The following is a 52,926-nucleotide window of genomic DNA, read 5'->3' on the forward strand; positions in this document are numbered from 1 at the left end:
CCGCGACCGAGCGCCTTCACGTCGTGCCCGGCGTCAGCGAGCTTGGCGGCGACCTGGCTTCCGATGAGTCCGCTTCCGAAAATGACGATCTTCATGTTTTTCTCCTTTACTCGGATAAGTAGTGTCCAAGTATACTCGGACACTACTTATCCAAGTCAAGGGTTGCCCGGTCAGTCGAAGAGTTCGGCGGCCAGTGCTTCGTAGGTCGCGATCGGATCACCTTCGGCGGGAAGTGCTTGGATCGCAACGTGATCGGCACCCGCCGCGACATGCTCCCGAAGTCGATCCGCGATGGACTTCGCGGTACCCCGCGCAACCAGGGCGTCGATGACGCGATCGTTCCCCTCGTTGGCCAACTCTTCGGGCGCAAAACCGAGGCGCTCGAGATTGCTCGTGTAGTTGCGCAGATACAGATACGGGTTGGCGACGGCGGGGCGACCGATTGCTCTGGCCTTCTCCGGATCGGTTTCCAGGACAACCTTGTGCTCGGGGGCCAGGATCTTCGAAGGGCCGAGGATTTCGCGAGCTTCGGCCGTGTGTTCGGGGGTGGTCAGGTACGGATGCGCGCCGGCGGCGCGAGCGGCGGACAGTTTCAACACCTTCGGCCCCAGTGCGGCGAGGACGCGCCGCGATTCCGGGACCTGGGCCGCGTCGAGTTCGTCGAGGTACGACACGAGTGAGGCGTACGGCTTGGTGTAGTCGCCGGTAGCCTCCGGATGTCCGACGCCTACGCCGAGCAGGAATCGACCCGGGTGCGCGGCTTCGAGTCGGTGATAGGACTCCGCCACCTCAGCCGCAGGTGAGGACCAGATGTTGACGATTCCGGTTGCCACGGTGATGTGCTCGGTCGCGTCGAGAAGTTTCTCGGCGATCCGTAGATCGGCGCGTGGGGAGCCGCCGATCCAGATGGTGCCGAAACCGAGTTTCTCGATCGCAGTTCCCAGCTCGGGCGGCAAACCAGCCGCTCCTCGCCAGATTCCGTAGGTTCCCAGGTCAGGTGTTTTCGTAGTCTCCGTCACAGCGGGTGCAACTCGGCTGCTGCCGGGATCTATTCCTTCCGTCGTCATTTGCCCGGCGCGCGGTAGTCGGTCGGTCGCTTGACTGCCTCGTCGATCTGCTCCGGCGTGAGCAGTGTGATCGACTCCGAGCGTGCTGCACCTGCCGCAGCCGTGCGAATGCTCAATGCGGCTGCCGCGACGTCGTCCGGCAGGTTGCCGATCACGAACATGTCGTGACCGCCCAGTGCGAAGTGGCAGGATTCGACAGTGCCACCGATGCTTTCGACCATTCGCGTTATCGCGTCGCGCCGCGCAGTGCCTCCCTCCTGCTGCAGACCGGCGGCGCCGGAGGGTGAGTACGTCACTTGCCAGAGGTATTTCGGCATTTCCACTCCTAGCTCGGGATGGGTACTTCGATCGTGTACCCGTAGGGCGCTCGGTGGCAATGGGTAGGGGACAATCACGGCATGGTTGGAACTCCGGTGATCGTGACTATCGTGTCCGTGTGTGTAGGTTTTGTGATCTTCATGCTCGCTGCCAGTGGTGCACGCGGAAAGTGGGACCGTCGCCTCGTGATCGCGTTGTTCATCGGTGCGGTGGTGTGCCTGACCGTCGTACCGGTATCCGTCGCGCTCAGCGCCGGAGTTTGAAACACGGAGTGCCAAAACGCTCGAGTGCCGCTTAGTCTGAATCGATGGCAGATATTCGGGTAGGTATCTCCGGGTGGACGTATCCCGCGTGGCGCGGAGATTTCTATCCGAAAGGTCTTGCTCACCGCAAAGAATTGTCTTATGCCGCAGAGAGATTGACGTCGATTGAGATCAACGGCTCGTTCTACGCGCTGCAGAAGCCGGAAAGCTACACCAAATGGCGCAGCGAAACTCCCGAAGATTTTGTGTTCGCGATCAAGGGCGGCCGGTACATCACACACATGAAACGGCTGCTCGACGCCCGTGACGGACTCGCCAACTTCTTTGCCGCCGGAACGCTCGCCCTCGGCCCCAAGCTCGGGCCGATTCTGTGGCAACTACCTCCGACGCTGCAGTTCGAATCGCAGCGATTGGCCGACTTCTTCGACGGTCTTCCCCGTACCACGCAGGCTGCAGCCGATCTGGCAGCACAGCACGACGACAAACTCACCGAAGACCGAGTGTTCGCCCAGACCGAGAGGGACGTGCCGATTCGCTACGCGGTGGAAGCGCGGCACGCCAGCTTCGAGACCGACGAAGCCGTGGACCTGATGCGCGAGCACTCCATCGGTTTTGTCGTCGCAGACACAGCCGGCAGGTATCCCCGCATCACCACTCCTACTACCGATTTTGTCTATGTGCGGATGCACGGGGACAAGGAACTGTATGCGAGTGGGTACACCGACGAAGCTCTGGACAAGTGGTCCAAGCGCTTTCGGGATTGGATGGACGAGGGCCTCGACGTGTACGTCTACTTCGACAACGACATGAAAGGCTTTGCGCCGCACAACGCAATGTCCTTGTTGGAGCGGCTGCGCTGACGGATCGCCTGGCCTGTCGGTGGGATGTGGAAGGCTTCCGCATGAACACGAGGACCGAGGAGATACCACGATGACGCCAGAACAGCGGACGCCAGAACAGAGCTGGCCGACGCATTGGCCGAAGGTCGCCCGTGACATCGCCGATGCCACGGCCGACGCACTCGCCGCGGTGCGGGCGGCAAATCGTGACGGACTACTCGTGGCTGTCGAGGAACTGCGCGGGCTCTCTTTCGAGCAGGTCAGCTCGGTTCACGCGGCGATCGTGCGCGAATTGCTCGAGGACACGCATCCGGACGGCTTGTCCAGCGAGGACGTGCAGGATGCGCTCACCGCCTGCGCCAAGTCCACGATCGTGTGGCTGCCGGATCTGGACGTGCAGGCGCTCGCTGCGGTCTACACCGGGGCGCTCGGGATCTCGGATCTGGAAGACGATTCGTTCCGTATCGGGCACGGCGCGTACCTGCGTTCGGCGGTTCTGGTCATCGGGAGTTTGTCGACCGGAGTGAAGAAAGCTCAGAGCGCGTACATCATTCGTGCAATCGGCGAAATCGCACGTGCTCAGACCATCGAGATGCCCTGAGCGTCAGTTCGTAAATCGAATTAGGCTGAGGTCATGTCCAAGATCGCCAGCGCAGATCGTGTGTCGTTTGCCGAGCTCCTCGAATTCGTCAGGCCGCGCCATCGGGCCACGTTCGTCACGGTGAAGAAATCCGGCGAGTTGCAGATCTCTCCGGTGACGTGCGGGGTCGACGACGAGGGTCGGATCGTCATCTCCACGTACCCGGAACGGGCCAAGGCCGCGAATGTCCGCCGCACCCCGGCGGTGTCTCTGTGTATCCACTCCGACGAGTGGAACGGCCCGTACGTCCAGGTGAACGGAACCGCGGAGTTGATCGACCTCCCGGACTCGGTGGAACCGTTGGTCGACTACTACCGATCCATCGCCGGTGATCATCCCGACTGGGACGAGTACCGCGAAGCCATGCGCAAGCAGGGTAAGAGCCTGATCCGCGTCACCGTCGACTCCTGGGGTCCGATCGCAACAGGCGGGTTTCCGCCCGGACGCTGACGCTATCGAGCAGGCGGCGAGAGTTCGACTACATGCGCGTCTTTGGCGGCCAGCGGCTCTTTGCAGTGCGCGCACACAACTTGGGCGTGCAGGATCTCACCGCAACGGTGTTCGACGACGGTTGGCGGTGGACCCGTCGTCGCAAAGGCGTCCCCCCATTCCATGAGCGCCATCAGAATGGGATAGAGCGCCTTCCCTGATTCGGTGGCGACGTATTCGTAGCGCGGTGGATGGTCTTCGTAGCGTCGCTTCGTGAGGACGTCGGCGTCGACAAGGGTGCGTAGACGCGCGGCGAGGATGTCGCGGCTGGCTCCCGTGCCCGCGGCGATCTCGTCGAACCGTCGTTGCCCGAGGACGATTTCTCGGAGCACCAACAGTGACCACTTCTCGCCGACGACCTCCAAGGCGTTGGCGATGGAGCAGTTGCGTCCTTTTGTCGCCGTCATCTCTGGGCCCCTGTTAGTTGGAAATGTTAGTTGGGAATTCCAACTTAGCACTTGACGGCATGTATTCGAGGGCGGAAGGTAGGTCGAGAAATCCAACGGAGCAGATGAGGGGTCGTCATGACGGAATTGAATCTCGAGGCAGCAAGCGGATTCGTCAGCGCTGCCGGATTGCAACTGGACGAGGTGTCCGGCACGAAGGTTGTCGGGCACATCGATCTGTCCGAGGCACACCACACTCCGTGGGGCGTTGTCCACGGCGGCGTTTACACGACTGCCGTCGAGTCGGCCGCGAGCATCGGGGCGAGTACCGCAGTGGCGGACCGTGGCGAATTTGCCGTCGGAGTGCACAACGGAACGGATTTCCTGCGGGCGCGTACGGGTGGGCGCGTGGACGTCGTGGCTGTGCCGATACAGCAGGGACGCGTTCAGCAGTTGTGGTCGGTGGTCATCACCGATCCGGAATCGGGGAAAGAGGTGGCGCGCGGTCAGGTGCGCTTGCAGAACGTGCCGCTGCCGAAGTAGGTCAGTCCCAGATCCCCGAGTCGATGTTGAGTGAGATGCGTTTGAGCAGTGCCGTCAGTTGGGCACGTTCGTCCTCGTCGAGTCCGGTGAGTACTTGACGGTCTCGCTCGACGCGTCGGGGAAACTCTGCCTCGACCAATGCGCGACCGGCATCGGTGAGTTGAAGCAGAACCACTCGTCCGTCGTGTTCGAAGCGCTGACGCTCGACAAAGCCCAGCTTGGCCAGGCGGTCTGCGTGTTTTGTGGTGGCGGCGCCGCTGACCATCGTGACGGCGGTGACTTCGCTCGCCCGCAGGGGACGGTCACTGCGAGCGAGTGCACTCATCACGTCGAATTCGGCGCGAGAGACCCCGCTGGACGCCAGTGCGCGGTCGAGCTGGTGAAGAGACTGCGCGTTGATGCGGGCGATCCGGCCCATCACTTCGACGGGGGCGGTGTCGAACTCCGGGTAGGCGCGCTTCCATTCGCGACGGACTTTGTCGATGAAGTCGTCTTCGGATCTGTTCGCCGCGCCCATGGCCCCATCTTAGCGACAGATTTCACATTACTTCACAAGTAATTTACTAGTGAAATAAATGTATGCTGGGTGGGTGAGCCGAACCGAAACCGCAGCCAGGACGCCCAGCCGTCTCACTCATTCGAGTGAAGCCATTGCACATACCGTCTCCGGGGCGACGTGGCGAGCGGCTTTTCGCGTCGGATCTGCCGACGCGACCATCGCCCCCGCGATCAGGGTCGGGCTCGCCACCGCCGTAGTCCTCGTGGTCGGCGGACTGCTCGGGCATCGGGAATTGGCCGGCTTCGCGGCCTTGGGTGCGCTGTGCGCCGCGTTCGGCAGGTACGAGCCGTATCCACGGTTGGCCGGCAAGCTGGCAATGGTGGGTGCTGCACTGGTGGTTTCGATTGCCTTCGGCGGCGCCATGGGTGTCGCGGGCGTTCCGATGTGGTTGCAGATCGGCATCCTCTCTTTGCTTGCGGGTGCGTCGTACTGCTTCATGTCGGGCTTCCGGATCACCGGACCAGGGCCCGTCATCCTCGTCTTCGCGGCGACCGGTGCAGCCGGATATGCCTCCAGCGTTGATGATTTGGCGCGGTTGGTCACTGCCGGTGCGCTCGGAGTTCTGGTCGGTTGGGCGGCCGCGATGCTCCCAGCGCTCGTACTGCCGATGGGACCTGCCCGCCTGGCAGTTGCCCGTGCAGTCTCTGCGGTGGGGCGTCTCGAACAGTCCGGAGCAGGCGGAGTGGAACCGGCGCTCGGATCGATTGCCAACGCCCGCTTGGTTATTGCGTCGAGTGGCCGGATCAAGTCGACCGTCGATCACGGACGCGAACTGGTGGCGGTGCTCGACGAAGCGGAAGCGGCAGTTCAGGAGTGGCAGTTGCACGGCGACGCCACCCTGATTCGCAGCATTGCTCGGCACGAGAAGGAGCTTCGGAAGCTCAAGCGTTCCAGCATGATCGAACACGATCTCGCACCGGCAAAGAACCTGGCCGCGCCCGAAGGCTATTTTCTCGAAGGATTGAATCGGCTGTATTCGCGCCCGGTGCGGATGAATGCTCTCCGCATCGTGGCAGCGTCGGCTCTGGCCGGTTGGCTCGCGGCGGGAGCCGGGTTGGAGCATCCGCTCTGGGCGTCGATGGGTGCCATCGCCGCGATGCAGGGGCTGAACTACAAGCAGACCGTCCAGCGTGGGATTCAGCGGTTGGTGGGAAATGTCGGTGGCGCCGTCGTCGCTGCTGCTCTCATCGCATTGACGCTCGGCTACTGGCAAGCGGTTGCCGTGGTCGTGATTCTGCAGACTGCTGCTGAGCTGCTCGTGATCAAGAACTATGCACTGACATCACTGGCCGTCACCCCGATGGCACTGCTCCTCATCGGTTTCAGTGCTCCGATCGGGACCGAAGCGGCAGTGGCTCGCGTCGCGGACACTCTCATCGGCGTGGTGATCGGAGTTGTCGTCGCCGCTGTGACGATCAGTCGATCGGATCGCCACCACGTCACCGTGTAACCGGTTCTGCCGTGTTTCCGGTACTGCCGTGTTTCCGGTACTGCTGTGTTTCCGGTACTGCGTAGGCTCCTGCAGGTGGAGGACAGCACGCCGGTCGACGGCCGGAAACTGCGTTACCAGCATCGCCGTGCCGAATTGCTCGAGCAGGTAACCGCGTACGTCACGGCGAACGGCGTCGGTGAACTGTCCATGCGGCCATTGGCCAAGGATCTGGGGATCAGTCATGCGACACTCATCCATCATTTCGGTTCGAAGGAACAACTGCTCACTGAAGTAGTTGCCACCCTGCGAGACAGCTCTTCTCTCGACATCTCTTCCGGGACCGACATCGTCGAGATGTTGACGAGTTACTGGAATGGGCGCACATCAGCGGAATCGTTGCCGAACTTTCGCTTGATGTTCGAGATCTACGGACAGGCGTTGTTGCATCCGGAGCGGTATCGCGAGTTTCTCGACCATGTGGTGGGGGACTGGTTGGGTGGTTTGGCGGAAGCTGCGCTCGCGCACGGATGTCCACCCGATCGCGCTGATCGCTACGCGACGATCGTGTTGGCGCAGATTCGCGGGTTGACGCTCGATCTGGTGACCACCGGTGACCGCGTCAGAATCGACGCGGCGTTCGCCGAATTCGCGGCCGCGATGGGCGCTCTGGCCAGCTCCTGGAAGGCGATCTGACGCTCCGAATGCCGTGACGCTTCAGGCGATCTGCTCGAACAGGGACACGATGATCCCTTCAGGCCCCCGGACGTAGGCCATGCGCACGCTGTTCTCGTACTCGCCGATCCCGCCGATGAGTCCGTAACCGTCCGCAGCCACCGCGTCGACCGCAACCTGGAGATCGCCCACCTCGAAAGACACGTTGCGTATCCCGATCTCGTTGGCCATCGGAGCGGGCGATCCGGGTACGTGCTCGGGCGTGACGAAGGACGAGAGCTCGAGCCGTGATCCTTCGCCCGGCGGGCGCAGCATGGCGATTTCGCACTTGGCTCCAGGGATACCGCAGACGGTTTCCACGAACTCACCCTCCACGGATCCGGTGCCCTCCACCTCGAGACCCAGACCGACGAAGAATGCCGTCGCTGATTCGAGGTCCGCGACGGTGATGCCAATGTGGTCGAAACGCTGTACGTGTGCCATGGACACATCCTCCTACTGTTTTTTCGTGCGGTTCGATGCTAGGTCGGAGTTGGGGCCGGAATCTCGACATATACGTTTCACGAAGCTGCAAGATTTTGCTTGACCGATCGGTTAAACAAAATCTACGATAACGTCCAACGAGGTCGCCCACCGCACGAACCGGAGTCGTCAGACGTGAAATTCCAGTCGAAGTTGTTTGCCCGCATATCCATCGCAGCCCTCTGTGCTGCAACGATCGGCTCCGCCGTTGCTGCGCCCATCGCGTCCGCACAGGCACCGAGCGCGTCGCAAGCCACCGGCACTGTGGTGTCGAGTGAGCCGCTACCGAAAGATCTGTGGATTCCGGGTACCGCCGATGCCAAGCGATTCACGTACTGGACCATCGGTTCCAACGGCGGGCCTGCGCTGAGCAGTGGCGCGTACTACGTCCCGGCCGGCCCGGCACCGGAAGGTGGTTGGCCCGTCATCGCGTGGGCGCACGGCACCACGGGACTCGACGATTCCTGTGCCCCTTCGCTGGTCGGGCCTGGCCTGCCCGAGCGCGACTACCCCTACCTGGGGCGTTGGCTCTCCGAGGGCTACGTCGTAGTCGCCACCGACTACGTCGGTCTGGGAACACCGGGGCTGATGCCGTATCTCGACGGAAAGGTGGAGGCGCACAGCGTCGTCGACTCGGTCAAGGCTGCTCGGGTGATCGACCCCACCATCTCGAATCGGTGGGCAGTGGTCGGACAGTCGCAGGGCGGCGGAGCGGCCATCACGACGGCGCGCTACGCCACTGAATACGGTGGGGATTCTCTCGACTATCGCGGCGGGGTGGGTACCGGAGTGCCGGCCAACATCGAGTTGACCCTCCTGCCTGCCGGTCCGGGCTTCCCTCCCATCGCCCTCGGCGGCGGATTGACGTCGTACGCGCTCTACATCCTCGCGGGCTTGCGGGAAGCGCACCCCGAGATCGACTTGAATTCCTACCTGAACGACTTGGGAAGGGAAAAGGTCGACTCGGCCGAAAAGCTCTGCGCCGCAGACCTGGACGAGGCTTCCAGGGATCTGGTCCTCGGTGACATCTTTTCCCGCCCGCTCAGTCAGATCCCGAACTTCCAGGGTCTGCTGAACGATTACATGGGTGTACCGACCAGTGGATACGATCGCCCCATCTTCATCGGCCAGGGCTTGCTCGACGTGGATGTCCCTGCACCGTCTGCACTTTCGCTGGTTGCAGCGTTGGTCGCCAACGGTGAACCGGTCACGTTCAAGACCTACAACACCGATCACAGCGGCGCTTTGGTCGAATCACAGGCTGACACGATTCCGTTCGTCGCGAACCTGTTCCGTTAGACATATCGAGAATCCAACTCATCCGAGGGTTGCTGTCGCACAACTGCGACAGCGACCCTCGGTCATTTCTGTGACTCCTTGATTGCGTTCAGCCGCGCCTCGAGGCCGTCGAGGACGCGGTCGAGTGTGTAGCGATAGTGTTCTGCCCGTGTTGCTTCCGCAGCATCCGGTGGACCGGCGAACTTCCCGATCAGTGTCTCCATCGATGAACGAGGATCTGAGGGTCCGTCGTTACTCAGTCGTTCCAGCATCGCGCTGTGATCGGGTGAGGGCTGTCCGCTGGGAATGCGCCTGGCGTCGTTCATGGCGATCAGTGTGATTGTCGAGGTGAAGGCGACGGTGTAAGCCTGAGCGGCTTCTTCCCCGAACCCGGCGTCGATCAGCGATGCCAATCCTGCCTCCATGAGTTCCCGGCTGCGCTGGGTGGCAACTCCGTTCATCAGCAGCCACTGCGCCGCACCTGGACACTCGATCAATGCCTCTCGCATCTGCAAGAGCAGATGTGTCAGCCATTGACGCCAATCTTCTTGTGCGGATGGAACGTTCACGGACGACACCGCACTGTCGACCACCGCAGCCGAGAGTGCGTCCCGATCTCCGACGAGTCGATAGACGACGGAGAACGACGTATCGAGTTCGCCGAGCAGCTGCCGCAGCGACCAGCCCTCGACTCCGTGCTCGCGACTGAGCCCGAACGCCACGGTCACCACTGCGTCCGCAGTGATCCCGGTGTTGTAACTCCGGCGGCGCTCTGATGTCGCGGCGGACTTCTTGTCAGGTGATGGCGCAGTCATGGTCCGACCGAGCTTAGCGGCGTCGGATCGGTGTGCGTAGTCGACGCAAGCGATTGACGGATGAACTTAGGTGAGGTTTACTTGCCAAATCCGAGCAGTGCTCGGATTTATGCGAACCCCACGATTTTTCGAAGCTGAAGGACACCATGAAGTTGAAAACGCGACCCGGCTACCTATCGAGGCTGGGTGCTTCGCTGCTGGTCAGTGTCGTTGCCCTGACTGCGGCCGCCTGTAGCTCGAGTGAGGCGGGACCGACGACGGAACCTGCCGAGGGAACGCGTGTTGTGTCCCATGAATTCGGTGAGACGTCGGTTCCGGGCGACCTCGGGCGAATTGTTTCCCTCGACGAATACGCCGCACTCGGTCTCCTTGCCGTCGGCATCACCCCTGACGTGGTCTTCACGTCGTGGGGATCGGAGATCGGCCAGGACATCTTGGCGTCAGCTGGTACCGAGGTGGTCACGGTGCCGCCGCTCGGTGCACCCCCGATCGAGCAGGTACTCGCACAGGATCCCGGACTGGTCATCTTCACGTCGATGGGCGATCGGAGCTACTACGACTCCCTTGCGTCGACCGTCCCCACAGTGCCGGTCCCGGCCGTCACCACTCCGTGGCGTGAGAATCTTGCCTTCTTCGGACGCGCTTTTGATCGTCAGTCGGTTGCCGACAAGCTGACTGTCGCTTTGGAGGGCAAGATCGCTGACGTCTCTGCTCGGTCCGGTGGTGAAGCGAACACCGTGTCGGTGCTGATGAGCAGTTCTGGAATCCTTGCCACCACCACCGAGCAGGCGCCGCCGTCCTTGTTGTTGGCGGAGAGCGGCTTCGGGCGTCCGGAATCCCAGCGATCGAATGCCGCTGGAGGACTGCCGTATGCGCCCCTGTCCGACGAGGCGATCCCGGCGCAGGATGCTCGGATCGTGGCCGTGTTCGACGAGGGCGTGTACGAGTTCGGCAAGGTTGCCGGTGTTCCCGGGTTCTCGAGTCTTTCAGCGGTGCAGGAGAACCGAGTGGCCAAGGTCAACGGAGACATGTGGCTCGCCACTCATCCCTTCGCCACTTTCTGGATGATCGAGGACATGGATGCCATGGCTGCCGGCAATCTGACCGGCACCGGAACCGAAGCTGTTGCCGCGACGCGCTATCAGGAATTCACGGCGCTGACGGCATGAGTTCGAGTGCGTTGAGTCGGCGCCTGGCTCTGCGATGGGGAGCGGTGACGCTCGGCTCTGCGGCTGTGGGTTCTGCGGCTTTGGGTTCTGTGGCATTGAGTGCGTGCAGCCGTGGCTCGGCGAACGAATCCAGTTCTGAGATTTCACCGTTCGACGACGAAGTTCGTGCTGCCGAACAGGCGAGATTTCATAGCGGGCGCACAGTCGAACGGAATCTGACAGCTGCACCGGCTCGGGTGAGTCTGGGCGCCAGAGAGGTCGACACATGGTCGTACGGTGCGGAAGCAGTTGGCCCGGAGCTTCGAATCTCCAAGGGAGACCGGCTCAACGTTCTTTTGCAGAACGACCTTCCGACGGAGACCTCGGTGCACTGGCACGGCATTGCGATCCGCAACGACATGGACGGCGTCCCGCCGGTCACCCAGGAACGAATCCAACCAGGTGCCGAGTTCACCTACGACTTCGTGGCCCCGGATCACGGAACATATTGGTACCACTCCCATTCAGGATTGCAGGCCGATCGAGGGTTATTCGGTGCACTCGTGGTCGAGGACCCGAACGACCGGACCGGAGCCGACGAGGACGTCGTCATCGTGATCGACGACTGGCTCGACGGGCTGGGAACAACCCCGGATGCAGTGCTTCGCGCATTGTCACCGGACGTGCAGGGAGGACACCACGGGCACGGCGGAGCTCCACCGGAAGTCGATGATGCAGAGATTGATTCTGCCGCAGAACTTCTCGCCAGCGGTCACGGCAATTCCGAGGCGCTCGGTGGAATGGCAACGCACATCACGTATCCACTGCACCTGATCAACGGACGGCCTGTGGAAGATCCCTTCGTCGTCAGTGCGACGGCCGGAACTCGGCTTCGATTGCGGGTGATCAATGCCGGGGCGGAGACTCCGTACCGTTTCTCGGTCGCCGGGCACGAGATGACCGTTGTCAGTGCTGACGGGCAGGACGTTGCCTACACAGCCGGAGACGAGATTCTGATCGCACCCGCGCAGCGATACGACGTATTGGTGACGGTGCAGTCCGGCTCGTGGCCCATCGCCGCGAAGGTGGAAGGGAAGTCAGGTGGCGTCGCGTGCCTGCTTCGGACGCCGGATTCGGTAGCGGTCGTCGACCTGACTTCGCCTGCAGTGCTGTCAGGTTCCGGCGGTCGGCTCGTTCTGGAATCGGAGCTTCGCCCGTCAGGAGCGCTGGAGCAGAGGGCACCGGATCGTGCGTATTCGGTGGATCTCATTCAGGCCGGCGATCGATACCTCTGGGGAATGGCGGGCGCCGATGCCGGTCGGTTGAGAATGAAGCAGGGCGAGCGAATACGAATCGTCATGAACAACGACACCGACATGTGGCACCCGATGCACACCCATGGGCACACGTTCTCGGTTCCCTCCTACGGCGGGCTTCGCCGAGACACTGTGATCGTACTTCCGCGTACACAAATGGCGATCGACTTCGACGCCGACAATCCAGGACGGTGGATGTTTCACTGTCACAACGCGTACCACTTCGAGGCCGGGATGACTGCCGACCTCCACTACGTTCGATGAGGAGAGCAGAATGTCAGTTCGCACCGGATTGACCACATTGATCGCTGTTGCAGTGGTATTCACACTGACGTCGTGCGGCAACGATTCGACGGGATCTACCGAGCAAGCGCCGGTCGAGATCTCGGTGAAAAACCTTGCGTACACACCGAACTCCGTCACCGTGCACACAGGACAGACCGTCACGTGGATTTTCGAGGACCAGGGAATGCCGCACGATGTCGTGTTCGCCGAGTTGGGGATCAAGAGCGATCTCCAAGGAAGCGGAACCTACAGTCAGACCTTCGACAAAGCCGGAACGTTCACCTACACGTGCACACCACATCCGAACATGACCGGCACGATCATCGTCGAAGAGTGAGTGCGGCAATGAAAGTGAACGAGGCCGCAGCCCCGGAAGACTCGCCTGGACTCGTCGACCGCGACGCTTTGGGCAGGATGATCGCGCCGGTGAGAAATCAACTCCTCCTAGGGGCGGGTCTGTCGGCACTGTCGGTGCCGTTGCGATTCCTGCCCTACGTTGCGGTGGTCGAGATCGCGCGGGTGCTCCTGACCGACTCGTCGTTGAACCTGGTCTGGCTGTGGGCCGCAATCGGTGCAGCGGGCACAATTCTCGGTTTTGTCGTCTACAACGCAGCGCTGACCGTGTGCCACACCGCCGACGCGCATTTCAAATACTCGATCCGCTCGCGTATCGCTCGGCATCTGTCCCGAGTTCCTCTGGGGTGGTTTGCAAATGGTGGCACCGGTGAAGTGAAGCAGGCGATGACGGACGACGTGAAGCGGATGCATCTTCTCGTCGCTCACCTTCCCGCCGACGTGGTGCCCGCGATCTTGTCGCCGATAGTGGCCCTGATCTATCTGGTGGCGATGGACTGGAAGTTCAGCCTGGTCCTGGTCGGCTACATCGGAGTGTGTCTCGCTCTCGCCGCGCCGTCGATGCGCAGAGCCTATCGAACGAACGTCGACTCCTGGAATCTTGCAATGTCGACATTGACCTCTGCGACAGTAGAACTGGGCGACGGTATCGAGGTTGTCAAGACGTACGGGAGTGGGAGTCGCGCATTCGCGCGCTACTCGAGCGCTGTCGATTCGATGGTTGCGGTGTGCGTGCGATGGATGTCGGGGATGGGAAGGCCGGTGGTCGCGATGTCGATCCTCCTCTCACCGGCGGTACTCATCGTGGTCATCACGGCGACGGGAACTGCAATGTTGTCCGGGGGTTGGATTACCCCGGTAGCTCTTGTTGCCTTTCTGGTCGTCGGAATCGGTGTTCCGTCATCGGTTCTGCACATGGGAACGATGGCCAACCTCTACCGCGAAGGCCAACTGGGAGCGACTCACGTCGAGAGCATCCTCGGCGAACCAGAGCTGGCCGAACCTCAGGATGCAGTGCCTGCTCGCAGCACTTTGGTCGAATTCGACAGCGTCGGCTTCGAATACACCACTGGGCAGCGCGTCCTCGAGAACATCTCCTTCGAGATGCAACCGGGCGCCGTGACCGCGATCGTTGGCCCCTCCGGCTCCGGAAAGACCACTTTGGCGCGTCTACTTCCGCGGTTCTGGGACGTCACGGACGGGTCTATTCGACTGGGCGGAAGCGATTTACGAGATCAGTCCAGTCGCGAAGTCTTGAGATCGATGGCCATCGTCTTCCAAGATGTTGTGCTCCTGCGGGACAGCGTGCGCGAGAATATTCGGCTCGGTCGACCGGATGCAACGGATCTGGAAGTGGAGACAGCGGCGAGGCGGGCGCAGATTCACGACGTGATCATGCGACTGCCGGACGGGTACGACACCGAGATCGGTGGTGGTTCGGGCGGTGAGCTGTCGGGTGGGGAGAAGCAACGCCTGACGATCGCCCGCGCCATCCTTCAGAACCCGCCGATCGTCATCCTGGACGAGGCGACTTCGCAGGCCGATCCCCACAGTGAATCGGCCGTTCAACGCGCACTGGGTGAGATCAGTGCGGACGGCGGCACCCTGATGGTGATCGCTCATCGACTGCACACCGTCCGATATGCAGATCAGATACTCGTTCTCGACGCCGGACGGATCGTGGAAAAGGGTACGCACGAACAGTTGTCGGCGCTCGGCGGAACCTACGCGCGGATGTGGGCGCTCCAGAACCCCCTCGTCGAAGACATATCTCCGCGAAAGGCGCTGCAATGATTCGAGACCTGGACGAAATCCTCGGGCGCGGCAATGGGATGCGAGGTCAGATAGCAGGTTTCACGCTCGCTGGGATACTCGAGGGTGTCGTCTTTGCACTGATGATTCCGATCCTGAAAGCGGTGGTTCGCGGCGATTACGACGCCGCAGTGCCGTGGGTTGTCACGGCTGCTCTCGTGGCGGTGGCCTGTGGCGCCGTACGGTGGATCGCCGAGAATCGGGCGTACCGCATCGGAATCGAGGGTTTTGCCGGTGGAATCATGCATCGCCTCGGTGAGCACTTGGTGCAGGTTCCGCTCGGGTGGTTCAGCAAGGCAAACCGTGGAGCGTTCACTCGCCTGGTCACCGAGGGCACGGCTATCTTGATGAGCATCCCGGGAATGATCATCGCGCAACTCGTCACCGTCACGGTGACTCCAGCGACAGTGGCGATCGCTGTGTTGTTTGTGGACTGGCGACTGTCTCTCGCGATGGTCGTCTTCGTTCCACTGGGGATTCGGGCTTACCGCAACGTGCAGCGTGTGGTTGTTCCCGAATACGAGGCGATCGGCAAGAGCGAATCCGAGTTGGCATCGCGCGTCGTCGAATATGCACAGGCGCAGCAAGTTCTACGTTCGGCCGGTAAGAGCGGCGAAGGCTGGACTCGGTTGGACGAAGCTCTTGTGTCCAACCGGGACGCACACCTGCAGGAAATCGGATCGGTCGACAAGTATCTGCTGCGCTTCATGATCGTCGTTCAGGTTGCCTTTCTCACCGTCCTGGTTCTGGCGGCACTGCTGGTCACCACCGGGTTCATCGACACAGCAAGCGTGATCGTTGTTCTCGTGTTGGCCGTGAGGTTCGTGGAGCCGATGCAGATGCTCGCAGGATTCGGTGAAGGTATCTCACTGGCCCGGGTGTCGCTCGGATCTGTCCGAGAGATGATCGATGTACCGGTGCTGGCGGAACCTGAGGTGCCGAAAGAGCCTACTTCGTATGATATTCGGTTCGATTCGGTCTCCTTCGGCTACGGCCCGGATCGCGTGATTCGTAACGTGAGCCTCGAATTCCCGGATTGCTCGGTCACTGCTCTGGTCGGTCCTTCCGGTTCCGGAAAGACAACTCTGGTTCGGCTGATCTCCAGATTCTGGGACGTCGACGAAGGTGCGGTATCCATCGGGGGAGCCGATGTTCGCGACATCGGAACGAGAGCATTGATGTCTCGGATATCGACTGTCTCACAGCAGGTTTACCTGTTCGACGGAACCATCCTGGAGAACGTTCGGTTGGCGAGACCGGATGCCACCGAGTCGGAGGTCCGTCAAGCAGTGGTGGATTCCAGGCTAGGCGAAGTGATCGACCGTTTGCCGAGCGGTGAGGAGACCAGGGTAGGTGAAGGCGGATCACTGCTGTCCGGCGGTGAACGTCAGCGGGTCTCGATTGCGCGGGCATTCCTCAAGGACACTCCGATTGTTCTTCTCGATGAAGCGACTTCAGCCCTCGACGGAGAGAACGAAGTCGCCATCACCGAGGCAATTCACCGATTGGCCCGTGGTCGAACGGTGGTGATCATCGCTCATCGCCTGTCGACTATTGAGGGAGCAGATCGCATCGTCTACCTCGAAGACGGTGGGGTGGAGGAGGTCGGTTCCCACGAAGACCTGATCGCGCGAGGTGGAAAGTACTCGGATCTGTGGGCCGAGCGCAGTGGCGCGGAGGGATGGAGGATCGACCGAGCGCTCGAGCCATGAGCAAACCGTGTGGTTTGATCGACGAATGGACGAAGCTGCTGCAGATCCAGTGAAACCGCCGCGCAAGCGCCGGTGGCCTCGTTGGGTCGCAGGCATTGCGGTGCTCGGAGCAGTTGTCTATGCGGGCTCGATCGTGTGGATTTCCGTGGCGTCGGCCGGCCATACGTCGGACGCCGTCGATGCTCCCGATGCTCCGGTAGTGATCGTGCTGGGCGCGCAGATCAAGGACGGTAAGCCGATGGCTTTCCTGAAAGGGCGGCTGGACGCAGCAGTCGAACTGGTGGAAGCGGGAAAGGCTAAAGCGGTCCTCGTCTCCGGCGACGCGAACGGCGGCTCGGGTGACGAGATCGCGGCGATGACGAACTACCTGTTGGAGCAGGGAATAGATGAGCGTCGCATCGTGGGGGATCCGTACGGCCTCGACACCTATGACACCTGCTTCCGGGCCATACATACGTATGGGGTGACCAAGGCGTTGATCGTCACTCAGGGGTATCACGTGCCCCGCGCTGTGGCGCTGTGCCGAGACGTCGGCATCGACGCAGACGGGGTGAACAGCGATTGCGGGTGCGCAAGTCCGACGCTGATCAAGAACGCCGCCCGGGAGTGGGTCCTTGCCAAACCCAAGGCGGCGCTCGACATGCTGTGGAGCCGGGACGCAAAGGTGACGTCGCCGTCGGAGGACTCGGTCCAGGCGGCGCTGTCGATTCCCTGACGCGGGGTGAGTGCGCACGGTTTCTGTCGAGTGAACACACGCTCCGGAGAGTCGGAGCGTGTGTTCACTCGAGGTGAAGGGTGCTCGGTCGAGAGTCAGATCAGTGCTGCGGCGGCGAATGCTCCCAGTGCGATCAATGCCGCGCCGGTGACGCTCTGCACGCGACGGTCCACGACGCACATGATCGAGAGGAATCCCGGCATCGAGCCACCGCGCTTGGTGTGCACGATTGCCGCGAGGCTGGGCATGCAGCGGCCAAGGGATACGACTGTGAACAGCGCCGCCCCGAGAGCCGGTGAACCCGAAGCCATGACGCCGAGTGCCAAGAGGTAGTACGCACTCGAGCGGATGAAGATCAGAAATCCCGGACCGATGATCGCGCCGAAGATCAGCGAGACCTTCCACGGCGCCATCGTGCGGCGCAGATGGCGCGGAAGCTGTTGGCGCCGCATCGGAGTCGGCATGCTCACCGCACCCAACTCGTGCAGCCCGTATGCAACCGCGACGACGGCCCAGACGCCCAGCGCCCAGCCGACCGGCACGTACCCGGACATCGCCGCACCGAGAGCGCCGATCAATGCCCCGGTGACGGCTCCCGTCGTGACCGAACCCAGAGCGTGCCAGCCGAGTCGGCGGACGGGAGTCGAGGATCCCTTCCGATCGACTTGCTTCGGCGCCGCAACAACTCCGGCGACGGACATTCCGCAGGTCGACCAGTTCGCGGCCAGCGACGTAACCAGCCCGGCGCCGATAACAGCTGTGGTCAAAGCTGTTGTCGCAGATGGCGTGGCCACGAGTGCGAGGCCGGCACCCGCAGCGGCGCCCGCCGCGACGAGGCTGACACGGGTCGCGGTGCCGACCGATCCTTGAAGGGTCGGCCGGATGTCAGGGACGTCGGTCTGCAGTGGGCCGTGTGAGAGAACAGTAGTCATCAGATCCTCCGAAGTGTTTGTGGTTCAGGAAAAGTGTCGAGCCGAAGTCGCAGCGAAAAGTGATGAGCCAGAGTTCACAGCACTGTGATGACTCCGATCATGTACGGGTGCACGGAGCACGAATATTCGTAGACTCCGACGCTCTCGAACGTGTGCCGGAACGTTCCGTCTCCGGTGATACCGCTGTCGAACAGGCCGGGTGATTCCACGTGATGCAGGAGTCCGCCGTCGTCGAAGCGCCACTCGACGGTGCCGCCGTGCTCCACGGTGACGTCCATCGGACTGAACTGAACATTGCTGATCTCGACCACCACATCGGGGACGGGATCTTCTGTGCCGCAAGCTGGGACACACGTCGCCGCGACAGCGAGGCCGAAGCCGGCGGTCCACCTCCTCACTATTGAACGATCACGGTGCCCACCATCATCGGATGGGGCGTGCAGTGGTAGGTGAAGGTGCCGGCGTCGTCGAACGTGTACGAGAAGGTTCCCTCGGTGAGCAACTCGCTCTTCAGTTTCCCGTCGAGATCACCGTTGCCGACCACGTCGTGGGGGAGTCCGCTGTCGTCGAACTTCCATTCGACGGTCTGTCCCTTCTCGATGGTGACCGATGCCGGTGTGTACGCCATGTTCTTCACCTCGATCACGACTGCAGGTTCGTCCGACGACGCACCGGCATCACTACTGCAGGCGGTGAGGCTCAGGGCAGCGCACGCGACCAGGAAAGCGGGAACGAGTTTCTTCATGAGGTGTTCTCTCCATTCTTCGACTTGTCAGCGGACGTAACGCAGATTTGCCGTCATGCCGGCCTCGAAGTGGTAGGCGTTGTGGCAGTGGAACATCCACTCGCCGGGATTGTCGGCGTCGAACTCGATGGCAAGCTCGGTGCCGGGTAGGACGTTGACGGTGTCGCGGCGAAGTCCGCCGTAATCCGGTACCGCAAACGTGTGGCCGTGGGTGTGCATCGGGTGCCACATCGTGGACGTGTTCTTCATCGTGATCCGGACCCGTTCGCCCTGTTTCATGACGAGCTTGCCCGCATCGGCTCCCGCCATTCCCCAGACGTACCGATCGCCGGCCTGGATCAATTCGATGTGGTAGTCGCGATCAGGCGACTTCGTCTCGAGCCGTGCGTATTCCGTGGGCCGGAGTTCGCTTTCGGTGACCAGTCGGCCGGCCAGTTCCGAGAGGTTTCCGCCGACATCCGGGTTCGCCAGGGCCAACGCGTCGGTGCTGCGTAGGACGGTCGACGCATAACCATCTCGGCCCTCGACCTTCGCCACCACCGGCCATGTTCCCGACTTCACCGTCACCAGCACGTCGTAGCGCTGCGCCATTCCGACGATGATGGTGTCGGCAGGAGTTGGTTCCACGTCGTAGCCATCGGTAGCGACAATTGTCATCCTCGTGACCGGCCACAGCGAACCGATACGGAGTTTCGGCCGCTGCGTTGATGATTCGCAGTCGCAGGGTCGAACCGGGCGCTGCAGTGACGACAGCAGGATCGTTGGGCGGCCGCCCGTTGATCAAGTGCAGTGGATACGCGATGTGTTGAGTCATCCCGCCGAGTGGTTCGGAAGAACCGTGTCCGCCGCTCACCAACTGTTGCGCGACGGACATGTCGGCTTCCGAGTGTTCCGCCGGAGTTGTTGCCCCACTGCCGTGTCCGCCGTGCCCGCCCGAAATTGCCGGGTTCAGGGCCATCAGGACGGAATCCGGGGTGGTACCCAATCCGTCGAGCCAGTCGTCGAGCACCAGAACGGCATCGACGTCGGCCCCGGTGATGTCGTTCGGGTTCTCGACGATCAAGGCGCCGAACAGCCCCCGATCGGCTTGTAATCCGCTGTGCGAGTGGTACCAGTACGTTCCCGGATCCGGTGCGATGAAGTTGTACTCGAAACTCGAACCGGCGCCGATGGGAGCCTGCGTGGTGGGTGCCGCGCCATCCATGTCGTTGCGGATTCGAATTCCGTGCCAATGCAGTGTTGTTTCGGCGTCGAGGCCGTTCTGGACGCTGACGTTCACCCGGTCACCGGACTTCAGGCGAAGTTCCGGAGCCACCGCAGCGCCTCCGTACGTCCACGTGTCCACGAGGCGTCCGCCAAGATCTACCGTCGAGAATCCGGCGGCAAGGGCAAACGCAGCGGTGGTCCCGTTCCAGGCTCGCGCCGATTCTGCGGCGGCAACTTCCGGGTCGGTGGGCAGGATGTAGTCGAGATCGGTCGTCGGCGTCGGAGATGCTGCAGTGGAACTGCATCCGGCAATCGTCCCCATTGCGCCGAGCCCGAGTGCTCCGGCGCCGAGTGCTCCCAAACTCAGGAAGCGGCGCCGGCCCATCACCACACCGGATCCGGGACGACTCATCGGAGTACTTCTGGTGTGATCAACCCGCTGACATCCCCGACGTTGCCCGAGACATCGACGGAACTGACCTGCTCGCCGGTGCTCGCGTTGTAACCCACGACCTTCTGCGGAGCGGAGCCTTCGACCTCAGGTCCCGAACCGAGCACGTAGAACGTGGCGCCGTCGACGGAAAAGGTCATGCTCTTGATGTCTGTCAAGCCGAGGTCTGCAAGCGTCAAGCTCTTCACCGGGGCGAAGGTCGTTGCATCGGACAAGTCGATCTTGACCAGTGAGCCTCCCCGAGCAGAGTCCGGATGAATAGCCGTGTCCGTGTACGCGATTGCGAGCCGGGTTGCGTCGGCGTTGATGACGTTCTCCGAGAATCGACCGGAGTCCTGCCCGGCGTTTCCGATCGGCTTGACACCTTCCTGAGGCAGTCCGTTGGAGAAGTCGAAGACGTACACATCGCCGTTCTCACTGACCAGCAAGGCTTTTTGTGCTTCCGAGGCCCACGTGACCTTGCGGGTGGAGACAAAATCCTCGGGTAGGACCTTGCTTCGGGCGGTTTCCTTCGGAACTCCGTCGTCACCGATCGTGACGTGCAGCAGTTCCCGGGTGTCCTCGCAGACGCTGTACAGTTCGTGATCGACCATCCACGTGAACGGACCGCAGCCGACTATCTGGAGTGCACCGGTCGCTTCCTTCTTCTCGAGGTCGACCACCCTGATGCCGTACAAACCGTCGTCCCACGTGACGAAGAACTTACCGTCGGAGGTCACGGCGTTCGAGCCGGGACGGGAATGTACGCGTGCGACGTCCGGAAGCATGACCTCGGCTGGTTCCAGCAGGTTTCCGGAGTAAGTGCTGACCGTGAAATCTGCTGCGCCGCGGGAACCTCGGGGGCGCCACACCTCGGCAGCGAGTACCGCAGGATCCTCGGCGGAATCCCCGACGAATCCGTGAATGACCGGATCCCAGATACCCGGGCCGACGGTGATCCGGCTCTCGGCCACACCGGTTTTCGGATCGATGACGTTGACGCTGAGCTCGAGTTGGCCGAATCCACCTTCGACGCCCAGCAAGCGGTCAGCTGCGATCGGGGTGATCGAACCGACGTGCAACGGCTCGGGAATGGTGTCGCCGATTTCCTGGTCGTCGTGACCGAGGGAGATCCCCTCGCCCGGAGCAGTAAACGGAACTGTCGGATAGGTGACATCGCCTGCGCTGGAGGGTTCGTCGTTGTCGGACGAACTGCAACCGGCCAGCGCGAGTACGACGGTGAGTGGGATGACGGCAACGGCGGGTCGCGCCAGTTTTCGGGTTCGCGGACTGCTCATGATCCGGCACCGACCTTGGGGCGTTCGGCCGGTCGAGTCTGGCAGTCCTCACCGATGATGGGCGCCATCGTGCAGGTGTATGCCTGGGACTCGTCGGAGACACACCAGATGATTTCCTGGTCGTAGCTTCCGGAGACCGGGTTGTACATCACGGCCTGCATGTCCGGTTCGCCGCAGAATGCGTTGGAACACGAAGGCGCACCGCAGCAGTCGTAGTAGGCGATCAGATAGGTCTTGCCGGTATCAGGGTTGGTGCAGCATCCGACCCAGAACTCTGCGCCGGGCTTGCTGCCGGGGGCGCAGGTGGTGACACCGCCGCCGTTGCATGCGGCACAGGACGTTCCGTCCATGTTGCACCAGCGCCAGTACTCGCACTCGGCCGGATCTTTACCGTCGTAGACAGGGACAAGAGGTTCGGGGCCAGGTGCCGGCGCAGGAACCTCGGGCTCTTGGGCGAAGGCACTACGTGTCACGGGAAGTGTGCTGATCAGTGCCACTCCTGACACACCCATGGTCCACTTGCCGATCCGGCTGATCATGGATCGCCGCGAAACTCGTTCGGAGAGTTTACGTCCGGTTCGGCCGGTAAGCGAACCGCCCTGGCCCGCCATCCATTCGGCCTGGGCCTGAACTGTCGCCTCGTCGACGGGATATCGATTCTCCGTCATGTTGTGCTGCGGGAATTCATTGTCGTCCAACGATTTTCTCCTGATTCGTGAAGAGGATCGAACTGTGCAGGAAGATCAGGCCGCGCTGCCGGATTTCGCCTGGGCATGAAGGTGCTGGAGTGAGGGGGTGCCGGATTCGAGCGCATTGAGGAGGCTTTCCACCTGAGCCATGTGATTGCACAGGCCCTTTCCTCGGATCTTGCCGTGCTCGTCGAGAATCACGCCGTACGGAGTGGTGCCCACCTGGTATGCGATACCGACGTCTCGAGCGTCGATGTAACTGAGCTCGGAACCGATCCCGCTGCCGGCCAGGAACTCGCGATGCTCTTCGGGTGTTCCGTCGGAGATGATGATCACGTCGAGATCCGATTCGGCTCGGGCCATTGCCCTTACGCCGGGAAGAAGGCTCTTGCACGTCGAGCAACTCGGTGCTGTGAACAGCAGGAGTTGAGGTTTGTCGCGGTGACCACCGACTCCGACGGTCCGTCCTTCCTGATCGATGAGACCGGCAAACGATGGGCCGGCCTGTTCGACCTTGGGCCCGGTATCCATCATCCGGGCACCGAGAGGTCCGAGACGTACTTGTACGCGGCCGATTTCACGAGCCAGAGCAAGAACCATCAAGAACAGTACGGCTACGGCGATCACCAGGATCACTGTCGCGACAAGGAGGAAAGTGGTCATCGTGGTAGTCCTGCCTTCGAGTTTTCAGTGGTGGGGATGTAAGTTCACGAGCCGTACCGGGACGCGGTTTCGGCGGTTCGGAGGCGGATGGAGGCGCTCGACAGGTAGTCGTCGACCGGGCGTCGTCCGAGGTGGACCACCGAACGAATCTGTGCGAGCGCAACTCCCGCCAGAACGAGGAGGAATCCGAAGGTCGTCGCCACGACCTGGACGCCGATCTCAGCCTGTCCGGCGGTGACCGACAGTGCCACAGCGATCACCGCGAGTGTTCCGGCGCGAACGGCGTGGAACCATCCGATACGCGGAATCTCGCCGACTCCGAATGCAAAACATCCGCAGTCCAGATCGCGTCGCCCACGCAGGAGGTTGATCGTGAGGCCCGTGAAGAACGACGCGAACATGACGGCAGCAACCAAGGCGGCGAGGCGATGGGCCACGCCGAGAACCAGAAGGATGCCTACGACGGTTTCCGCGACGGGAAGGATGCGAGCGAGCGGTACTTCGAGTCGCACCGGCAACACTTTGTATCCGCGCACCGAACGAAGCACCCCGTCGTGGTCGTTCAGCTTGGGAATGCCGGCGAGCAGGAGAACAAATCCGATGATCGCCGAAGTGGTGGCGCTGACCAAGTCCATGCTTCCTCCGTTCCTCTCGGGTAGTGCCGGTGGTGTGTGGGACACATCCTGTACGGGCGATGCTGCGAACCCGCGTCGACCGCGCTACGCCTGGACGAGGTGCAACTGAGAGAGCAGTTGTCGTGTGAGAATCGGAGAACTTGCAGGTCAAGGTGCTGCCGGAGGGGCCGGATACCGTCGGCCGCCCTTGATCCGGCATGACGCTGGGTGGGAAACAGAGTCGGATTCTCACTTGAAAGTTCTGTGCGCGCCATCGTGGAAACTGCGCGGAAACATAAGCGGACTAACTTGACCGAATTCTGACAATTCGCTCGTAGGTTCGGGCCTGGACGCGACGGACGGTGACACATGGCCGTGAGTGCGGCACTGCGTGCAGCGATCACGCGAGCGCAGAATGCGGATCAACACAGTGAGCCCGTGTTCTCCCCGCTCCGTGGTCTCGGACGAGGACGTTTGACCCCGATCGACCTGTTGGGGCAATCACTCTCCACGATCGCTCCGGCAACGGGAATGGTGTTCATCGCCCTGTGGATGATCACCTACAGTCCCGGCTACGTCGGGTTGGCTGCGATTGCTGCGACAACTTCGGCGGTGTTTCTCGTTGCGTTCTGCATCACTCAATTCACGCGGAGACTGGCCGCGGCAGGATCGTTGTACAGCTTCGTCTTCCAAGGCTCCGGTATCCGGGCGACACTGACGGCGGGCGCCGCACTGGTACTCGGGTATCTCGGAATCTCGGTTTCGGTTTTCTCGCAGGCGGTTCCGAGTCTGCTCGATACCATCGCCATTGTCGGCCCCGACGTGCGAGGAACTGCCGCGACAGTGATCACGACGGTGGCGATTGCCCTGGCCGTCGCGTGGATTGCAGTGCGAGGCGTCCGGTTCGCCACCCGAGCGATCCTGGTCGTCGAAGCGTGCTCGTTGATTCTCATCGTCGTGGTCATGCTGGCGACGCACAGTGACGCGACAACTGCTGTTGCCCTGCCGAATCCGTCGCTGAGTGCAGTTCCGTTTCTCGCGATGCTGACGGTGCTCAGCATGGCGGGCTTCGAAAGCTCGGCCTTCTTCGGCCCGGAAGCGAAACGACCACTCATCAGCGTCACACGCACGGTTCTCATTTCGCCGATCATCTGCGGGGTCCTCTTCGTTTTTGCGGCCTGGGCGGCGATGACCGGCCACGGCGCAACGATCGTCGGAGCGTACTTCGAAGGAACGGCATCCGGAGCCAGCGCGGAAGTGGTTCTGGCAGTCAAGATCGGAATGACGTGTTCCTGGTTCGCATCCACTCTCGGTTGTGCGCAGGCGGGTTCGCGGTTGTTGTACTCGATGGGGATCGAACGGGTACTGCCTGCGCCGCTCGCTCGCGTACACAGACGGTTCCGCACCCCGTACGTTGCGGTACTTGCGTTCGTCGCGGTAAGTGCGGCGGGCGTATTCATCTATTCGGATACGGTTCGCGACGATTCGGGATCCTTCGACGGCGTGGTGGAGACCGCGTTGGTCTGCGCTTACACGCTGGTGGCCTTTGCTTCGTGGAAGTTCTTGCGCCGAATCGGGGAACATACTTCGCTGACCCGGATATGCACTGTGTCCGTGAGCGTCGCCGGTGCCGGTCTATTGGTCTACATCGTTCTCGACGGTGCGGTTCACGGGATGTGGGCACTGCCGATCGCTGCTCTTGCTGTTGCTGTGTCGGGGACAGTGTGGAGTTCATTGCTTCGAAGAGCCAGACCGGAAAGCCTTCTGATGGTCGGCGCTTTTGACAGCGTCGAGACGGCGGACCTGTTGCCCGGTGCGGGCACTCTGCTGATCGACGGTGACGGGCGAAGGCGACTCGTTCCGGATCGTGGGACCGCCGAGGGTGACTCGCCGGAGCATGGGCGGTGACCGCGGACCGTGCAACCGCTGGTCCACGATCAGGCAAACAGATCGGCGACGAGACCCACTTCAGTGGACAACAACCGCGTGCGGTCCAGAAGGCGCTGGGGATGCTCGAGGCGGTGGCTCATCTGGGACCGGGAACAACCGCGAAGGAGATCGCCACTTTTGCAGGCGTTCCATCGGCCACGGCGTACCGGATGCTGAATCTGCTGGTGGCGGAGGGCTTTCTCGTGCGGGTGCCGGACCTGTCAGGGTTCGCGTTGGGGCGTCGGACTGCCGAGCTCTCGCATGCGGCGTCGTCGAGTGGTCCGGCGCCGACGCTGCACGAGCGCGTCGAGGACATGCGGACACACACGAGGTTCGGATTGCACGTCGCCTCATTCGCTGGTGGGCGCTTGAGGTTCGTCGACAAGGATCCGGATCACGAGATCATCGGAATAGCGGCACTGGCCAAGAACCTTCACGCGAATGCGCTGGGGAAGGTTCTGTTGGCGCACGACGAGCGGCTGCTTTCGGGTTTGGAACTTCGCCGGGTCACGGAGTTCACCCTCGGTGATTTCGATGCGTTGTATGAGCAGTTGAGGTCTGTTCGCCTGCAGGGTTTTGCATTCGAGAACCAGGAATGTCGCCTGGGTCGATCCGCGGTCGCAGTACCGGTTCGAGATCACGCAGACCAGGTGGCCGGCGGGTTGTGTGTTCAGGGAGCGAGCGGGCGAGTGACGGACGAGGATCGAGAGTTGGTCGGTTTCCTACTCGATTGCGCGCGTCAGCTCACCGGATTGCTCTGACGTCACCCGCGCAGGCTCAGGGGGAGCCCGGCGGTCATCAGGACCACGGACTCCGATTCACTGGCGATGCGGCTGTTCACCAGACCGAGTAGATCGCGGAACAGTCTCCCGGACTTCGTGTCCGGGACGACGCCGCTTCCCACTTCGTTCGTGACGGCGACAATCGGAACCGGACAGGCGGTCCAGGCGTCGGCCAACCGGTCGATATCTGCGTGGACGTCGCTGAGATCTTCTGTCGCCCACGCCTGATGTCGGTCCAGACGTGCGGTCAGCCACGTGCCGAGGCAGTCGATCAGGATCGGTGTTGTTGCGGCCACGAGAATTTCGGCGACCTCGGAGGTCTCTACCGTCGTCCACGTCGGCGGCCTCCGCGCGCGATGCGACGCAATTCGTTCGATCCAGTCGGGATCGTCGTCCTGCGGATCCCCGGTGGCGATGTACGTGACGTGCCTGTAGCCGGCAAGCAGGCCCTCCGCGTAAGTGGACTTGCCCGAGCGGGCGCCACCGGTGACCAGAGTTCGATGGCTCTGTCCTACCCCGATCTCGAGCACAGCTCCATCCGGAACCGCTCGCGCCCCGGACACGCGAAGTGCTTCCGCGAGTTCGTTTTCGACCGGGTTGTGGTGTCCGAGGTGTACGGCGACCACGTCGGTTCGATCGGTGATCGCGTCGCAGTTGCGTAGTCGGCTCACCGTCTCCGCGAAACTCGGCAGATCATGGTGCCCGGTGCCGTGGTCAGTTTTGTAGCCGAAGGTCTCTTCGAGAAAGACGGCGTCGAAACGCGCGTCGGCAAGTGCGTCGACAGTGGATTCGGGCAGAGGCCCGGTGTCGGTGGCCCAGAAGATTCGGGTTCCGGATGCGTCGGTGATGTCGTAGAGAAGGGTGGGTACTTCGTGCGCGGCTTCGAGTGCGCGAACACGATAGGTGCCCAACATGATCGACTGGCCGGTCTCGAGCGGCGTGAAGGTCACCGGATCGGCGGGGCCTACCCAGTCTCGGCAGAGATCGAGCGCGTCCGGTGGCCCGAGAACCTGTAGTGGTTCGGTGCGCGAGGCCCAGGACCGGAACAGCAATGCCATCGGGCCGAGGTGATCGGGATGAGAATGCGTCAACAGGATGTGTTCCACGTGTGCCAGCGTGCGACCGAATCGCGACGCGGCACGCGGTACTTCCGGACCACAATCCAACAGGATTCTGTTGTCCACCAGGGCGGCAGTGTGCCCGCGAATGGTTTCACTCGACAGGGCAGCCAGGCAGGAAGGGCAAGTGCAGAACGGGTTCGGCCAACCGTCGGCAGCACCGGTGCCGAGCATCACCAATTCCATCAGCGGGTGCCTTCCTGCCGAATCGGAACAACTATGGGACCGCTGGGCCGGTCCAGGATTTCGACCCGGGCGCCGTACACGCGGCCGAGGAGGTCTGCCTCCAGCACCGCTGAGGGAGTGCCGTCGGCAACGACGCTGCCCTTGTCCAGCAGCACGATTCGTCGACCGTACTGACCCGCGAGAGTGAGGTCGTGCATCGCGGCGATGACCGTGATGTTGTCGGCTTCACGCAGTTCCTCCACCAAGTCGAGAACCTGCTGCTGGTGACCGATGTCGAGCGCGCTGGTGGGTTCGTCCAGGAGCAGTACCTGCGGTTCTTGGGCCAGTGCCCGAGCCAGGACCACGCGTTGCAATTCGCCACCGGAAAGTTCGGTGGCTCGTCGATCTGCGAACTCGGTGAGGTCGAGTCTCTCGATGACCGAAGAGATCACCGAACGGTCAGTGGCGGTTTCGGTTCCGAAGCGTCGTAGATAGGGAGTGCGGCCGAGCGCAACCAGTTCCTTGACCGTTGAGCCCTCGGGTACTACCGGACGCTGAGGCATCAACGCGACGACGGCGGACATCGCCTTGCGGCTGGAATTGCGAGGACTCAGCCCCCCGACCGAGAGCTCACCGGTAGACGGAATCAATCCAGCGAGGGCATGCATCAAGGTTGTCTTGCCGGCGCCGTTCGGCCCGACCACGGCAACCCAATCGCCTGGTGTCACATCGAGATCGATGCCGTCGACGACGTCCTTGCCGCCGAGGTTGACTCGGAGGTCGCGGCACCGCACTGCGCTGTCGGTCACGCCGAGACCCGGCTGCGGCGCAGAACCAGAAGGAAGAACGGAGCGCCGATCATCGCGGTTACAACCCCGATGGGGAGTTCGGCCGGTGCCATGACCGTGCGGGCGGCAACGTCGGTGAGGACGAGAAACGCCGCACCCAGCATGAGTGACAGCGGGAGCAATAGCCGATGCGACGGGCCGACTACCAGTCGAACCGCATGGGGAACAACGATTCCGACAAAGCCGATGAGTCCACTTGCGCTCACGACCGCGGCTGTTCCCAGAGTTGCGGCGAGCACCAGTACCAGGCGTGATCTGGCCGGATCGACGCCGAGGCTGGCGGCTTCGACGTCACCTACCGCCATCACGTCGAGTACGCGCCGGTGTACCAGGATGACGGCTGAGGCCAGCGCAACGTACGGCAGGACAACCAGAACTTCCGACCAACCGTCGGTGGACAGTCCGCCGAGTAGCCAGGAATAGACCTCGCGCAGTGAATCGTCGAACCGCTGCTGAACAAAAGTCTGCGCTGCATTCGTGAACGCTGCGACTGCGACACCGGCGAGGATGATGACTACCGCGTTCTGCGGCCCGCCAATGCTTCGGCCGAGCGAATAAGTTGCGAACACTGCCAGCACACCACCGACGAAGGCGGCCATGGGAATTCCGAACATGCCCAGCGCTCCACCCGAAACGATGGCGAGGGTTGCGCCCAGTCCGGCTCCGCTGGAAACTCCGAGGAGATACGGATCTGCCAAGGGATTTCGAAACACGCCCTGGTAGGCGGCGCCGGCTACGGCCAACATTGCTCCGACCAACGCGCCCAGGACTACTCGCGGAAGCCGGATCTGCCAGAGAATCGCCTGCTGTGTTGCGGTGAGGCCGGAATCTATATGGATGCCGGGTATTCCGTCCAGAAGTTCGAGAATGGTCCGATCAGGCGTCAAACCGGCCGGCCCCACCAGAACACCGATCAGCAAGGCAGCGCACAGAATCAGCGCGGCGCCGAGCAGAACGGCGGTCCGATGTTGGGAGATACCGGCTTTGATCATCGAGTGCTCAGGCCGCGGGAACTTGGGCAACGATGGCCGCGACGGCCTTCACCTGATCGGCGACACGAGGTCCCCAGCGGCTGGAGAGGTCTTCGTCGAGCACATGGATCTGGTTGCCGGTAACCGCTTTCATGCCGCTCCACCCGGGTCGAGCGGCGACGGATTCTGCTGTCACTCCGCAGCATTGGGAGTCTGCGAGAAAGATGAGATCGGGATTGGCCTGTACCACGAATTCGGCGGACAACTGCGGATAGTCACCCTGCCCCGCGGCGTCGGCGATGCTCTTCATTCCGAACAGCGAGTAGATCTGCCCGACGAAGCTCGAACTCGTGACGGTGTAGAGCGAGGAGTCGAGTTCGTGGAAGTACGTCAGCGGCTGTTGGCGCGCAGGAACACTGGCGACAGCGGCGTCGATGTCCGAGCGCATGGTGTCGACAACTTCGGTGCCCTTGTCTTCGTGGCCGGTGGCCTTCGCGACGCGCTCGATCTGGGCGTAGACGTCGTCGATGCTCGTCGCTGCCGGTAGCAGGAGTGTCGGCACCTTCGCCTTTTGCAGTCCGGAGACAAGATCGTTCATGTCATCCGATGCGATCACCAGATCCGGTGCGTAGCCGAGGATGGCTTCGACGTTCGGTTGAAAGCCCGAGAGATCGGTGACCGGGATACCGGCCGGGTAGTCGGACTGATTGTCGACGGCCTTCACCTGATCGCCCGCGTCGACTGCCCACAGGGTCTCGGTGGCGCTGGGACTGAGTGACACGATCGACTGAGGGCGTGACTCGATGCTGATGTCCGTGCCGGAATCCATGGGACCGGAAACAACAGTCACCGGGAACGAGCCGTCCGAGGCGGCTGTGGTTGCGGGTGCATCGGACGTCGAGCTACTGCACGCACCGGCAAGCAGTGCGGCGCTCATCGTCAGTGCTGCAAGTACAGATCTGAATTTACGTGTCGGCCGAGTACTCACAGCCACCCCTCCGCTAGTGGTGAAGGGTCGCGAGCAGCGCGGCCGCGAGGCGAAGCGCCACGAGCGGTCCTTCGTCCGAGAACCATCGTGTCGCCACGAGGCCGGTGACCTGACTCGTTCGCCTCGAGTAGTGACGGGCGAATTCACAGTTGCGTCGACAGTGCCGGGGTTTCACCGAACTTCACACGAGCAGCGTGGCACCCCGGTGAACCGGGGCATCTGCACTTTACAGGGGTCGTCTGGCTTGACCCGGGAGGTCAAGGCAGGGTAAATATCTATTCCACTAATGAACTAGTGAAAGGGTTCGGATGATCGACTTCCGTATCGACCGCCGATCCGGCATTCCCACTTACGTGCAATTGGTCCTTCAGGTGAAGCAGGCGCTCAGGCTCGGTGATCTCCAAGTCGGGGATCGGCTGCCCACAGCCAAGGACGTCGTGGGAGCGCTCGCGATCAACCCGAACACAGTCCTGAAGGCCTACAAGGAACTCGAGCGCGACGGACTTGTTGCTCCGCGGCCCGGATTGGGCACGTTCGTCGTCAAGTCCCTGGCCAAGCCCGGTATGGCGGAAAGCTCTGCGCTACGGCGCGAGTTGGCGCGTTGGGTGGCAGATGCCGTGGCCGCCGGACTCGAGCGCACGGACATCGAAGCATTGGTGAGTTTGGAGCTCGAGAAGACGTTCATCGAATCGGATCCGTCCGGAAAGCAGGGGGAGACATCATGACTGAGCAAGAATCTGCGCTCACGATGCAGGACGTGGACAAGCGCTTCGGCAAGAAGAAGGTGCTCGACGCCTGCACTTTCGAGGTCGCAACGGGAAGCATCACTGCCCTGGTCGGGGTGAACGGAGCGGGCAAGTCCACACTGATGTCCTTGGCGGTCGGGTTGACGATGCCTGACCACGGTTCGATCTCCGTCCTGGGCAGCACGCCGGATCAGGACGGCATCTGCCCAGGCCTGTCGTACCTCGCTCAGCACAAGCCTCTGTATCCCAAATTCACTGTTGCAGAACTTCTTCGATTCGGCGCATATACCAACGACGAGTGGGATGCGAAGTACGCTCTGGATCTGGTGGAGCGCGCTGGGATTGCTCTCGATGCAAAGGCGAAGACTCTGTCACCAGGTCAACGAACCAGGGTTGCACTGGCTTTGGCGCTCGGACGCAGACCGCAGTTGCTTCTACTCGACGAGCCCTTGGCGGATCTCGATCCGGTGGCACGGCGGTCCGTCGCGACCACTCTGCTCGAAGACGTTGCCGAGTACGGCACCACGGTTCTGTTGTCGTCACACATCGTCTCGGAATTGGCAGACGTCTCGGATCGACTTCTTCTGCTGGGCGGCGGAAACGCGAGATTGTCCGGTCCGTTGGATGAATTGATCGCTGCTCATTACGTATTGATCGGGGACGGCGATCCTTCGGACGTGGTCGGTGCCGGTGCGGTCATTCATACCGACAAGGGGATGCGGTCGAATTCTCACGTGGTGGAGGGAATCCGTCCGAGCCCTCGGGCCGGCTGGGTGATCGACGACGCAACTCTCGACGACGTGGTGCTCGGGCACCTGAGCGCAGAAACGATGGTGGCGGCATGATCTGGGTTACGTGGCGGCACCACCGGACATCGCTCGTTGTGTCATTGGGATTCATCGCGGCACTAGCAGTCATTGTCTTGTCGAGTGGTGCGATCATCAAGAGCAGCGGACAAACCCAACGCTTCGGATCGCCACTCAGTTGCTTCGACGACATCACCGCGATCTGCACGGCAGAGACGGCTCTCACCCTGACGACAGTGGTTGCTACTGCTCTGCCGGTGTTCCTCGGCGTGTTGATCGGGGTAACCGTGTTTTCGCGGGATGTCGAACAAGGAACACACGTACTGGGGCTTACTCAATCGGTCAGTCGGACTCGGTGGTTCTGGACCCGTGTGTTGATCGTCTTCCTGCCGATTTCTGTGGCTTCCGCATTGCTCGGATTTGCATTGCAATGGGCTCGATCCCTCCCGGATAACTCCCGGTATGGATTTGTTGCCGGGCGTTCGACTTTCGTCGAGATATCGAACCTGTCGTATCCACTCTTTCAATCCAGCGGACTGGTCTTGGGTGCGTACACATCCATGTCACTCTTGCTCGGAGCAGCACTGGCTTTGCTGGTGCGCAGTTCGATCGGCGCAATGGCGATCACGATGGTCGGTGTTGTTGCGATCCTGGCAGGATTTCAGTTGGTTGCACGACCCGATTACGCCGAGCCGAGTGTCCGAACATCACCCGTCGCCGGATTCAGTTCCTACTATTCGAGCGATACCAGTATCCCCGCGGTCAATTGGGAACTCGCGCAGGGATATGTCGACCTCCGAGGTAACTGGGTCGACATCGGATACGACGAGTGCATGTGGGGTGGATCAGGCGATGAGGACCCGTACGACCAGCGCCCGGAGGAGACCGGCGCCGAGTACAGCCTCCGCATGGATGTGCTCTCAGCGCAGCAGAACAGAGAGATGGAGATCTGTTTGCGGCAGCACGGGGTCGACCACTACGAAGTTCGCTACCACTCGGATGATCGGTTCTGGCGTTTCCAGTTCACGGAAGCTGCACTCGTCCTGATCCTTTCAGGCCTGTTCCTCCTGCCTGCGCTCTGGGGTCTACGACGTCTCAAGCCGTGACTCAGCGGGCGACCGGCGCGACCGTCAGCTGGTTGATGTTCGCGCCGGTCATCGAGCAACCCTTGGTGGGGTAGGCGAGGAAGACCGAGTCGTAGCTGTTGGGTGGGTAAACCCTCAGTCCCGCAACGTCGGTCACGCCGCACTGATCTGCCGGGTAGTTCTCGACGTTCGTAGCTCGCACCAAAGACGTTGCGGCAGAGCCAGGGGCAAGGGAGACGAGTGAACCGGATCCGGAGCGGCCGGCTGCAGCACCCACTTCGCTTCCGGACGCTCCCGTGACATACGAGACGCCGGGGAAACCGTCGAGCGTGCACGTGCGGCCGCCCGTGTTGGTGAAGACCACCGGAAGCTCCACAGAACCGGCGGCGCCACTCGACTCGCCGAGGGTGACGTTCAGTTCCCCGATCGCGCAGCCTTCGGGATTGGGTGCCGTCGAGGTTGTCGTTTGGGTGTGGTCGGTATGGGTCGTCGAAGGTGAAGCGGTGCCGGTCTGGGTCGTCGGCGCAGAGGCGGTCGTCGTTGAGGCGGGTGCCGGTGAACTCTCGGCCGTTCCCGTTTCATCCGAGCCGCAACCGCTGAGAAGGGCGAGAGCAGCAAGTGGAGCCGCCAACAAGCCGACGTTGCGCATGCGGTTCGAATTCATCGCTCTGTACTCCTCAGGCTGGTCGACAACTGTTTCCGAACATCCGTGTCCGGTATATCCGAGTTTGAAGCCGGATGTGCAGAAACGAATCAGGCTCGCCGGTGATCAGGACCTACTTCCCGGATGGATTGCCGTTGCGGATCTAGCATGAGAAATGACCTGTCCGGATCGCGACCACCGGGAGTAGCGCATGTTCACCTTCACCAGCGACGACGGAGTGGTCATTCATGTCCACGAATGGCCCACCGAGCAGGAACCTCGAGGGGTTGTTCAACTCGCGCACGGTATGGGTGAGCACGCAAAACGCTACGCACACGTTGCCGAAGCCCTGAATGCTCGCGGTTTCCACGTCTACGCGGCGGACCACCGCGGCCACGGTGAGAGCATGCACGCCGGCCCAGGCAACATCGGCGACGACGGCTGGAACCGCTTGGTGGCAGACATGGTGACCCTCACGGGCATCATCCGCGACAAACACCCCGGCCTGCCCGTCGTACTGCTCAGCCACAGCCTCGGTTCGTTCGCTTCGCAGCAGTACATCCTCGACCATTCACACCTGATCGACGCCGTCGCACTGTCGGGGACCACCGCGGTCGATCAACTCATCGAGAGCCTCGTCAACGACGGCCCGGACGTCCTCGCCCAGTTCAACGCCGAATTCGAACCGGCCCGTACTCCGCACGACTGGCTCAGCCGTGACGAAGCGCAGGTGGATCTGTACATCAACGATCCACTGTGTGGTTTCAGCCTGGACGACGCCGGCATGGGCGGGCTTATCGCAGCTGGGCCGAGGTTCGTCGACGTCGAGGGCGTGCGACAAGACCTTCCGATCCTGGTCTTCGTCGGCACCTCGGATCCTCTCAACGCCGCGCTGAGCCGTACCGACGTCGCAGTCGAACGGTACAACTCGGCGGGGATCGAAGACGTCACCTATTACACCTATCCGGGTGCCAGGCACGAGATCTTCAACGAGACCAACCGCGACGACGTCATCAATGATCTGACGACGTGGATGGACCGCGTACTCGAAGCGTGACCGCCTCACCGGAAGGGGAACACGATGTCCACAGTTCCGGCCGCACGACCCGATCCAGACCCGCGAGATGTCAAGCGCTGGAGACGATACCTCGCCGACGAACAAGCCGAGGCCGCCGTCTACCGCGACCTCGCGGGTAGGCGCAGCGGCGAGGAGCGCGAAATCCTTCTCGCACTGGCCGATGCGGAGGGTCGACACGAGGCGCACTGGCGAGCGCTACTCGGCGATCACGTCGGCAAACCACTTCGCGGTGATATCCGCACTCGGATACTGGGCTTTCTGGCCAGACGCTTCGGCTCTGTCTTCGTGCTCGCTCTTGCCCAGCGCGCGGAGACGCGATCCCCCTATCCGAACGACGCCGACGCGACCGCATCGATGGGCGCGGACGAGAAGATCCACGAAGAAGTGGTGCGGGCCTTGGCCACCCGAGGCCGCAACAGACTTTCGGGGACGTTTCGTGCCGCCGTCTTCGGAGCCAACGACGGCCTCGTCAGCAATCTCGCTCTTGTACTCGGCATCAGCGGTAGCGGCGTCTCCAATCAGATCGTTCTGATCACCGGCATGGCCGGGCTTCTGGCCGGCGCCCTGTCGATGGGCGCCGGCGAGTACGTTTCAGTCCGCTCGCAGCGAGAGTTGTTGGAAGCGTCCAATCCTGGTCCGGCTGCCAGCGAAGCTGTCGGACTGCTCGACGTCGACGCGAACGAATTGGCCCTGGTCTACCGGGCCCGCGGCATGTCCGCCGAGGAAGCGGATCAGCGCGCCGCCGAGGTCCTCGCGAACAGCACCTTCGGCGCCGCCGACGTTGTCGACGACCATGAAGCTGTCGGAACCGGGTTGGGCGCAGCGGCGGCAAGTTTCTGCTTCTTCGCCTCGGGCGCAATCATTCCGGTGCTGCCGTATCTGTTCGGCCTGGAAGGCATGACGGCTCTGATCGTCGCATCTGTTCTCGTGGGGATCGCGTTGCTGACGACGGGCGTTGTGGTCGGGTTGCTCTCGGGCGGGCCGCCGTTCAAGCGGGCCCTACGCCAACTTGCGATCGGCTACGGCGCTGCCGGCGCGACGTATCTGCTCGGCATGCTGTTCGGGACTTCGCTCTGAGCGTCTGCTTACGCGCGTAGGGCGCGACGGAATCCCCTTCCCGTGAGCACAGTCACGGAGTAAATTGTCATATCCCGCGGTCGGTCCTCTCGAAGTTTATCGATATCAGTGCTCAGTTCGGCCTTCCTTCAACCAGTCCTTCCAGTTTTGCTTTTCGGTGGTGTTCTGTCCTGAACGCCCGTGAACTGGACCTACTAACTTGCATTGCCAGCATTGATACGTCAGTTCGGTGGACGGTACGTTCTGTTGCGCATTGCACTGCACACATATCGCGACATTCGTTCCAAGTGGAGCAGGCGGGAGGCCGGGGCTCACTAGGGCTGCTGCAAGTATTCCCAACGGACCGAAGCAAAATCCCAACAAGAAAAACCCGAGTTGGCTTCGATTCTTTTTTGCTGCGATCACTCCGGCAATAATTCCGAAAATTAGCCAGATCATTCCCGCGACGAAGAGGATTCCGGCCGTATCGTTGCTCATCTGTACTCCTCGTAGGTCTTCAATAATCTATTTCGACTATCAAGAATTGGCCGCTCACAAACAAACTCAAGTAGCGAAGCGCTACCGGCAAGGTTGTCGTATAGGGGCAAACCCAGTGAAATCCTAAGAATATTAATGCACTTAAATGCTTCCTGTCTGTCCTCCGAACGGCGGACAAAGAAACACACGTTAGTCAGAGCGATTTGTCCTAGTGCCGTGCTGGAATGTGCCTGATCTGCGCAAGGTATTGCCTACCCGATGCGCGAAATCCACGTGGCATTGCGGATCAAATTTTGTGGATGGCTGTTTCGACCATCGCGAACAGCACCTTAGGAGCCGCGGATGTTTGTCGACGACCAGTAAGGGGTCGGAACCGGATGGGTGCAGCGTGGGGATCGCGTTGCTGACGACGGGCGTTGTGGTCGGGTTGCTGTCGGGCGGACCGCCGTTCAAGCGGGCCCTACGCCAACTTGCGATCGGCTACGGCGCTGCCGGCGCGACGTATCTGCTCGGCATGTTGTTCGGGACCTCGCTCTGAGCGTCGGCTCATGCGCGTAGGGCGGGATCGCGGTGAGCCGGATCGATCCGAACCGGAATCTGGCACACCACGGCCTCGGTGTGTTTGCGCAGTGCATGAGCGATCTCATCGGTCCGTTGGCTCGGGAGGAACCGGTGCCATCTGGTCGCCGGGTCGATGGTGGCGACGACAACAAAGGTCTCTCGGTGGGGCAAGTGTGTGCGGATGTATCGGGCGAGGGTGTTCCCCACGGAATTCTCGGTGTCCTCGATGACGATCAAACGCGAATTCGGGTGTCGGGCTTGCCATCGGCGTGTGAAGTCCGTCGTCGATTCGTGGGCCAGGCAGACTCGAATTGCGATGGGCTGTGACGACATCGCCGTTGCCGCGGCCATCGCGCGGGTGGAGAGCGACGTAATTTCGGACACGGGTACTAGGACCGCTGGTTTGTATCCGATAGACAGAGAATCGTTCTCACCCTGAACGGTTAACCGAGTACCGATATGTGTGTACGCACCGCGGATGCGTTCCATGCCGAGGACGAGCGCAGGGAGCGCGAGAGCGATCAACCAGGCGCCCTCGGTGAACTTCATGGCGGTTGTCACCACTGCTGCGATCGAAGTCAACGCAGCCCCGAAACCGTTGAGCGCTAGGCGCCACTTCCAGCCCGGCGTCTGTTCGGCGAGCCAGTGGCGCACCATGCCGAACTGCGCGAGCGTGAATCCGATGAACACACCGATGGCGAACAGCGGCACCAAGGTGTTCATGTTTCCGCCGGATCCGATGAGCAGGAGAGCACCGACGCCACCGAGCGACAAGACGCCGTAAGTGAAGACGTCACGCGACGACTTCCGGCTGAAGCGGTGCGGGAGCACGTTGTCGTCGGCGAGGATCCGCATCAGGTTGGGAAGTCCGCCGTACGAGGTATTCGCGGCCAACGCCAACAGAATCACGGTGGAGAATTGGACGACGTAGTAGCCCACACCATTTCCGAGGGCAGCGGAAGTGAGTTGCGACAGGACCGTTGTTCCGGGGACTGGGGCCAGTGAGAACTTTTCGATCAACACTGCAAGGCCGATCAGCATGGTGCCCAACAGGATTCCCAGAGCTACTTCGGCACGCTGAGCGCTACGCACGCGAGGCTTCTTGAAACTGGGTACCGCGTTGGCGATGGCTTCGACACCGGTCAATGCGGCGCAACCACTCGAAAATGCCTTGAGCAGAAGGAGAATGCCGATCGTGTGTGCGTTGTCGACGACGAAGGGAGCCGTTGCGGCAGCAGGGTTTTCCCGAAGCAGTCCGGCACCGATCACCGTGAAGATGCTGACGACAAAAACCACGGTGGGCAACATGAATACCCGCGCGGAATCTGCGATGCCCCGTAGATTCAGTGCAGTGATGCCGCCGAGTATCGCCAGTGCGATCCAGACCGTATAGGGAAGAAGCGCAGGGAAGGCGGAGGTCAGAGCCGCGACACCGGCTGCGATCGATACCGCGACGTTGAGGGTGTAGTCGACGATCAACGACGCGGCGGCGGTCAAACTTGCCCGCGGGCTCAGATGCTTCTTTGCGACGGCGTAGGCGCCACCGCCTTCGGGAAATGCGGCGATCACTTGGCGATACGACGCCACCAGGACCACAAGCAGCACTGCGATGGCGATTGTCACCGGCACGGTGAACCCGATCCCTGCGCCGCCGGCGAGGGCCAACACCAACACGATGGCTTCTGGCCCGTACGACACCGAGGCCATCGCGTCGAGCGAAAGCCCTGCCAGTCCGGTTGCGACGGAGAGCTTCTGATTCTCTGGCCCACGGGCCGGGCGGGTCGTCGACGATATGACTCCACGGTGTCCGAGTATCACTGCATGTCTCACCGAGTCAGTATCGTCATTTCCCGTAGCTCTGAGACTGATCTTGACGATGCTTTGACGCGATGGCCCGCAAATCTGTACGGGTTCACAACGGGGGTTCGAGTCGCGGGAAGCCTTGTGACAGCTGATCAATCCAGCGAGCGCGTTTGGCGAGAATATCGCGGTTCCGAGACTCCGATTGGGCGGCGACGTGCGAAAGTAGGTCGCGAAGTCGGCCCAGAACGAGTGGCGAGTTCGATGCCGAGGCTATGACGTCGTCCAGTCCGGTTCTGACGAAGCTCGTGAAGTCGGGCAGTGGAATCACCACACGCAGATCACCACGCTCGTCGACGGCCCGGATCGAATCTGCGCGTACGGAGGCCACCAGAGAGAGGAGGTCCTCGATCTCGTCCAGAGCCTGCACGGCCGTCGCAGGATCGTTGATAGCGGGTGAGAGCGCTCTGAGCGCGATGTCAGCCAACAACCGAATCGCGAGTAGGGGGTCCTGGGTGAAGGTCCGCTCACTCCCACTGACCAAGGCGTCAAGGATCGTGTTGGCGGGCATGGGTCCGCCGTAGACGTCGGCGAGCGGCAATCCGTCTCGCAGCGTGCTACCCGGCGACACTCGGAGGACCACCATGGATCGGCAGTTCCGAGCGTTCTGCAGCAGATCTTCGACGAGGATCTGCTGCAGAACGGCCGGCGGTCGATGCCACTCGATTGTCGTGATCACCGGAAGTGTTGGTAGAGGAGGCAACTCCAGATCGGTGGTGGGGTACACGGCGGCGAAGACTGCTCGGCCACGACTCGAGATCGTGGTCAGTACAGGAGCCAACTGGATGGCCGAGAATGCGCGCAGCTGGAGCAGTCTGATCAGCGTCAGCGTGGCCAAGAGTGCCAGCACTGCGAGACTTGGCACAACCACGGACACATCCGTTTCGTTGCTGATGGCGAGCGCCGCCGTGATGTCGAAAACCGACTGGCCTATCGCGAAGGCAAACGTCCGCCACACGATGGGGTCGTCGCGGAACAACAACAAGCGAGGAGTGAAGGTGGTCGCGGCCCACTGGACTACAAGGAACAGCAGCGAGAAGATCACTGCAACTACACCCAATAACCCCAGTCCGAGGGCAACGAGCATCTCGCTGACCTGACGGGCGGGAATCATCGGGCCGCTCCGGACATACGGCATCCCCAGTCCGGCAGCCAGTCCCACGACGACGCACAGGATCTGGGTCAGGCCGGCACGTACACGGCGCCGGGGGACGAGGAAGGCATGCCCGATCGGGGTGGGAGCGAAACGTCCGGGCTGATCCACACTTCAAGCCTCCACGCTGCGGCAATGGTGCGCCTTCACCCGAAACGGATGATGTCGACGTCGTCGTGATCCTGAAACGCTTGAAAGAGCCATGTGAGAGACAGAAGGCGAGACGTCATGACGGATCCGACAGACCAGAGCCGCGCCGTACTACCGATTCCGGATCGACAACATCTTGGTCTGGTGACGTACGACGCGAAGGATCCGGACACCGAGTTTCCGCCGATCACTCCGCTACTACCGCCGGCCGGCGCACCCAATGTTCTGGTGGTCCTGTTGGACGACGTGGGATATGGCGCGAGCAGTGCCTTCGGAGGACCAGCGGACACACCGACTGCTGAGCGATTGCAAAGTAATGGGCTCACGTACACGCGGTTTCACACGACGGCACTGTGTGCTCCGACCCGCGCCGCTCTTCTGAGCGGGCGCAACCATCATTCGGTCGGCATGGGATCGATCACCGAAACCGCTACCTCGGCTCCTGGTCTTTCCGGGCTGCGGCCGAATACCAAAGCCGCACTGCCGATGACGTTGAAACTCAACGGATACTCGACGGCGCAGTTCGGCAAGTGTCACGAGGTTCCGCCGTGGCAAACATCCCCGGTGGGACCGTTCACGTCGTGGCCGACGGGAGAAGGCGGATTCGAGCATTTCTACGGATTCATCGGCGGGGAGAACAACCAGTATTACCCGGCGCTGTACGAGGGCGTCGCGCCTGTCGAGCCGGACAAGACACCGGAGGAGGGTTACCACCCCACCGAAGACCTTGCCGATCACGCGATCGACTGGGTTCGGATGCAGAAGTCATTGGCTCCGGACAAGCCGTTCTTCGTCTACTTTGCACCCGGCGCTACCCGTGCGCCGCACCATGTTCCGATGGAGTGGGCCGACAAGTACGAGGGCCGGTTCGCAGGAGGTTGGGACGCTCAACGCGAATCAATTCTCGAGCAGCAGAAACAGCGGGGGGTCGTTCCCGCGGATGCGGTCCTCACCCCGCGTCCCGAGGCCATCCCGGCGTGGGAGGACATGAGTGAGGAGATGAAGCCCGTCCTCGAACGCCAAATGGAAGTCTATGCAGGATTTCTCGAACACACCGATTTCCATGTCGGCCGGCTTGTCGATGCGATCGAAGAACTCGGAGCTCTCGACAACACCCTCGTGTACTACATCATCGGAGACAACGGAGCGTCCGCAGAGGGGACGATCAACGGCGCTTTCAACGAGATGGCCAACTTCAACGGACTCGCCGCCATCGAGACGCCCGAGTTCATGGCGGAAGTGAAAGACAAATTCGGTACCAAGGACGCATACAACCACTATTCCGTGGGGTGGGCGTGGGCAATGTGTACGCCGTATCAGTGGACGAAACAGGTTGCGTCACACTGGGGTGGCACCCGTAACGGGACGATCGTGCACTGGCCTGCAGGGATTCGGACCAAGGGGGAGACGCGGTCGCAGTTCACCCACGTCATCGACGTTGCACCGACGATCCTCGAAGTCGCGAAACTACCGGAACCGACCTTTGTCAACGGCGTCCAGCAATCACCCATCGAGGGGACCAGCATGGTCTACACCTTCGACGACGCCGAAGTCGCCGAACGTCACGATCTGCAGTACTTCGAGATGGCCGGCAACCGTGGAATCTATTACAAGGGTTGGAGTGCGGTCACCAGGCACAGCACTCCGTGGCTTTTCGCGGAGGCACTCCCCGCTCTCGACGACGACGTGTGGGAGCTCTACGACGGGTCTCAGGATTGGACGCAGTCCAAAGATTTGGCGGCCGAGTTGCCGGAGAAACTCGCTGCACTGCAACGCTTGTGGTTGATCGAAGCAGTCAAGTACAACGTGCTTCCGATCGACGACCGAAGATTCGAGAGGTTCAACCCTCACATCGCGGGGCGTCCGCAGTTGGTGTCCGGGAATCGACAGGTTCTGTTTCCCGGAATGAAACGGCTGAGCGAGCACAGCGTGCTGAGTATCAAGAACCGATCATTCAGTGTCACAGCAGCAGTCGACGTCGCGGATGGCATTACTGCCAACGGTGTGATGATCGCGCAGGGAGGCAGATTTGGTGGCTGGGCACTTTACGCGCGGGAAGGCCGCGCCAAATTCGTCTACAACCTATTGGGCATGACCGAGTTCGTCATCGGTTCCGACGTTGACATTCCGGCAGGATCACACCAGATCAGAGCTGAGTTCACCTACGACGGAGGTGGTCTCGCCAGAGGCGGTGGGGTCACGATCTATCACGACGGTCGCGAAGTGGGCTCAGGTCGCGTCGAGCAGACGCAACCGATGGTCTTCTCCGCGGACGAGACCACCGACATCGGGGATGACTACGGCATGCCTGTCAGTGTCGATTACAGTGGCGCAACCACATTCAACGCACGTATCGACGTCGTGCAGATCGATGTCGGTGACGACGACCATACCCACCTCATCGATCCGGAGGAGGTGGCGCGAGTGGCGGTGTCCAGACAGTGATTCCACAGGCAAGAGCAGCAGTCACAATCTCCTGAGGGAGGGTCGCAATGCCGACCGTCATCCGTACTGTTCACGATCTGGTCCGCCACGCGCGCGGGCCGACGCACCATCACCACCATCAATCCGTGCACGAGGCGCGGCGAATGCGTGCCCACCACATTCTGGTCACGCATTCGCTCGCCTGATTTCGGGGCTACAGGTCGCGCGCCAATGCTCGTCCGGCTGCGCGGCCCGAGAAGATGCAGCCGCCGAGGAAGGTCCCCTCGAGTGCGCTGTAACCGTGGACTCCGCCGCCGCCGAAGCCCGCGACTTCACCGGCTGCGTACAGGCCGTCGAAGACACTGCCGTCGGCCTTGATGACCTGCGAATCCAGGTTGGTTTCCAAGCCGCCGAGAGTCTTGCGTGTGAGCAGGTGCAACCGGACCGCGATCAGTGGGCCGTTCTTGGGGTCCAGGATCTTGTGCGGTGCAACGACGCGCACGATCTTGTCTGCCAACAGATTACGGGCACCGTGGATGGCGGTGACCTGGAAGTCCTTGCTGTACTTGTTGTCGACTTCGCGGTCGCGGGCGATCATCTCGCGTTCGATGTCCTCGTAGTCGAGGAGCGGTTCGTCGGTGAGGGCGTTCATGCCGTCGACCAGATCACGAAGGTTGTTGCGCACCACGAAGTCCGCGCCCTTCTGCTTGAACGCCTCGACCGGTCCCGGCGCGCCCTTCTTGATTCGTTCGAGGAGGAGCTTGAAGTCGCGGTTGGTGAAGTCAGGGTTCTGTTCCGATCCCGAGAGTGCGAACTCCTTCTCGATGATCTTCTGGTCGAGGATGAACCACGTGTACTCGTGGCCGCTGTCGAGGATGTACTTGAAAGTTCCCATCGTGTCGAAGCCGGGGAAGTTGGGGACCGGCAGACGCTTGCCGGTGGCGTCGAACCACATCGAGGACGGTCCGGGGATGATTCGGATTCCGTGGTTGGGCCAGATGGGATTCCAGTTCTGGATGCCTTCGGTGTAGTGCCACATGCGGTCGCGGTTGACGATGTTTCCGCCCGCGGATTCGGTGATTTCGAGCATGCGCCCGTCGACGTGCGCCGGTACTCCCGTCAGCATGTGCTTCGGAGCCGTGCCGAGTCGCTCCGGCCAATTCTTCTTCACCAGTTCGTAGTTGCCGCCGATTCCACCGGAGGTGACCACGACGGCCTGTGCGGCGAACTCGAATTCGCCGATGGAGGTGCGCGAGCTCTTCACGCCGCGCAGATCACTGGAAGGTTCGAGGACGGTTCCGCGTACACCAGTGACCGCACCATCGGTGACGACGAGTTGATCGACTTGGTGGCGGTGCTTGAACGTGACCAGTCCACGCTTCTGAGCGGCGATCACTTTGGTCAGAAAGACATCGACGACGCCAGGTCCGGTGCCCCAGGTGAGGTGGAAGCGCGGTACCGAATTGCCGTGTCCAAGAGCCATTCCGCGGCCACGTTCGGCCCAGCCGACATTCGGCATCAGGCGAAGCCCCAGATCGTGCAGGTACTGACGCTTGTCGCCGGCCGCGAACTCGACGTACGCCTTGGCCCACTGACGCGGCCAGTGATCTTCGCGGTCGCGGTCGAATCCCGCTGTGCCCATCCAGTCCTGCATCGCCAACTCGAGGGAGTCCTTGATGCCGAGTCGGCGTTGTTCGGGGCTGTTCACGAGGAAGAGTCCGCCGAGAGACCAAAATGCCTGCGCGCCGAGGTTGGCAGCGTTCTCCTGTTCCACGACAAGGACTTTGCGGCCCGCGCGCGTCAGTTCGTAGGTGGCGACCAGTCCCGCCAGCCCTGCCCCGACAACGATGACGTCAGCTTGTTCGCTCACGACAACTCCTCTTCCGATTGGTTGTTCTGGATTATTTCGCTGTAGGACAGCAGAATTCGAGTGAAGATATCGCGGCGCAGTGCAAAGGCGGCGTTGGTGTCGGTATCGACGAGGCACTGCACGCTGGTGCCGTCGTGCACTGCAACCAATGCCCGTCCCAACGCCGTCGGGTCGCCGACGATTGTTCGCCCGACATCGCTGAGTGCGGACTCCACGATGGGCAACAGGGTGCGAAGGATCGCGTCTTCACGGTCGGCAAGGGCTTTGCGAAGTGCCGGGTTACGGAGCGCGTGGGCTGTGAATTCCGCGTTGATCCGGTACCACTGCGGGTCGACCGGAACCACCGCCACGATCCGGGCGACAGCGGCATGGATGTCGACGATGTTACCGGCGGTGATCGACTCCGTCGCCAGCCGTAGATCGGCGAGCATTGATGCAGATCGCTGCTCCCACATCGCGAAGAACAATTCGTCGAGTGAATCGAAGTTGGAGTAGAACGCGCCTCGGGAGTATCCGGCGCGTTCGCAGATCTGCTCGACCGTGGCGTGCCCGAACCCGGATTCGGAGAAGACATCTGCAGCCGCGTCGAGCAGACGCTGCCGGGTCTGACCACGGCGTTTGGTGACACGCTTGGCCGGCGAGTTGTCCGTTCCAGTCGTCATCGGCGCCTCCGTCAGGGTGGGACCCCAAACGATACACCGATGTATCCGATGCGCAGGCGTATCTCGATCTGTTCTTCTTCGCAGGTATTTCTATACATATCTAGTAAATGTGCAAGAGAGGTGAATATTCAGATGTGATCGCTACAGATGCAGATCACGCTTCCTGATCGCCGCAGTGGCGACGACGCTGATCGCCGAGGTGGCCACCAGATATCCACAGGCCAGCCACGGTGAACCGCCGGTGGCGCCGATCAGTGCAGTAAGGATCAGAGGTGTGACGCCGGAGGCGTAGATACCAGAGAACTGATAGACGACCGACAACCCGGTGTACCGGATTTCTGTGGGGTAGAGGCTCGCATACAGCGTTCCCTGGGCGCCGTAGAACAAGGCATGAATCACTCCGAAGACCACGACCATCGCGACTCCGAAGAGCAGGAGATTCTCGGTACCGAACAGTGCGAAGGCGGGGAAGATCGCGAGGCCGTACGCGGCGATGCCCACGATGTAGACCCGTTGCGGGCCGAACCGATCAGCGAGTGAACCGGAAAACGGCAGCAAGATCGCCATCACTACTGCGGCCACGGTGACCACAAGAAGTACCGGAACCTTTTCGAAATGCAGAGTCTTGGTTGCATACGTGATTGCAAAGACGCCCCAGGTGTTGAACGCGGCGCCCTCGCCCCAGCGAGACAGCATGCCCAGTACGGTGTTTCGCGCGACTCTTCCTTGAAAGACTTCCCTGAGCGGGGCGGATGAGCGCTGTTCGAGGTCGCGAACGGCCTGAAATGCCGGCGTCTCGTCGACCTTCAAACGGACCACCAACCCCACGATCACGAGTACCAAGCTCAGAACAAAGGCTATGCGCCAGCCGAAACGGAGAAACTGTTCGTCGTCGAAGACCGTTTGAAGTAGTGCGAACATTCCTGTGCCCAAAGCCAAGCCGAGAGCCAGTCCGATCTGCGGGATGCTGCCGAACAGCCCGCGCTTCTTCTCCGGACTGTGTTCGACCGCCAGAAGAACGGCTCCGGCCCACTCACCACCGAGAGCAAATCCCTGCAGGATACGAAGCAGCAGAAGCAGAATCGGTGCAACGACCCCGATTTGAGCTGCGGTCGGAAGGACACCCATGAGCGCCGTCGCGATACCCATGATGAACATCGTGAGGGCAAGCGTTTTCTTGCGCCCGATGCGATCGCCGATGTGACCGAACACCACTCCGCCGATGGGGCGAACGAGAAAGCCGACCGCGAAGGTCGCAAAAGAAAGCATGGTCCCGACAAAGGAACTCTGGTTGGGGAAGAACAGTTGATTGAAGACGAGGCTCGCGGCCGTCGCATAGAGGAAGAAGTCGTACCACTCGACCGTCGTGCCGAGCAGGCTCGCGGCGACGACGGTTCTCAGTCTGGATCGCCGCTCGTCGTCGGTCTCGTTCGAGAACGGTGAATTGTGCTCGACTTCGGCAAACGTGGTCATCGGAGCCCCCGGGTCGCGGTGCAAATTCACGAAGGTATCGCCGGAGCCGAAAGTGGGCACCCGTAGCGATCAGGGTGATTTCAACCCTGTTCTTCGAGGTGGACTGTGGTTGTAATGACAGAAGAGTTCTGCCTGTTCGTCGACGAAAGGAATCACCGTGTCACTGCGCTTCCACTGGTTCTTGCCTACTTACGGTGATTCCCGGAATCTGATGGCGGGTGGGCACGGCAGCTCGATGTCCGGTGATCGTCCGGCGACGCTGAAATACCTCAATCAGATCGGCGCGGCCGCCGAGACGAACGGCTTCGAGGCCGTCCTCACGCCGACCGGCGCGTGGTGCGAAGACGCATGGCTGACGACAGCGATGATGCTCGAGACCACCGAGACGCTCAAGTTTCTGGTTGCTCTGCGACCGGGATTGCTCAGCCCGACGCTGGCCGCCCAGATGGCCGCAACCTTCCAATGGCAGTCGGGCGGTCGTCTGCTGCTCAACGTCGTGACCGGCGGGGAGGACCACGAGCAGCGCACGTTCGGTGACTTCCTCGACAAGAACCAACGGTACGCACGATGCGGCGAGTTCCTCGACGTGATCCGCCAGTTGTGGTCCGGTAACGGTCCGGTTGATTTCTCCGGCGAGTACGTCAACGTGGAAAAGGCTACGCTGCAGCGTATTCCGGATCCGGTACCGCCCATCTTCTTCGGCGGATCGTCGCCGGCGGCCGGAACCGTCGCATCGCGTTACGCGGATACGTATCTCACCTGGGGTGAGACGCCGTCCGCTGTTGCCGCCAAGATCGCCTGGATCCGCGACCTCGCGGAAGTCCAAGGTCGTCACCTCGACTACGGAATCCGTCTGCATGTCATCAGCCGGGACACCTCGGAACAGGCATGGGCAGAAGCGGATCGGCTGCTCAGTGCGCTCGATCCGGCGACCGTCGAGCAGGCTCAGGCGAGTCTTGCGCGATCCGGCTCCGAAGGTCAGCGTCGAATGCTCGAATTGCACGGCGGCGGTTCGGCTTACAAGGAGGGCGTCGGAGCGAGGTCGCTGGAGATTGCGCCGAACCTGTGGACCGGCGTCGGATTGGTGCGAGGGGGTGCAGGCACCGCATTGGTAGGTTCGCACCAAGAAGTGGCTGATCGGATTGCCGAGTACGCGGCGATCGGCCTGGATCACTTTGTATTGTCGGGCTATCCCCATCTCGAAGAGGCGTATCAGTTCGGTGAGGGTGTGCGTCCGATCCTCGAAAAGCGTGGATTGGTAGCACCGCACGGTTCGGTCGGCGGACCGGTGCGGACGCCCTTCGTCTCCAGTGGGAACTGAGTCGAAAAGCAAGCTCTTCGAGAAGGGGACGTTTGTCCCGATCTTTCGGGCACGGCCTCCCTCCGGGACTATTCACGCAATTCGGTCAGTAGATCCGTTCTAGGCTGCGCACTGTTGCCGAACTCAAGGCGCAGTACGAAAGGATCCTCGATGAAGCTGGGCACGAGTGGAGTACGTCGCGTCGTGGGAACCGTGGCAGTCGCCGCTGCAACCGCGGCAGGCGTCGCGATGGTCAATCCTGCAACTGCGTCGGCCGAGGTGGTCCCGCCGGTCGTCTCGTACAAGGTGACCGGAAACGATCTGGCACTGACGATCACGAACAACAACACGGGCATTGCCCCGTTGTGCCAGGCGTTTGTCGTCAACGCCGCGGATTCTGCTGCCGTGCTTGATGATCCGCTCAAGCTGCTCGATCCGAACCTTGTGGTGTACCCCAAGATCACCGACCCGTCCTCACTGTTCGCCGTCGGTAAGGGGCAGACGGTCACCAACACCGTGACCGATGTTCCGGACGGAACCTACGCCGTGCTCGGTGCGTGCTCCGATCTTCTCGATCTGGAGACGTTGGGTAAGCCTGTTCCTGGCGTGCCGAGCCTCGTTGTCATCGGTGGACCGTTCAGCGGCATCAATACCGGAAGCCTGAGCGACCTGTTCGGCAGCGGCAGCCTCGAAGGACTTTTCGGGTAGCTCACCGTCTGTCTCCCCAATTTTCCGACTGAGCGGTCTATTCTTCAGGCATCTGGTGATCTGACCGACTTGCCTGGAGGTTCGGAAATGCGAAGTCGTGGATTCAAACGCGTTCTCGGAAGCATTGCCGCGGCGTCGGCCGCCGTCGTGGGACTTGTTGTCATGACTCCGGCGACGGCGTCGGCAGCACCGGCGATTCTCCCGCCTCCGATGTCGGTGAGCGCAGCGGACAATGCGATCACCTTCACCATCACCAACCCGAACCCGCGGTTCAGCTTCATCAACTGCACAGTGGCGATCCTCAACGCCAGAGATGTCCCCGACGTGATTCGTGATCCGGCAAAGCTGCTCCAGCCCGGCGTGTTGGTGTATCCGACCGTCAGCAACATCCTCGATCTGTTTGCTGTTTCGCCTGGGCAGACGATCACGCGGACCGTCGGCAATCTGCCGGCCGGGGTGTACGCCGTTGCGGGAGCGTGCGTTCGACTGCTCGATCCGACCAACCCCACTATCGCGATTCCGCAGGCCGTTGTGGTCGGCGGCTGGTTCGAGGGCGCCGGAACCGGAAGTCTCTCAGGTTCTTTGGAGGACCTGGGATACAACACGGTCCAGGACTTGATCGACGCGTGGAATCGAATCAGCTCGGGAAGCAGCGGCGGCAGCTTCCAGTTCGACTACCAAGGTGGCTCGGATTTCGAGGTAGTGGGTCCCACGTCGTAGTCGGTCCGGCTCACTTGCGCGCGCGGTGGCGTCGCACCGCGTCGCGATTCGCACACGTGGGGGAGCAGTACCGCTGATTGCCGTTGCGTGAGGTGTCCGCATAGATGTTGGTGCACTCGTCCAGGGTGCACCGACCTAATCTGTGCATTCCGCGGCCGACGAGGTGCAGCGCCGTGCCTACCGAGAAGAGGGCCTTGAGGACCTCGGCGAGCGACTGTTGCGGATCGCGGTAGTGCAGATGCCACCCGTCGTTTGCATGGTTGGTCATGCGCGGATACGCCGACGCTTGCTCGAGCATGACGTTCACCAACTCGGCGCGGGCTGCCTCCTCCGTGACGTCGACGATTTTCGACCACTCGATCAGAAGGTCGAGGGTCTCGTCGAGGTCCTTCTCGGCGATGGGGAAATCGAGAATGATGCCTGCATCGACGCAGCGTTCGACGAGTTCGGCCAAGGTCTCGGGATTTCGATTGGCCAGGTCGGCGGCCAGCGTCACCGCATATTCGCCGTAAGGGTTGAGATGCACAATGCCATTACATCATGCTCGTCGTATGAAGAAAACAGATTTCGCGCCGATAAGTTGCATCCACCGCTGGGAGATCGAATCTCGGCATCGGACCAGCGAGGGGACGGTCACCTACCTGCGCTGCCATTGCGGGTCGTGGCAGACCTTGCTCGCCGAATGGGTGTCGGGCGGTGCGGGCTCGGCCGTCGCTGCGCCGATCAAGGTCAGGTCCAGGTAATGGTCAGCTAATCGCTCCGTTTTGCCTCGGGTGACATGGAACGTGTTCTAGATTCAGGGTTGTATGCCTCGGTATCGCGGCGCAGACTCTGAAAGGGAAGACGATGCAGTTCAACCTCGCTGATGTATTCGAAACCGTCGCCAGCTCGGTGCCTGATCGCGTCGCCTTGACTTACGAGGGAGAGAACTTCTCCTACGCTGAGCTGGACGCGGAAGCCAACCGAACGGCCAACCTGCTCGCGCAAGCCGGCATCTCGCGCGGCGATCATGTAGCCCTGTTCCTGAAGAACAGCGTCGAACATGTCACGTCGATCCTCGGGTTGATCAAGATCCGTGCGGTCCCGATCAACGTGAACTACCGGTACACACCCGCCGAGCTCGAGTACATCTTCACCAACTCCGACTCGGTCGCAGTGGTCGTGGAACTCCCCGAGCATCAGCGTGTCCTTGCTTCCCTTTTCGGTGCATGCCCGAAGGTGAAGACGGTGATCGTGATCGGCGAGGTCGAGGCCGACCTGGTCGCCGCAGCGAAAGCGCATGAAGTTTCCGTGGTTTCCTTCGACGACGCTCGCGAGATGTCACCGGTAGGGGAGTTCGATTCTCGTTCGGGCGACGACGTGTACCTGCTCTACACCGGCGGGACCACCGGATACCCGAAGGGCGTCATGTGGCGTCACGACGACTTCTTTCGTAAGCCGCTCTCCGGCGGAAATCCGTACGGCGAGGAAGCTCGACAGGACCTCGCCGAGATAGCCAGCGCTGCAAAGGAATTTCCGGAACTCTCGTTCCTCATTGCCGCCCCCCTCATGCACGGCGCAGCGTTGTATTCGCTGTTCACGTTCCTCACCCTCGGCGCGCGCGTGGTTCTACGACGAGAATTCGTTGCGGAGAAGGTCGTCGAAGCGATCGAGAAGGATTCGGTACAGGTGATCCTGATCGTCGGTGACGGCATGGGACTGCCGTTGGTCGACGAGATGGAACGACGCAAAGACGAGGTCGATTTCAGCAGTCTCTTCTCGATCACGTCAGGTGGTGCGATCTGGTCCACCAGCGTTCGAGACCGCATGCTGGCGGTGAAGCCGGACCTGCTGTTGCGGGACAACTTCGGAGCCTCGGAGTCCGGTAATGACGGCGCCTTCTCCATCGACGAGGCGGGGAATCTGCGAATGCCGCCCTCGCCGAACATGATCCTGGTCGACGAGCGGCTCGAAGAGATCCCCGCCGGCTCCGACGACGTGGGCTACATCGCGCGTATCGGAAACGTCCCGCTCGGGTACTACAAGGACGAAGAGAAGACCGCCCGCACGTTCCCGACCCGCGCTGACGGCACCCGTCTTTCGGTGCTCGGCGACATGGGCAAGGTTGAAGCGGACGGCACGATTGTCTTCCTGGGTCGTGGCTCGCAGTGCATTAACACCGGTGGCGAGAAGGTTTTCGCCGAAGAGGTCGAGGCTGCCCTTCACGCGCATCCGGCAATATCGGACGCACTCGTTGTCCCCGCACCCGACGCGCGCATGGGGCAGCAGGTTGCCGCGGTGATCGCGACCTACCCCGGATCCGACGAGTTGACTCTCGAAGCGGTTCAGGAACATTGCCGTAAGACGTTGGCCGGTTACAAGGTGCCGCGCACGATCGTGCTGGTCGATGAAGTCAAGAGGACCCCGGCCGGTAAGGCGGACTACCGCTGGGCGACGACACTGGCGTCGTCCTAGCAGTGTGGAGTGGGTGGCGACAACCTTTCACACGGATTTCACCACGACATAAGAGACATACCGGAAAGATGGCGCAGAGTAAGTCGTTCGCGCCTTGCGTCGTCACTCCACGAAAGGGTCTCAGCTCATGCTCATCATCGGAATAATCCTGTTCGGGATCGTCATCGGAGCGGGAGCCCAGCTGATTCTGGGGAAAACGACCGCACGAGTGGACTGGACCTTCGCGTTCATCGCGGGAATCGGTGGTTCGCTGGTCGGCGGATTGCTCGTGAGTTTGATTGCAGGCGACGGATTATCATTGCGCCCGAGCGGCATCCTCGGGTCCCTTGCCGGCGCTGTCATCATCACCGCGGGGTGGCAGTGGTACCGCGGGAGGAACGCAACTACAACTACGCGTCCGTCTGATCGCTGATTTCCACAGTTCCGTCAGGGGACGGAGAGCGTCGACATATGACCGAACTACTCGATGAAGTCCTCACCGCACATGGCGGAGTCGAACGTTGGCAGTCTGTTTCAGCGATCACGGCACGGGGACGTTTGGGCGGTCTGCTGCCTCAGCGCTTCCCCGGCAACAAGCTGGCGAAGTTCACGGTCGAGGTTGAAGTCGCCGAGCAACGCACTGTCCTCCAAGACTTTCCGCGTGTCGGCGAGTGCGCTGTGTTCGACAAGGGCGTCGTGCGGATCGAAACTCGTGACGGCGAAGAACTCGGGAGTCGAACCGACCCACGTCCAGAGTTTTTCGGGTTGAGTGGAGTCCGGCGCAACCTCCACTGGGACGCGCTCGACACCGCTTACTTTGCCGGCTACGCCTTTTGGAACTATCTGAACGCACCGCTGCTGCTCGCCCGCGACGACATCACTGTCACCGAAGCCGAACCTTGGCAGGAATCCGGGCAGCAATGGCGACGACTACAAGCAACGTTCGCGCCGGCGATCGATACCCATTGCCGGCAGCAGACCTTCTATGTCGACAACGGTGGCCGCATCCGCCGTCACGACTTCGTCGCCGAACCGGTAGGCAGCTGGGCGAAAGCTGCTCTCTACTGCGACCAGCATCGCGAGTTCGACGGTCTCACCTTTCCCACTCGACGACGTGTGCTCCCGAGGAGGGGGGGGGGGGGGGGGGGGGGGGGGGG

The 52,926-nt window shown here is 61.7% G+C and carries 57 protein-coding genes and 1 pseudogene (1 of these 58 cut by a window edge); 31 read left to right on the top strand and 27 right to left on the bottom strand.

Annotated features, from left to right (window positions below; genetic code table 11):
* The 3 genes from V3587_RS00310 to V3587_RS00320 form a co-directional block, all read right to left on the bottom strand.
* On the bottom strand, nt 1–95 hold the 5' portion of the coding sequence (locus tag V3587_RS00310) for an SDR family oxidoreductase (protein ID WP_099697090.1). Its footprint begins 655 nt before the window's first position; the window shows 95 of its 750 coding nt (coding positions 1–95); the start codon lies at nt 93–95; the stop codon falls past the left edge of the window.
* A 75-nt stretch (nt 96–170) separates the two neighbouring features.
* Nucleotides 171–1,019, bottom strand: coding sequence for an LLM class F420-dependent oxidoreductase (locus V3587_RS00315; protein ID WP_030536489.1), 849 nt, complete (start codon nt 1,017–1,019; stop codon nt 171–173).
* 44 nt (nt 1,020–1,063) lie between these two features.
* The gene (locus V3587_RS00320; RefSeq protein WP_007729728.1) at nt 1,064–1,384 is read right to left on the bottom strand and encodes a GYD domain-containing protein; all 321 of its coding nucleotides are present in this window, start codon (nt 1,382–1,384) and stop codon (nt 1,064–1,066) included.
* Between the two features lie 81 nt (nt 1,385–1,465).
* On the opposite strand from V3587_RS00320, the gene V3587_RS00325 reads away from it, so the two are divergent.
* The 4 genes from V3587_RS00325 to V3587_RS00340 all read left to right on the top strand — a co-directional run bounded on the left by V3587_RS00325 (nt 1,466) and on the right by V3587_RS00340 (nt 3,577).
* A complete protein-coding gene (locus V3587_RS00325; protein WP_003940600.1) occupies nt 1,466–1,648 on the top strand; it encodes a hypothetical protein in 183 nt (60 codons plus the stop codon).
* Nucleotides 1,649–1,692: 44 nt separating this feature from the next.
* Nucleotides 1,693–2,508 (top strand): DUF72 domain-containing protein, encoded by an 816-nt coding sequence (locus V3587_RS00330; RefSeq protein WP_058226655.1) that lies wholly within the window; start codon nt 1,693–1,695, stop codon nt 2,506–2,508.
* A gap of 70 nt (nt 2,509–2,578) precedes the next feature.
* On the top strand, nt 2,579–3,088 hold the full coding sequence (locus V3587_RS00335) for a hypothetical protein (RefSeq protein WP_030536492.1): 510 nt from the start codon (nt 2,579–2,581) through the stop codon (nt 3,086–3,088).
* Nucleotides 3,089–3,121: 33 nt separating this feature from the next.
* A complete protein-coding gene (locus V3587_RS00340; protein ID WP_030536493.1) occupies nt 3,122–3,577 on the top strand; it encodes a PPOX class F420-dependent oxidoreductase in 456 nt (151 codons plus the stop codon).
* A gap of 2 nt (nt 3,578–3,579) precedes the next feature.
* On the opposite strand, the gene V3587_RS00345 is transcribed toward V3587_RS00340, so the two are convergent.
* Nucleotides 3,580–4,023 carry a winged helix-turn-helix transcriptional regulator gene (locus V3587_RS00345; protein WP_064687803.1) on the bottom strand — a complete coding sequence of 148 codons (444 nt, stop codon included), beginning with the start codon at nt 4,021–4,023 and terminating at the stop codon, nt 3,580–3,582.
* A 117-nt stretch (nt 4,024–4,140) separates the two neighbouring features.
* Here V3587_RS00345 and V3587_RS00350 point away from each other — a divergent pair, with 117 nt between their 5' ends.
* Nucleotides 4,141–4,545: a PaaI family thioesterase gene (locus V3587_RS00350; protein WP_019745591.1), complete on the top strand. Its 405-nt coding sequence runs from the start codon at nt 4,141–4,143 to the stop codon at nt 4,543–4,545.
* Nucleotide 4,546: 1 nt separating this feature from the next.
* Here the strand turns inward: V3587_RS00350 and V3587_RS00355 are convergent, their stop codons facing one another.
* Nucleotides 4,547–5,062: a MarR family winged helix-turn-helix transcriptional regulator gene (locus V3587_RS00355; RefSeq protein ID WP_003940222.1), complete on the bottom strand. Its 516-nt coding sequence runs from the start codon at nt 5,060–5,062 to the stop codon at nt 4,547–4,549.
* Nucleotides 5,063–5,120: 58 nt separating this feature from the next.
* On the opposite strand from V3587_RS00355, the gene V3587_RS00360 reads away from it, so the two are divergent.
* Together V3587_RS00360 and V3587_RS00365 are read left to right on the top strand one after the other, a co-directional pair.
* Nucleotides 5,121–6,554 carry an FUSC family protein gene (locus V3587_RS00360; protein ID WP_050656045.1) on the top strand — a complete coding sequence of 478 codons (1,434 nt, stop codon included), beginning with the start codon at nt 5,121–5,123 and terminating at the stop codon, nt 6,552–6,554.
* Between the two features lie 75 nt (nt 6,555–6,629).
* Nucleotides 6,630–7,229, top strand: a complete 600-nt coding sequence (locus tag V3587_RS00365; RefSeq protein ID WP_030536496.1) for a TetR/AcrR family transcriptional regulator — start codon at nt 6,630–6,632, stop codon at nt 7,227–7,229.
* A 21-nt stretch (nt 7,230–7,250) separates the two neighbouring features.
* Here V3587_RS00365 and V3587_RS00370 read toward each other — a convergent pair whose 3' ends face one another.
* Nucleotides 7,251–7,691 carry a VOC family protein gene (locus V3587_RS00370; protein ID WP_007729713.1) on the bottom strand — a complete coding sequence of 147 codons (441 nt, stop codon included), beginning with the start codon at nt 7,689–7,691 and terminating at the stop codon, nt 7,251–7,253.
* 174 nt (nt 7,692–7,865) lie between these two features.
* Here V3587_RS00370 and V3587_RS00375 point away from each other — a divergent pair, with 174 nt between their 5' ends.
* Nucleotides 7,866–9,029, top strand: a complete 1,164-nt coding sequence (locus V3587_RS00375) for an alpha/beta hydrolase family protein (RefSeq protein ID WP_218679949.1) — start codon at nt 7,866–7,868, stop codon at nt 9,027–9,029.
* Between the two features lie 62 nt (nt 9,030–9,091).
* Here V3587_RS00375 and V3587_RS00380 read toward each other — a convergent pair whose 3' ends face one another.
* Entirely contained in the window at nt 9,092–9,823 is a 732-nt protein-coding gene (locus V3587_RS00380; protein WP_050656043.1) for a TetR/AcrR family transcriptional regulator, read from the bottom strand.
* 146 nt (nt 9,824–9,969) lie between these two features.
* Here V3587_RS00380 and V3587_RS00385 point away from each other — a divergent pair, with 146 nt between their 5' ends.
* From V3587_RS00385 to V3587_RS00410, 6 genes are read left to right on the top strand one after another with little or no spacing between them, the layout of a single operon-like run.
* On the top strand, nt 9,970–10,992 hold the full coding sequence (locus V3587_RS00385; RefSeq protein WP_050656042.1) for an ABC transporter substrate-binding protein: 1,023 nt from the start codon (nt 9,970–9,972) through the stop codon (nt 10,990–10,992).
* Nucleotides 10,989–12,551, top strand: a complete 1,563-nt coding sequence (locus V3587_RS00390) for a multicopper oxidase family protein (protein ID WP_050656041.1) — start codon at nt 10,989–10,991, stop codon at nt 12,549–12,551. The genes V3587_RS00385 and V3587_RS00390 overlap by 4 nt, the downstream gene beginning before the upstream one ends.
* Before the next feature lie 10 nt (nt 12,552–12,561).
* Entirely contained in the window at nt 12,562–12,909 is a 348-nt protein-coding gene (locus V3587_RS00395) for a cupredoxin domain-containing protein (RefSeq protein ID WP_050656040.1), read from the top strand.
* A complete protein-coding gene (locus V3587_RS00400; protein WP_283375990.1) occupies nt 12,906–14,720 on the top strand; it encodes an ABC transporter ATP-binding protein in 1,815 nt (604 codons plus the stop codon). Before V3587_RS00395 ends, V3587_RS00400 begins: the two co-directional genes overlap by 4 nt.
* A complete protein-coding gene (locus V3587_RS00405) occupies nt 14,717–16,450 on the top strand; it encodes an ABC transporter ATP-binding protein (protein WP_283375991.1) in 1,734 nt (577 codons plus the stop codon). Before V3587_RS00400 ends, V3587_RS00405 begins: the two co-directional genes overlap by 4 nt.
* 25 nt (nt 16,451–16,475) lie before the next feature.
* Nucleotides 16,476–17,165, top strand: coding sequence for a SanA/YdcF family protein (locus V3587_RS00410; protein WP_064073869.1), 690 nt, complete (start codon nt 16,476–16,478; stop codon nt 17,163–17,165).
* A 95-nt stretch (nt 17,166–17,260) separates the two neighbouring features.
* Here the strand turns inward: V3587_RS00410 and V3587_RS00415 are convergent, their stop codons facing one another.
* From V3587_RS00415 to V3587_RS00450, 8 genes and pseudogenes are all read right to left on the bottom strand, one after another.
* Complete coding sequence (locus V3587_RS00415; protein WP_042447112.1) at nt 17,261–18,097, bottom strand: hypothetical protein; 837 nt, start codon at nt 18,095–18,097, stop codon at nt 17,261–17,263.
* A gap of 74 nt (nt 18,098–18,171) precedes the next feature.
* On the bottom strand, nt 18,172–18,495 hold the full coding sequence (locus V3587_RS00420; RefSeq protein ID WP_082893130.1) for a cupredoxin domain-containing protein: 324 nt from the start codon (nt 18,493–18,495) through the stop codon (nt 18,172–18,174).
* The gene (locus V3587_RS00425; RefSeq protein ID WP_064073870.1) at nt 18,495–18,842 is read right to left on the bottom strand and encodes a plastocyanin/azurin family copper-binding protein; all 348 of its coding nucleotides are present in this window, start codon (nt 18,840–18,842) and stop codon (nt 18,495–18,497) included. Before V3587_RS00425 ends, V3587_RS00420 begins: the two co-directional genes overlap by 1 nt.
* Before the next feature lie 27 nt (nt 18,843–18,869).
* A pseudogene (locus V3587_RS00430) lies at nt 18,870–20,460 on the bottom strand (multicopper oxidase family protein).
* The gene (locus V3587_RS00435; RefSeq protein WP_283375992.1) at nt 20,457–21,776 is read right to left on the bottom strand and encodes a hypothetical protein; all 1,320 of its coding nucleotides are present in this window, start codon (nt 21,774–21,776) and stop codon (nt 20,457–20,459) included. Before V3587_RS00435 ends, V3587_RS00430 begins: the two are co-directional and overlap by 4 nt.
* Nucleotides 21,773–22,444 carry a methylamine dehydrogenase light chain gene (locus tag V3587_RS00440; RefSeq protein ID WP_283376234.1) on the bottom strand — a complete coding sequence of 224 codons (672 nt, stop codon included), beginning with the start codon at nt 22,442–22,444 and terminating at the stop codon, nt 21,773–21,775. The genes V3587_RS00435 and V3587_RS00440 overlap by 4 nt, the downstream gene beginning before the upstream one ends.
* 75 nt (nt 22,445–22,519) lie before the next feature.
* Nucleotides 22,520–23,128, bottom strand: coding sequence for a redoxin domain-containing protein (locus tag V3587_RS00445; RefSeq protein WP_019745575.1), 609 nt, complete (start codon nt 23,126–23,128; stop codon nt 22,520–22,522).
* A 44-nt stretch (nt 23,129–23,172) separates the two neighbouring features.
* Nucleotides 23,173–23,763 (bottom strand): MauE/DoxX family redox-associated membrane protein, encoded by a 591-nt coding sequence (locus V3587_RS00450; protein WP_063315621.1) that lies wholly within the window; start codon nt 23,761–23,763, stop codon nt 23,173–23,175.
* A gap of 348 nt (nt 23,764–24,111) precedes the next feature.
* Between V3587_RS00450 and V3587_RS00455 the strand changes: the two genes are divergently transcribed.
* Both V3587_RS00455 and V3587_RS00460 read left to right on the top strand, forming a co-directional pair.
* Nucleotides 24,112–25,650 carry an APC family permease gene (locus V3587_RS00455; protein ID WP_283375993.1) on the top strand — a complete coding sequence of 513 codons (1,539 nt, stop codon included), beginning with the start codon at nt 24,112–24,114 and terminating at the stop codon, nt 25,648–25,650.
* Complete coding sequence (locus V3587_RS00460; protein WP_020909339.1) at nt 25,647–26,432, top strand: IclR family transcriptional regulator; 786 nt, start codon at nt 25,647–25,649, stop codon at nt 26,430–26,432. Before V3587_RS00455 ends, V3587_RS00460 begins: the two co-directional genes overlap by 4 nt.
* A gap of 2 nt (nt 26,433–26,434) precedes the next feature.
* Here the strand turns inward: V3587_RS00460 and cobU are convergent, their stop codons facing one another.
* From cobU to V3587_RS00480, 4 genes are read right to left on the bottom strand one after another with little or no spacing between them, the layout of a single operon-like run.
* A complete protein-coding gene (cobU, locus tag V3587_RS00465) occupies nt 26,435–27,757 on the bottom strand; it encodes a bifunctional adenosylcobinamide kinase/adenosylcobinamide-phosphate guanylyltransferase (RefSeq protein WP_283375994.1) in 1,323 nt (440 codons plus the stop codon).
* Complete coding sequence (locus V3587_RS00470) at nt 27,757–28,545, bottom strand: ABC transporter ATP-binding protein (RefSeq protein ID WP_020970985.1); 789 nt, start codon at nt 28,543–28,545, stop codon at nt 27,757–27,759. The genes cobU and V3587_RS00470 overlap by 1 nt, the downstream gene beginning before the upstream one ends.
* Nucleotides 28,542–29,576, bottom strand: a complete 1,035-nt coding sequence (locus tag V3587_RS00475) for a FecCD family ABC transporter permease (RefSeq protein ID WP_042447095.1) — start codon at nt 29,574–29,576, stop codon at nt 28,542–28,544. Before V3587_RS00475 ends, V3587_RS00470 begins: the two co-directional genes overlap by 4 nt.
* Before the next feature lie 7 nt (nt 29,577–29,583).
* Nucleotides 29,584–30,492, bottom strand: a complete 909-nt coding sequence (locus V3587_RS00480; RefSeq protein ID WP_283383801.1) for an ABC transporter substrate-binding protein — start codon at nt 30,490–30,492, stop codon at nt 29,584–29,586.
* A gap of 359 nt (nt 30,493–30,851) precedes the next feature.
* Between V3587_RS00480 and V3587_RS00485 the strand changes: the two genes are divergently transcribed.
* From V3587_RS00485 to V3587_RS00495, 3 genes are read left to right on the top strand one after another with little or no spacing between them, the layout of a single operon-like run.
* Complete coding sequence (locus V3587_RS00485) at nt 30,852–31,268, top strand: GntR family transcriptional regulator (RefSeq protein ID WP_007729675.1); 417 nt, start codon at nt 30,852–30,854, stop codon at nt 31,266–31,268.
* A complete protein-coding gene (locus tag V3587_RS00490) occupies nt 31,265–32,134 on the top strand; it encodes an ABC transporter ATP-binding protein (RefSeq protein ID WP_230817556.1) in 870 nt (289 codons plus the stop codon). Before V3587_RS00485 ends, V3587_RS00490 begins: the two co-directional genes overlap by 4 nt.
* A complete protein-coding gene (locus V3587_RS00495; protein WP_232329928.1) occupies nt 32,131–33,201 on the top strand; it encodes an ABC transporter permease in 1,071 nt (356 codons plus the stop codon). The genes V3587_RS00490 and V3587_RS00495 overlap by 4 nt, the downstream gene beginning before the upstream one ends.
* Before the next feature lies 1 nt (nt 33,202).
* Here V3587_RS00495 and V3587_RS00500 read toward each other — a convergent pair whose 3' ends face one another.
* Nucleotides 33,203–33,844 (bottom strand): DUF4232 domain-containing protein, encoded by a 642-nt coding sequence (locus V3587_RS00500; RefSeq protein WP_042447085.1) that lies wholly within the window; start codon nt 33,842–33,844, stop codon nt 33,203–33,205.
* A 190-nt stretch (nt 33,845–34,034) separates the two neighbouring features.
* On the opposite strand from V3587_RS00500, the gene V3587_RS00505 reads away from it, so the two are divergent.
* On the top strand, nt 34,035–34,880 hold the full coding sequence (locus V3587_RS00505; protein WP_003939910.1) for an alpha/beta hydrolase: 846 nt from the start codon (nt 34,035–34,037) through the stop codon (nt 34,878–34,880).
* A gap of 24 nt (nt 34,881–34,904) precedes the next feature.
* The gene (locus V3587_RS00510; RefSeq protein WP_042924901.1) at nt 34,905–35,978 is read left to right on the top strand and encodes a VIT1/CCC1 transporter family protein; all 1,074 of its coding nucleotides are present in this window, start codon (nt 34,905–34,907) and stop codon (nt 35,976–35,978) included.
* 105 nt (nt 35,979–36,083) lie between these two features.
* Here the strand turns inward: V3587_RS00510 and V3587_RS00515 are convergent, their stop codons facing one another.
* Entirely contained in the window at nt 36,084–36,455 is a 372-nt protein-coding gene (locus V3587_RS00515) for a hypothetical protein (RefSeq protein ID WP_283375996.1), read from the bottom strand.
* Between the two features lie 388 nt (nt 36,456–36,843).
* Between V3587_RS00515 and V3587_RS00520 the strand changes: the two genes are divergently transcribed.
* Entirely contained in the window at nt 36,844–36,993 is a 150-nt protein-coding gene (locus V3587_RS00520) for a VIT1/CCC1 transporter family protein (RefSeq protein ID WP_270923125.1), read from the top strand.
* 8 nt (nt 36,994–37,001) lie between these two features.
* On the opposite strand, the gene V3587_RS00525 is transcribed toward V3587_RS00520, so the two are convergent.
* Nucleotides 37,002–38,834, bottom strand: a complete 1,833-nt coding sequence (locus V3587_RS00525; protein ID WP_283376235.1) for an APC family permease — start codon at nt 38,832–38,834, stop codon at nt 37,002–37,004.
* Nucleotides 38,835–38,928: 94 nt separating this feature from the next.
* Nucleotides 38,929–40,140, bottom strand: a complete 1,212-nt coding sequence (locus V3587_RS00530; RefSeq protein ID WP_065351480.1) for a DUF2254 family protein — start codon at nt 40,138–40,140, stop codon at nt 38,929–38,931.
* A gap of 117 nt (nt 40,141–40,257) precedes the next feature.
* Here V3587_RS00530 and V3587_RS00535 point away from each other — a divergent pair, with 117 nt between their 5' ends.
* Both V3587_RS00535 and V3587_RS00540 read left to right on the top strand, forming a co-directional pair.
* A complete protein-coding gene (locus V3587_RS00535; protein WP_283375997.1) occupies nt 40,258–42,624 on the top strand; it encodes an arylsulfatase in 2,367 nt (788 codons plus the stop codon).
* Between the two features lie 47 nt (nt 42,625–42,671).
* On the top strand, nt 42,672–42,809 hold the full coding sequence (locus V3587_RS00540; protein ID WP_153211511.1) for a hypothetical protein: 138 nt from the start codon (nt 42,672–42,674) through the stop codon (nt 42,807–42,809).
* A gap of 8 nt (nt 42,810–42,817) precedes the next feature.
* On the opposite strand, the gene V3587_RS00545 is transcribed toward V3587_RS00540, so the two are convergent.
* The 3 genes from V3587_RS00545 to V3587_RS00555 form a co-directional block, all read right to left on the bottom strand.
* The gene (locus V3587_RS00545) at nt 42,818–44,473 is read right to left on the bottom strand and encodes an FAD-binding dehydrogenase (RefSeq protein ID WP_065351479.1); all 1,656 of its coding nucleotides are present in this window, start codon (nt 44,471–44,473) and stop codon (nt 42,818–42,820) included.
* On the bottom strand, nt 44,470–45,135 hold the full coding sequence (locus tag V3587_RS00550) for a TetR/AcrR family transcriptional regulator (RefSeq protein WP_042924910.1): 666 nt from the start codon (nt 45,133–45,135) through the stop codon (nt 44,470–44,472). The genes V3587_RS00545 and V3587_RS00550 overlap by 4 nt, the downstream gene beginning before the upstream one ends.
* 141 nt (nt 45,136–45,276) lie before the next feature.
* On the bottom strand, nt 45,277–46,608 hold the full coding sequence (locus V3587_RS00555) for an MFS transporter (RefSeq protein ID WP_064444197.1): 1,332 nt from the start codon (nt 46,606–46,608) through the stop codon (nt 45,277–45,279).
* Nucleotides 46,609–46,765: 157 nt separating this feature from the next.
* On the opposite strand from V3587_RS00555, the gene V3587_RS00560 reads away from it, so the two are divergent.
* The 3 genes from V3587_RS00560 to V3587_RS00570 all read left to right on the top strand — a co-directional run bounded on the left by V3587_RS00560 (nt 46,766) and on the right by V3587_RS00570 (nt 49,336).
* A complete protein-coding gene (locus V3587_RS00560) occupies nt 46,766–47,929 on the top strand; it encodes an LLM class flavin-dependent oxidoreductase (RefSeq protein WP_003940457.1) in 1,164 nt (387 codons plus the stop codon).
* Nucleotides 47,930–48,079: 150 nt separating this feature from the next.
* The gene (locus V3587_RS00565) at nt 48,080–48,616 is read left to right on the top strand and encodes a hypothetical protein (protein WP_007729952.1); all 537 of its coding nucleotides are present in this window, start codon (nt 48,080–48,082) and stop codon (nt 48,614–48,616) included.
* An 87-nt stretch (nt 48,617–48,703) separates the two neighbouring features.
* A complete protein-coding gene (locus tag V3587_RS00570; protein WP_283375998.1) occupies nt 48,704–49,336 on the top strand; it encodes a hypothetical protein in 633 nt (210 codons plus the stop codon).
* A 10-nt stretch (nt 49,337–49,346) separates the two neighbouring features.
* On the opposite strand, the gene V3587_RS00575 is transcribed toward V3587_RS00570, so the two are convergent.
* Entirely contained in the window at nt 49,347–49,862 is a 516-nt protein-coding gene (locus tag V3587_RS00575; RefSeq protein ID WP_003940315.1) for a CGNR zinc finger domain-containing protein, read from the bottom strand.
* 25 nt (nt 49,863–49,887) lie between these two features.
* On the opposite strand from V3587_RS00575, the gene V3587_RS00580 reads away from it, so the two are divergent.
* The 4 genes from V3587_RS00580 to V3587_RS00595 form a co-directional block, all read left to right on the top strand.
* A complete protein-coding gene (locus V3587_RS00580) occupies nt 49,888–50,079 on the top strand; it encodes a hypothetical protein (protein WP_039973125.1) in 192 nt (63 codons plus the stop codon).
* A 103-nt stretch (nt 50,080–50,182) separates the two neighbouring features.
* On the top strand, nt 50,183–51,790 hold the full coding sequence (locus V3587_RS00585) for an AMP-binding protein (RefSeq protein ID WP_283375999.1): 1,608 nt from the start codon (nt 50,183–50,185) through the stop codon (nt 51,788–51,790).
* A gap of 127 nt (nt 51,791–51,917) precedes the next feature.
* Entirely contained in the window at nt 51,918–52,202 is a 285-nt protein-coding gene (locus V3587_RS00590) for a hypothetical protein (protein ID WP_165638976.1), read from the top strand.
* 38 nt (nt 52,203–52,240) lie between these two features.
* A partial coding sequence (locus tag V3587_RS00595) for a hypothetical protein (protein ID WP_331698796.1) occupies nt 52,241–52,926 on the top strand: 686 nt, incomplete at its 3' end.

Source organism: Rhodococcus sp. IEGM 1306 (assembly GCF_036541985.1).
GTDB lineage: Bacteria > Actinomycetota > Actinomycetes > Mycobacteriales > Mycobacteriaceae > Rhodococcus_F > Rhodococcus_F qingshengii.

Coding starts and splice junctions, on each gene's coding strand:
- V3587_RS00320 (WP_007729728.1), bottom strand. CDS start 1,384: ATGCCGAAATACCTCTGGCAAGTGACGTACTCACCCTCCGGCGCCGCC.
- V3587_RS00325 (WP_003940600.1), top strand. CDS start 1,466: ATGGTTGGAACTCCGGTGATCGTGACTATCGTGTCCGTGTGTGTAGGT.
- V3587_RS00330 (WP_058226655.1), top strand. CDS start 1,693: ATGGCAGATATTCGGGTAGGTATCTCCGGGTGGACGTATCCCGCGTGG.
- V3587_RS00335 (WP_030536492.1), top strand. CDS start 2,579: ATGACGCCAGAACAGCGGACGCCAGAACAGAGCTGGCCGACGCATTGG.
- V3587_RS00340 (WP_030536493.1), top strand. CDS start 3,122: ATGTCCAAGATCGCCAGCGCAGATCGTGTGTCGTTTGCCGAGCTCCTC.
- V3587_RS00345 (WP_064687803.1), bottom strand. CDS start 4,023: ATGACGGCGACAAAAGGACGCAACTGCTCCATCGCCAACGCCTTGGAG.
- V3587_RS00350 (WP_019745591.1), top strand. CDS start 4,141: ATGACGGAATTGAATCTCGAGGCAGCAAGCGGATTCGTCAGCGCTGCC.
- V3587_RS00355 (WP_003940222.1), bottom strand. CDS start 5,062: ATGGGCGCGGCGAACAGATCCGAAGACGACTTCATCGACAAAGTCCGT.
- V3587_RS00360 (WP_050656045.1), top strand. CDS start 5,121: ATGTATGCTGGGTGGGTGAGCCGAACCGAAACCGCAGCCAGGACGCCC.
- V3587_RS00370 (WP_007729713.1), bottom strand. CDS start 7,691: ATGGCACACGTACAGCGTTTCGACCACATTGGCATCACCGTCGCGGAC.
- V3587_RS00380 (WP_050656043.1), bottom strand. CDS start 9,823: ATGACTGCGCCATCACCTGACAAGAAGTCCGCCGCGACATCAGAGCGC.
- V3587_RS00385 (WP_050656042.1), top strand. CDS start 9,970: ATGAAGTTGAAAACGCGACCCGGCTACCTATCGAGGCTGGGTGCTTCG.
- V3587_RS00390 (WP_050656041.1), top strand. CDS start 10,989: ATGAGTTCGAGTGCGTTGAGTCGGCGCCTGGCTCTGCGATGGGGAGCG.
- V3587_RS00395 (WP_050656040.1), top strand. CDS start 12,562: ATGTCAGTTCGCACCGGATTGACCACATTGATCGCTGTTGCAGTGGTA.
- V3587_RS00405 (WP_283375991.1), top strand. CDS start 14,717: ATGATTCGAGACCTGGACGAAATCCTCGGGCGCGGCAATGGGATGCGA.
- V3587_RS00410 (WP_064073869.1), top strand. CDS start 16,476: ATGGACGAAGCTGCTGCAGATCCAGTGAAACCGCCGCGCAAGCGCCGG.
- V3587_RS00415 (WP_042447112.1), bottom strand. CDS start 18,097: ATGACTACTGTTCTCTCACACGGCCCACTGCAGACCGACGTCCCTGAC.
- V3587_RS00425 (WP_064073870.1), bottom strand. CDS start 18,842: ATGAAGAAACTCGTTCCCGCTTTCCTGGTCGCGTGCGCTGCCCTGAGC.
- V3587_RS00435 (WP_283375992.1), bottom strand. CDS start 21,776: ATGAGCAGTCCGCGAACCCGAAAACTGGCGCGACCCGCCGTTGCCGTC.
- V3587_RS00440 (WP_283376234.1), bottom strand. CDS start 22,444: ATGACGGAGAATCGATATCCCGTCGACGAGGCGACAGTTCAGGCCCAG.
- V3587_RS00445 (WP_019745575.1), bottom strand. CDS start 23,128: ATGACCACTTTCCTCCTTGTCGCGACAGTGATCCTGGTGATCGCCGTA.
- V3587_RS00450 (WP_063315621.1), bottom strand. CDS start 23,763: ATGGACTTGGTCAGCGCCACCACTTCGGCGATCATCGGATTTGTTCTC.
- V3587_RS00455 (WP_283375993.1), top strand. CDS start 24,112: ATGGCCGTGAGTGCGGCACTGCGTGCAGCGATCACGCGAGCGCAGAAT.
- cobU (WP_283375994.1), bottom strand. CDS start 27,757: ATGGAATTGGTGATGCTCGGCACCGGTGCTGCCGACGGTTGGCCGAAC.
- V3587_RS00475 (WP_042447095.1), bottom strand. CDS start 29,576: ATGATCAAAGCCGGTATCTCCCAACATCGGACCGCCGTTCTGCTCGGC.
- V3587_RS00480 (WP_283383801.1), bottom strand. CDS start 30,492: ATGAGCGCCGCACTGCTTGCCGGTGCGTGCAGTAGCTCGACGTCCGAT.
- V3587_RS00485 (WP_007729675.1), top strand. CDS start 30,852: ATGATCGACTTCCGTATCGACCGCCGATCCGGCATTCCCACTTACGTG.
- V3587_RS00490 (WP_230817556.1), top strand. CDS start 31,265: ATGACTGAGCAAGAATCTGCGCTCACGATGCAGGACGTGGACAAGCGC.
- V3587_RS00495 (WP_232329928.1), top strand. CDS start 32,131: ATGATCTGGGTTACGTGGCGGCACCACCGGACATCGCTCGTTGTGTCA.
- V3587_RS00500 (WP_042447085.1), bottom strand. CDS start 33,844: ATGAATTCGAACCGCATGCGCAACGTCGGCTTGTTGGCGGCTCCACTT.
- V3587_RS00505 (WP_003939910.1), top strand. CDS start 34,035: ATGTTCACCTTCACCAGCGACGACGGAGTGGTCATTCATGTCCACGAA.
- V3587_RS00510 (WP_042924901.1), top strand. CDS start 34,905: ATGTCCACAGTTCCGGCCGCACGACCCGATCCAGACCCGCGAGATGTC.
- V3587_RS00515 (WP_283375996.1), bottom strand. CDS start 36,455: ATGAGCAACGATACGGCCGGAATCCTCTTCGTCGCGGGAATGATCTGG.
- V3587_RS00535 (WP_283375997.1), top strand. CDS start 40,258: ATGACGGATCCGACAGACCAGAGCCGCGCCGTACTACCGATTCCGGAT.
- V3587_RS00540 (WP_153211511.1), top strand. CDS start 42,672: ATGCCGACCGTCATCCGTACTGTTCACGATCTGGTCCGCCACGCGCGC.
- V3587_RS00550 (WP_042924910.1), bottom strand. CDS start 45,135: ATGACGACTGGAACGGACAACTCGCCGGCCAAGCGTGTCACCAAACGC.
- V3587_RS00555 (WP_064444197.1), bottom strand. CDS start 46,608: ATGACCACGTTTGCCGAAGTCGAGCACAATTCACCGTTCTCGAACGAG.
- V3587_RS00565 (WP_007729952.1), top strand. CDS start 48,080: ATGAAGCTGGGCACGAGTGGAGTACGTCGCGTCGTGGGAACCGTGGCA.
- V3587_RS00570 (WP_283375998.1), top strand. CDS start 48,704: ATGCGAAGTCGTGGATTCAAACGCGTTCTCGGAAGCATTGCCGCGGCG.
- V3587_RS00580 (WP_039973125.1), top strand. CDS start 49,888: ATGAAGAAAACAGATTTCGCGCCGATAAGTTGCATCCACCGCTGGGAG.
- V3587_RS00585 (WP_283375999.1), top strand. CDS start 50,183: ATGCAGTTCAACCTCGCTGATGTATTCGAAACCGTCGCCAGCTCGGTG.
- V3587_RS00590 (WP_165638976.1), top strand. CDS start 51,918: ATGCTCATCATCGGAATAATCCTGTTCGGGATCGTCATCGGAGCGGGA.